The sequence below is a fragment of the Kitasatospora sp. NPDC053057 genome (assembly GCF_044546945.1).
Lineage (GTDB): Bacteria > Actinomycetota > Actinomycetes > Streptomycetales > Streptomycetaceae > Kitasatospora.
This window is the reverse complement of the sequence record NZ_JBITZP010000010.1, coordinates 141,047-197,109: the sequence shown is the minus strand read 5'-3', so window position 1 is coordinate 197,109 and position 56,063 is coordinate 141,047. Positions and strand designations below refer to the sequence as shown.

Below are 56,063 nucleotides of genomic sequence, written 5' to 3'. Positions count from 1 at the left end.
GCCGTCAGCTCGGCGTAGCCGGCCCGGTCGGTGGAGGGGTAGGCGAGCAGCACGTCGTGCACGCCGGTACGGGCCAGCCAGAGAGACTCGTCCAGGGTGAAGCCCATCACCCCGGCGAAGCCGTCCACGGCCAGCACCCGTTCCAGCAGCGCCCGGCAGCGCAGCGACTTGCTGGCCACCCGGATCGGCTTGCCGCCCGCCCGGCGCACCAGGTCGGCGGCGTTGGCGTCGAAGGCGGCGAGGTCCACCACGGCCACCGGCCCGTCCAGGTGGGAGGTGGCCCGGTCGTACCGGTGCCGGTCGGATACCGGAGTGCGGGTAACGAGGATGACCATGCGCGCAGGTTGCCACAGGGCGCTACCCGTGGGTAGAGGTCGCGTGCGGGCAAATGCGGGCGGCGGGCGGCGGTGGCATAGGGTCGGCCGGGTGGACCGCAAAGACTTCTCCAACCCGGCGTTCGTCGGCAAGAGCATCCCGAATCCCGGCTTCTCCGACGACGACGGCACGGCGGACCCGGCGCTGACCGCGGCCCTCGCCCGCTGGTCGCAGGACCGTACGGCCGAGCCCGAGGTGCTGGCGGCGCTGACCCCGACCCGGCTGATGGTCCCGATCGTCGCCATCCTCGGCGAGGTCGAGGTGGACGACCACGGGCACAAGCACGACAAGAGCAGCGACATGGCCGTCCCGGTGCTGGAGGCCCCGGACGGGCGCCGCGCGCTGCCGGCCTTCACGTCGCTGGAGTCGCTCACCCGCTGGCGCGCCGACGCCCGTCCGGCGCCGACGGTGGCCCCGCAGGCCGCGATGGTGGCCTTCTCCGAGCGCGCCGACACGCTGCTGATCGACCCGGCCGGGCCGGTGCCCTTCCTGCTGAGCGGCGCCCGGCTGCGGGCGCTGGCGGAGAACCGCCCGTACCTGCCGCCGGTGCGGGACCCGCAGGTGCGGGAGGCGGTCCGCTCACTGTTGGCGGCCGAGCCGCAGGTGCTCAGCGGACTGCTGGCGCCGTCGGAGGACTCGGACGGGGTGCTCGCGGTGGTGTTCGACCCGGCGCTGGACCAGCCGGGGCTGCAGGCGGCCGCGCAGCGGGTCGGCCAGGCGGTGGCCGGGGACCCGGTGCTGCGGGTGCGGCTGGACCGGGGGCTGGACCTCGCGGTGCTGCCGGCGAGCGCGCAGCTGCCGGGGGAGCCGCTGTACCGGCGGTAGAAACGAACGGGGACCTCACGTACGGAATTTCGTACGTGAGGTCCCCCGCGAGAACCGCTCAGCTGTAGACCGGCCCGGTGAACTTCTCGCCCGGCCCCGTGCCCGGCGCGTCCGGCACGAGCGAGGCCTCGCGGAAGGCCAGCTGCAGCGAGCGCAGCCCGTCCCGCAGCGGGGCCGCGTGGAAGTTGCTGATCTCCGGGGCACCGGCGGTGACCAGCCCGGCGAGCGCGGTGATCAGCTTGCGGGCCTCGTCGAGGTCCTTGTCCTTCTCGCCGCCCTCGGCCAGGCCGCACTTGACCGCGGCCGCGCTCATCAGGTGCACTGCGACGGTGGTGATCACCTCGACGGCCGGGACCTCGGCGATGTCGCGGGTGAGGTCGTCGAAGCCGATCGCGTCGTCGTCCGTGCCGGGGTTCTGGGTGGGCTCGCTGCTCAAGGGTGGCTCGTTCCGTCGTGCGGTGTGGGTACACGTGGAGCGTACAAGGGGGCCCAGAACGCGCCGGGAGGGCAGTGCGCCGGGAAGGCGGTGTGCCGGGGCGGAATAGCGTTCGACAGCGCGACGCTGTAAGCTTCGAGACTGACCGGCCGGGATCCCTCATGGGCACCTGGCCAGCAAGTGGAGGCTCCACCACAGGAGGCCCGAGAGGGCAACCGCGAAAGTCTCCCACCTGATCGGCCTCGCGGTCGACGGGTCCGGTCCGCGACGGGCGCCAAGGCGCCGAGTCGCCCGCAGCATCCCTCACCGGATGCCGCCCCCGGTTGTGTGGAGCCCCGCTTGTACCGAGCGGGGCTTTTTTCGTGTCGCGGTGCACATGGTGTCGAAACCAGCACCGGGCAGCGCAGCACGAATGAAGCCCCGCCCAGTGGTCGAGTCCACTACGTGCGACCGCCGTCCGACGGCCGCATCGCAGAAGGTGCAACCGAGGAGGCCCCATCAGCACCGAGCCCCGCATCAACGACCGGATTCGCGTCCCGGAGGTGCGACTCGTCGGTCCCAGCGGCGAGCAGGTCGGCATCGTGCCGCTTGCCAAGGCGCTGGAGCTCGCGCAGGAGTACGACCTCGACCTGGTCGAGGTCGCGGCGACCGCCCGGCCGCCGGTGTGCAAGCTCATGGACTACGGCAAGTTCAAGTACGAGTCGGCCATGAAGGCCCGTGAGGCGCGCAAGAACCAGGCGCACACGGTCATCAAGGAGATGAAGCTCCGGCCGAAGATCGACCCGCACGACTACGACACCAAGAAGGGTCACGTCGTCCGGTTCCTCAAGCAGGGTGACAAGGTCAAGATCACGATCATGTTCCGTGGTCGTGAGCAGTCCCGCCCCGAGCTGGGCTTCCGTCTGCTGCAGCGGCTCGCCGACGACGTCCAGGACCTGGGCTTCGTCGAGTCCTCGCCGAAGCAGGACGGCCGGAACATGATCATGGTTCTTGGCCCGCACAAGAAGAAGACCGAGGCGATGGCCGAGGCCCGCGCCCTCGCGGACGCCCGCAAGGCCGAGCGGCTGGGTCGGACCACCGGTTCCGACGCCGACGCCGCCGCCGCGGACGAGGACGAGGACGCCGTGACCGAGGTGCAGGACGCCCCGGCCGAGGTCGAGGCCCCCGAGGCCGAGGCTCCGGTCGAGCAGCCGGCCGCTCCCCAGGGCGCCTGAGCCGCAAGGCTCACGGCAGTCCGGGGTCGGCCCCCACGGTGACGGGGCGCCCCGCCCGGTCACCGCAGATCCATCCAGTTCACGCCCGCGTGGCGCAGGCCGCGCGGGCGTGAACGGGACCGACGAGGAGATACGGCGAAATGCCGAAGCAGAAGACGCACAGTGGCGCCAGCAAGCGCTTCAAGATCAGTGGCTCTGGCAAGGTGCTGCGCGAGCGCGCCGGCCGCCGCCACCTCCTGGAGCACAAGCCCTCGACGCTGACCCGCAAGCTGGCCGGGACGGTCGAGCTGGCCCCCGCTGACGCCAAGAAGATCAAGAAGCTTCTCGGCAAGTGATCGCCCTCCCGCCCGGCGCGAGCCGTGTGCGGGGCAGCTGATCCTTCCCGACCCATTCGAATGACGGACCACGTGAAGTAGTCCGTGGTCCAACCCAAGGAGTAATCAAGTGGCACGCGTCAAGCGGGCAGTCAACGCCCACAAGAAGCGCCGGGTCATCCTGGAGCGCGCCAGCGGCTACCGTGGCCAGCGCTCGCGCCTGTACCGCAAGGCCAAGGAGCAGGTCACCCACTCGCTGGTCTACAACTTCAACGACCGCAAGAAGCGCAAGGGCGACTTCCGTCAGCTGTGGATCCAGCGCATCAACGCTGCGGCCCGTGCCAACGGCATCACCTACAACCGCTTCGTGCAGGGCCTGAAGGCCGCCAGCGTCGAGATCGACCGCAAGATGCTGGCCGACCTGGCCGTCAACGACCCGGGTGCGTTCGCCTCCCTGGTCGAGGTCGCCCAGAAGGCGCTGCCGGCCGACGTGAACGCCCCGAAGGCTGCCGCGGACGCCGCCTGATCTTCCGAGATCGGTTGAGCTCTGACCGGACCCGCAGGCTCTCCTGCGGGTCCGGTTCTGCGTTCCGCCTCCCTCAGCACCTCCAGAGTCAGCGCCTCCAGAGAACGAGACCATGCCGAGCACCGAGACCCCCCTGCTCACCTCCCTGCGCTCGCCGCGCGTCGTCGCCGCCCGTCGGCTCGCCAAGCGGAACCAGCGCACCAAGGAGCGCCGCTTCCTGGCCGAGGGCCCGCAGGCCGTCCGGGAGGCCATCGCCTTCGGCAAGCTGCCGGGGACGGCCGAGCACGCCGTGGTCGAGGTGTACGTGGGTCTGGAGGCCGCCGAGCGGCACGCGGACATCGTCGAGGCCGCCCTGGCCGAGGGGCTGCCGGTGCTGACCGCCACCGACGAGGTGATCGCCGACATCTGCGACACGGTGACCCCGCAGGGGATCGTGGCGCTCTGCCGCTTCATCGACACCCCGTTCGCCGAGGTGCTCGCGGCCCGGCCGAAGCTGGTGGCGATCCTCGCCCACGTGCGCGACCCCGGGAACGCCGGCACCGTGCTGCGCACCGCCGACGCGGCCGGCGCGGACGCCGTGGTGCTCACCGACGCCTCGGTGGACCTGTACAACCCGAAGGCCGTCCGGGCCTCCGTCGGCAGCCTGTTCCACCTGCCGGTGGCGGTCGGCGTGCCGGTCGAGGAGGCGGTCGGGCAGCTGCGCGCGGCCGGCGTCCGGGTGCTCGCCGCGGACGGCGCGGGGGAGCGCGATCTGGACCAGGAGCTGGACGAGGGCACCCTGGGCGCGCCCGGCGCGTGGGTGTTCGGCAACGAGGCGTGGGGGCTTCCGGAGGAGACCCGCGCGCTCACCGACGAGGTCGTGCGCGTCCCGATCCACGGGCACGCGGAGAGCCTCAACCTGGCCACCGCCGCGGCCGTCTGCCTGTACGCCTCGGCCCGGGCGCAGCGCTCGCCCGGCGGCTGCCGCTCGAATGGCTGACACGCCCCGTCCGACAGCTGACACGCTCCCGGGCGCGCCGGGATCACCACGCTGCAAGCCCTACTGTCGGGGCCTGCGAGGCGCTAGGGTCTGCCTCGGTGGGGGGAACGGCACGGTGGGTAATCGGGGAGGCAACCCATGGTCGGCAGCGGGCCCGAGCTCGACCCGGACGACCTGCCGGACGGCCTGGTGGTCGCCGACGCGACGGGCCGGGTGGTCTGCTTCAACCGGGCCGCGGCCCGGCTCACCGGCGTGCTCCCGGAGGCCGCGCTCGGCAGCGCGCTGGAGGACGTCCTGCCGTTGGAGGACCTGGACGGCCGCCGCTGGTGGCAGCTGACCGATCCGTACGGCGGCCTGGCGATCCGCACCCGCCAGCCCGAGCGCAACCTGCTGCTGCCCGGCGGCCGGGAGGTGCTGGTCTCCGCCCGGTACGTCCGGGCGGCGCCGCTGGGGCCGCTGGAGCGCCTGGTGATCGCGTTGCGCGGCACCGAGGCCCGGCGCCGGACCGAGCGCAGCCACGCCGAGCTGATCGCCACCGTCGCGCACGAGCTGCGCTCCCCGCTGACCAGCGTCAAGGGCTTCACGGCGACGCTGCTGGCCAAGTGGGAGCGGTTCACCGACGGGCAGAAGCGGCTGATGCTGGAGACGGTGGACGCCGACGCGGACCGGGTCACCCGGCTGATCGCCGAGCTGCTGGACATCTCCCGGATCGACGCCGGGCGGCTGGAGCTGCGCAAGCAGGTGATCGACCTCGCGGCCGCGGTGCGCCGGCACGTCGAGCGCAAGATGGCCACCGGCATCCCCGAGGAGCGCTTCGACATCCGGATCACCGAGCCGCTGACCGTGCTGTGGGCGGACCCGGACAAGGTCGATCAAGTGCTGGCCAACCTGCTGGAAAACGCGGTGCGGCACGGCGAGGGAACTGTCACCATCGAGGTGGCACCGGCCAAGGAGGTCGTCGAGGCGCCCGTCTGGGAGCGCTCCGGCACCCCGCCCCGCATCGTGGAAGGCACAGCGGTCACCGTGAGCGACGAAGGCAGCGGAATCCCCGAGGAGTCGATGCCGCGCGTCTTCACCCGCTTCTGGCGGGGCTCCAAGCGCGGTGGCACCGGCCTGGGGCTCTATATCGTCAAGGGCATCGTCGAGGCCCACGGCGGCTCGATCAGGGTCGACCGCGCGCCCGGCGGCGGGGCCCGGTTCCGATTTATCCTGCCCGCCGGGGTGCCCGACTTCATGCTCTGAAAGAGCATGAACGACCAGCAGAGCATGTTGTAGTCAGGGTCCGGACGGGCTTGACGGCAGCCGCGCTACGCGCTGCGACTACACTCGACCTTTGGCGTTGCGCAACGCCCTGCGCGGCCGCGCCGCGGACACCCCTCCCCGTCAGTACGGAGACGGGCTGCCCGTGCCCCGGCCCCGCCGGGCGTGACGCGAAGGCGAGCCCACACACCTGAGCACGGACGAGCAGGAGCACGGGAAAGATAGAGATGTCGGCACCCAACAAGTCGTACGACCCGGTCGAGGTCGAGGCCCTCAAGCCCGAGGTGGTGGAGCAGGCGCGGGACGAGGCCGTCGCCGCCTTCGCCGCCGCCACCACGCTCGACGAGCTGAAGCAGGCCAAGGTCGCCCACACCGGCGACCGCTCCGCGCTCTCGCTCGCCAACCGCGAGATCGGCGCCCTTCCGCCGCACGCCAAGGCCGCCGCAGGCAAGCTGATCGGCCAGGCCCGCGGCGCCGTCAACCAGGCCCTGGCCAAGCGGCAGGGCGAGCTGGAGGCGGAGCGCGATGCCCGCGTGCTGGTCGAGGAGGCGGTGGACGTCACCCTGCCCTACGACCGCACCCCGCGCGGCGCCCGGCACCCGCTGACCACGCTGGCCGAGCGCATCGAGGACACCTTCGTCGCGATGGGCTACCAGGTCGCCGAGGGCCCCGAGGTCGAGGCCGAGTGGCTGAACTTCGACGCCCTCAACCTGGGCCCGGACCACCCGGCCCGCTCGATGCAGGACACCTTCTTCGTCCAGGCCCCGGACGGCTCCGCCGACTCCGGCGTGGTGCTGCGCACCCAGACCTCTCCGGTCCAGGCCCGCACCATGCTCGACCGCGAGCCCCCCATCTACGTGGTCTGCCCGGGCCGGGTCTACCGGACCGACGAGCTGGACGCCACCCACACCCCGGTGTTCCGCCAGGTCGAGGGCCTCGCCGTCGACGAGGGCATCACCTTCGCCGACCTCAAGGGCACCATCGAGGTGCTGGTCGAGAAGCTGATCGGCGGCGGCCTGGAGCTGCGCTGGCGCCCCTCGTACTTCCCGTTCACCGAGCCGAGTGCCGAGATCGACCTGCAGTGCTTCGTGTGCCGCGGCGAGAGCGTCGGCAACCCGGACCGCCCGTGCCGCACCTGCTCCTCCGAGGGCTGGATCGAGCTCGGCGGCTGCGGCGTGGTCAACCCCCGGGTGCTGGTCGCCTGCGGCGTGGACCCGAACCGCTACAGCGGCTTCGCCTTCGGCCTGGGCCTGGAGCGGATCCTGATGAATCGTCACAACGTCGCCGACATGCGCGACATGGTCGAGGGTGACGTGCGTTTCACCCTCCCGTTCGGGATGGAGATCTGATGCGCGTCCCGCTTTCCTGGCTGCGCGAGTACGTCGATCTGCCCGCGGGCGAGACCGGCCGTGACGTGGCCGAGCGGCTGGTCCGGGCCGGCCTGGAGGTCGAGACCGTCGAGCGGCTCGGCGCCGACCTCAAGGGCCCGCTGGTGGTCGGCGAGGTGCTCTCCATCGAGGAGCTGTCCGGCTTCAAGAAGCCGATCCGGCACTGCTTCGTCAACGTCGGCGACGCCAACGGCACCGGCGAGCCGCAGGAGATCGTCTGCGGCGCGACCAACTTCGCCGTCGGCGACAAGGTCGTGGTCGTGCTCCCGGGCGCCGTCCTGCCCGGACCGTTCCCGATCTCGGCCCGCAAGACCTACGGCCAGACCTCGGCCGGCATGATCTGCTCCGCCCGCGAGCTGGGCATGGGCGACGACCACAACGGCATCATCGTGCTCCCGCCGGAGTACGAGCCCGGTACGGACGCCATCGAGCTGCTCCAGCTGGTCGACGAGGTGCTCGACATCGCCGTCACCCCGGACCGCGGCTACTGCCTGTCCATGCGCGGCGTGGCCCGTGAGGCCGCCGCCGCGTACGGGCTGCCGCTGGCCGATCCGGCGCTGCTCGACGTGCCGCCGGCCAACTCCTTCGGTTACCTGGTCAAGGTCGACGACCCGGCAGGCTGCGACCGCTTCGTGGCCCGCACGGTCGTCGGCGTCGACCCGAACGCCAAGTCCCCGATCTGGCTGCAGCGCCGCCTGCAGAAGGCGGGCATCCGGCCGATCTCGCTGACCGTCGACATCACCAACTACGTGATGCTGGAGGTCGGCCAGCCGCTGCACGCGTACGACAAGCAGCGGGTGGACGGCCCGATCACGGTCCGCCGGGCGGCCGGGGGCGAGACCCTCACCACCCTGGACGGCGTCGAGCGCAAGCTGGCCGCCGAGGACCTGCTGATCTGCGACAACAGCGGTCCGATCGGCCTGGCCGGCGTGATGGGCGGCGCCTCCACCGAGATCCTCGACCCGGCCGCCGGTCCGGGCACCACCGAGGTGATCATCGAGGCCGCGCACTTCGACCCGGTCTCCATCGCCCGCACCGCCAAGCGGCACAAGCTGCCCTCCGACGCGTCCAAGCGCTTCGAGCGCGGCGTCGACCCGGAGGCCGCCCGCGCCGCCGCGCAGCGCGCCGTCGACCTGCTGGTGCTGATCGCCGGCGGCACCGCCGAGGCCGGGGTCACCGACATCGCGGCCCCGCACCCGGTGCGCACCATCACCATCGCCGCCGACCTGCCCGACCGGGTGGCCGGCACCGCCTACGGCCGCGAGACCGTCACCCGGCGCCTGCAGGAGATCGGCTGCTCGGTCGCGGGCGCCGACGTCCTGGAGGTCACCCCGCCGACCTGGCGCCCCGACCTGACCGACCCGTACGACCTCGCGGAGGAGGTCATCCGGCTGGAGGGCTACGACAACGTCCCCGCCCGGATGCCCAACGTGCCGCCGGGCAAGGGCCTGACCGAGGCCCAGCGGATCCACCGCCGGATCGGCGTCGCGCTGGCCGGGACGGGCTACGTCGAGGTCAACAACTACCCGTTCATCGGCGAGACCGCCTTCGAGGCGCTCGGCCTGGAGCCGGAGGACCGCCGCCGCCGCACGGTCAAGCTGGTCAACCCGCTCAACGACGAGGAACCGTCGCTGCGCACCACGCTGCTGCCGGGCCTGCTCGGCGCGCTGCGCCGCAACATCGGCCGGGGCAACACCGACCTGGCGATCTACGAGACCGGCACCGTGTTCCTGCCGAAGGACGAGCTGACCGTGGCCCCGCGCCCGGCCGTCGACCACCGGCCGAGCAACGAGGAGCTGGCCGCGCTGGATGCCGCGCTGCCGGAGCAGCCGCGCCGGGTGGCCGTCGCGCTCGCGGGCGAGCGGCTGCCCTCCGGCTGGTGGGGCAAGGGCGACCAGGCCTCCTGGGCGGACGCCGTCGAGGCGGCCCGTACGGTGGCCCGCGCGGCCGGCGTCGAGCTGACCGTCCGCCAGGGCCAGCAGGCGCCCTGGCACCCGGGCCGCTGCGCCGAGCTGGTCGTGGCCGGCACCGACCGGGTGGTCGGCCACGCGGGTGAGCTGCACCCGCGCGTGGTCAAGGCGCTCGGGCTGCCGGCCCGTTCGGCGGCGATGGAGGTCGACATCGACCTGCTGACGGCGGACGGCCCGCAGAAGGTCAACGGCCCGGCGGTCTCCGGCTTCCCGGTGGCCACCCAGGACGTCGCGCTGATCGTCGACACCGCCGTCCCGGCGGCCGAGGTCGAGGCCGCGCTGCGCTCGGGCGCGGGCGAACTGCTGGAGGCCATCCGGCTGTTCGACGTGTTCACCGGCGAGCAGGTCGGTGAGGGCAAGAAGTCGCTGGCGTACGCGCTGCGCTTCCGTGCCGGCGACCGCACGCTGACCGCCGACGAGGCCACCGCCGCCCGCGAGGCGGCCGTCGCCGAGGCCGTCAGCCGCACCGGCGCGGTGCTGCGCGGGGCCTGACCCTCAGCAGGGCCTTGCCAAGGGCCCCGCCCGGACCACCTCGGTCCGGGCGGGGCCCTTCGCCGTTTCCCGGTTCGCCTTTTCCCGGATTGACAACCCGTCACCATCTCCACTTAACTCATTAACTATGGAACTAGACAAAGGTGCCGACCAGCCCTCCCCGATCGAGTTCCGCCTGGACCCGGCCTCCGGTGTCCCGACCTATCTGCAACTCGTGCAACAGGTCGAACAGGCGTTGCGGATGGGCTGGTTGACGGAGGGGGACCGGCTGCCCCGGGTGCGCGAGGTGGTCGCCGGGCTGGCGATAAACCCCAATACCGTGCTCAAGGCCTACCGGGAGCTGGAGCACCGCGGTCTGGCGGCCGGCCGTCGCGGCCAGGGGACCTTCGTGCGCGGGCTGCCCGCCGGGGTGGTGCCGCTGCGGGAACGGACCGCGCTGCGGCGGGGATTGCTGGACTGGATGCGCTCGGCGCGGGTCGCCGGGCTGGACGAAGGGGGGATGGTCGCGGTGTTCGAGGACGCGCTGCGCGACCTGCGTGAGGGTCGGGACGGGGTGGTGGCGTGATGCCGACGGACACGGTGATCGACTGCGGCGGGATCGGCAAGCGCTACCGCCGCTCCTGGGCGCTGCGGGACTGCCACCTCGCCGTCCCGGCCGGGCACGTGGTGGCCCTGGTCGGCCCGAACGGTGCCGGCAAGACCACGCTGCTCAGCCTGGCCGCCGGCCTGACCCTGCCCAGCGAGGGGGCGATGACCGTCCTCGGCGGCCAATTCCCGGGCTCCCCCACGGCGTTGGACCGGATCGGCTTCGTCGCCCAGAACGCCGCGCTCTACCCCAACCTGCGCGTGCGCGACCTGCTCGCGATGGGGCGCCACCTCAACCGGCGCTGGGACGACGCCCGGGCGCGCGCCCACCTGGACGGCCTCGGCATCCCGCTGGAGCGCAAGTACGGCCGGCTCTCCGGCGGCCAGCAGGCCCAGGTCTCGCTCGCCCTGGCCCTCGCCAAACGGCCCGAACTCCTGCTCCTGGACGAGCCGTTGGCCGCGCTCGACCCGCTCGCCCGGCACGACTTCATGTCGGTGCTGCTCACCGCGGTGGCCGAGGACGGCCTCTCGGTGCTGTTCTCCTCGCACGCCGTCAACGAGTTGGAGCAGAGCTGCGACTACCTGGTGGTGCTGGCCGGCGGCCGGGTCCAGGTGTCGGGGGAGGTGGACGACCTGGTCGGCGGCCACCGGATGCTCACCGGCCCGACCGCCGAGGCGGACGCGGTCGCCGAGCGTCTGCCGGTGGTCCGCGACCGCCGGGCCGGCGCCCAGTCCCACCTGCTGGTGCGCACCGGCGGCGTGGACGCGCCGGTCTCCGGCGGCTGGCGCCAACAGCGCGTCGGCCTGGAGGAGTTGGTGCTCGCCTACCTGCGCGAACCGACCGCCTGCGCCCTGCCCGGCCCGCGCGGGGCCGTCCGAACGAACCAGAAGGTACTGTCGTGAGCTCGACCACCCTCGCCCCGCCCCGCTCCGCCGTCCTGCGGGCGGCCGGGCTGCGCCACCGGCCCGCGCTGCTGACCCTGCTCGCGGTGATGGGCGCGATCTCGCTCGCCCTGCTGCTGCACGGCTGGTACATGCACACCGGGCTGGACCAGACGGGCGCGGGCTCCTGCGATCCGGCCACCGACGCCTGTCGGGTCAAGTTCAAGCAGTTCCTGCACCAGTACGCCGATGCCATGCCGATGCTCACCTCCGTGTCCTATGTCCTCGGCGGAACTTTCGGCGCCTTCCTCGGTGGCCCGTTGCTGGCAAGGGAGTTCGAGCACGGTACGGTCCGCTTCGCCTGGACCCAGGGTGCAGGGCGAAGCCGCTGGACGGCGGGCGGCCTGGTCGTGGGCGGCGCGGTGCTGGCCGGCGTGTCTGTGCCGTTCGGGCTGCTGCTGCGCTGGTGGAGCGTGCCGGCGACGATGTCGAGCGGAAGCTTCACCCCGGAGGTCTTCGCGCAGATTCCGCCCGTGCTGGTCGGCCGGGTGCTGGTGGCCTTCGGGGCGGCGGCGCTGGCCGGCGCGGTGCTGCGTCGCACGGTGATCGCGGTGGGCCTCGGCCTGGCCGTCTCGGTCGCGCTGCCGTTCCTCGCGTATGCCGTGCGCTCGCACTACATGGCTCCGGTGGAGGAGCCGATGCACACCCTGGCGCCCCTGGCGCTGGACGACCGCTGGGTGCTGAGTATCTGGTTCTCCGACCCGGCCGGCAACCGGATCTCCGAGAACGACTTCTACAACCTCGAACGTGACTACGCCCACCTCCAGTCCCTGGTGAGCGACGGCGGTTACACCGTGCACCAGGTGTACCAGCCGGCGGACCGGTTCTGGCCGTTCCAGTGGATCGAGTTCGGCTGGACGACGCTGCTCGCGGTGGCGCTGTGCGCGGCGGCGGTCTGGTGGGTGCGGCGCCGGGCGGTCTGACCTGGGCCGTTCACATTGGCTTGAAGTGGATACGTCAAAGCCCTTGCGGGGTCGGGGCTCCAGGGCGTTTTCTTCTCGTTAGGAAGGTTTCCTAACCCACGGAACCGGAGCCTCAATGCGCCCTCAGCCCCGTCGTGCCCTCCGCATCGCCCTGGCCGCCGCCCTGGTGGCCGCACCCCTCACCGTCGCGGCCACCTCGGCCGCCCAGGCCGCCCCCGCGGCCGCAGCGTCCGCCCAGCTCAAGGGAGTCGGCCTCGACGACCCGCACAAGAAGGACATCGCGATGCAGCTGGTGTCCAGCGCGGAGAACTCGTCGCTGGACTGGAAGGCCCAGTACAAGTACATCGAGGACATCGGTGACGGCCGCGGCTACACCGCCGGCATCATCGGCTTCTGCTCGGGCACGGGCGACATGCTGGAGCTGGTCCAGCACTACACCGACCTCAAGCCTGGCAACGTCCTCGCCAAGTACCTGCCCGCGCTGAAGAAGGTCAACGGCAGCGACTCGCACGCCGGCCTCGGCGCCCCCTTCGTCAAGGACTGGGCCGCCGCCGCCAAGGACCAGGCCTTCCAGCAGGCCCAGAACGACGAGCGCGACCGGGTGTACTTCAACCCCGCCGTCAGCCAGGCCAAGAGCGACGGCCTGCGCGCGCTCGGCCAGTTCGCCTACTACGACGCCATCGTGATGCACGGCCCGGGCAACAGCTCCGACAGCTTCGGCGGCATCCGCGCGGCCGCCATGAAGAAGGCCAGGACGCCCGCCCAGGGTGGCGACGAGGCCACCTACCTCAAGGCCTTCCTGGACGCCCGCAAGGTGGCCATGAAGAAGGAGGCGGCGCACTCCGACACCAGCCGGGTCGACACCGAGCAGTCGGTGTTCCTCAACGCCGGGAACTTCGACCTCAACCCCCCGCTCAAGTGGAAGGTCTACGGCGACAGCTACGCCATCAACAGCTGACGCCCAGGTCGGAGCAGTGGCGGGAGGCCGTTCGCCCAGGTCTCCCGCCGCACCGGCATCCGGCCCCCCGCGAAATACCCAAGGGAGTGTGAAAGTCCTGTTCATCCCATAACGAATCGAGCAGGGGGATAACGAAGGATCCCTCCCGCATTGACGCATTCACCCGGTGGCGTTTGACTCCCTCCCCTGCCGCAGTGTTGCGGCGCAGTACAGGAGGCACCACCGATCATGATCAGACCCATGCGTCTCGCGGCCACGGGCACGGCCGCCGTGTCGCTCGCACTCGCCCTCACGGCCTGCGGTCAGACTGTCGCGACCCAGACGCCGGCGGCCGGCGGAGGCAGCGAGGGCATCGGTCTGCTACTACCGGAGAGCACGTCCTCCACCCGGTACGACGCGTTCGACAAGCCGCTGATCGAGAAGACGGTGGCGGGCCTCTGCACGAAGTGCACGGTGAGCTACGCCAACGCGGGCGGCGACGCGAACGCCCAGAAGAAGCAGTTCGACGACATGATCGCCAAGGGCGTGAAGGTCATCCTGCTCGACCCGGTCGACGCCAAGCTCACCGCCCCGTGGGTGGACGCCGCCAACGCCAAGGGCGTGAAGGTCGTCGCCTACGACCGGCTGGCCCAGGGCAAGGTCGCCGCGTACGTCTCCTTCGACAACCAGCAGACCGGACAGCTCCAGGGCCAGTCCCTGCTCGACGCCCTCGGCCCGAAGGCCTCCTCGGCCAACGTCGTGATGATCGACGGCGCCGAGTCCGACCCCAACGCGGCGCAGTTCAAGACGGGCGCGCACCTGGCGCTGGACGGCAAGGTCAAGATCGCCTACGAGCAGTCCGGCGAGTGGAAGCCGGAGGTGGCCACGGCGAAGACGAACGAGGCCATCCAGAGCCTCGGGAAGAACGGGATCCAGGCCGTCTACGCCGCGAACGACGGGATGGCCGCCGCCGTCATCGACGCCCTGAAGGCCGCGGGCATCAAGAACGTGCCGGTGGGCGGCCAGGACGCCTCCATCGACGCGATCCGCCGGGTGCTCACGGGCGAGCAGGCCTACACCATCTACAAGCCGTACAAGCCCGAGACGGACGCGGCGGGCAGCATCGCCGTCCAGCTGGCCGAGGGCATGGACATCAGCACCACCGCGACCTCGTCCACGGACAGCGGCGGGCTGCACATCCCCTCACTGCTGCTCACCCCGATCGTGGTGACCAAGTCGAGGGTGGAGGCCACCGTCGTCGTCGGCGGGCTCTACAAGGCGTCCGACATCTGCACCCAGCAGTACGAGGAGGCCTGCGCGGAGGCCGGGGTCAAGTAGCCGGGGCCGTCGGGAACTCGGCGAGGGCGCGGCCGCACCTACCTGGTGCGGCCGCGCCCTCGCCGTCGAGGCTCAGGCGCTCGCGGTGTAGTCGTAGAAGCCGCGGCCCGACTTGCGGCCCAGCAGGCCCGCGTCGACCATCCGGGACAGCAGCGGCGGAGCGGCGTACAGCGGCTCCTTGTACTCGTCGTACATCGACTCGGCGATCGAGACGATGGTGTCCAGGCCGATCAGGTCGCACAGCCGCAGCGGGCCCATCGGGTGGGCGCAGCCGGCCTCCATGCCCTTGTCGATGTCGGAGGCGGTGGCCACGCCCGACTCGAACATCCGCACCGCGGAGAGCAGGTACGGCACGAGCAGCGCGTTGACCACGAAGCCGGCCCGGTCGCGGGCGCGGATCGGCTCCTTGGCGAGCACCTGAGAGGCGAACGCCTCGACCCGCTCGGTGGTGGTGGCCGAGGTGGTCAGGGTCGGGATGACCTCGACCAGCTTCTGCACCGGCGCCGGGTTGAAGAAGTGCAGGCCGATGACCTGCTCCGGGCGGGAGGTGGCGGCGGCCAGCTTCACGATCGGGATCGAGGAGGTGTTGGAGGCCAGGATCGCGTCGCGGCGCTGGATCACCCGGTCCAGGGTCTCGAAGATCTTGACCTTGATGTCCTCGCGCTCGGCGACCGCCTCGACCACCAGGTCGCGGTCGGCGAAGTCGGACAGCTCGACGGTGAAGGACAGCCGGGACAGCGCCTCGTCCCGCTGCTCCGGGGTCAGCTTGCCGCGCTTGACCGCCGTCTCCAGGGAATTGGTCAGCCGGGTGCGCCCGAACTCCAGCGCCTCACCGCTGGCCTCCGACACCATGACGTCCAGCCCGGCCCGGGCGAAGACCTCGGCGATGCCCGACCCCATCAGGCCGCAGCCGACTACTCCGACGCGCGCGATGTCACTCACTCAGTTGCCCTTCGGTGGTGCTGGGGGTCGCCCAGCGAAGTGGTGGCCCAGCGAGCCGCTGGTCAACGGGTCGGTGTACCGGAATGGGTGCACCGGTCACCGCCCCGACGACGTTACTACTCCGTACTGGCGAGTAGGTCACCCCCTCCCCGGCGCAGTGCCAGCGCGCGGCCCGGCGCGATGCCGTCGCGGACGGCCCTCCGAACGGGTGAGGCCGGGCCGGCCGCGGCGTGTGCCCGGGGCCGCGGCCGCCCGGCGCCCGACAGAATGCCGCAGACGGGGGCCGGGGACGGGAAGGGAGCACACGGTGCCGACGGGATCGCTCACAGGACAGGTCGCCCTGGTCACCGGCGCCGGCCGGGGCATCGGCAGGGAGATCGCCATCGGACTGGCGGCCGATGGCATGGCCGTCGGCCTGGTCGGCCGCACCCACGACACGCTGACCGCCACCCTCAAGGAGTGCGTCAAGCACGGCTCCCGGGGCGTCGCCGTCACCGCCGACGTCTGCCGCCACGGCTCGGTGCGCGAGGCCGTCCGCCTGGTCGAGCGCGACCTCGGGCCGATCAACCTGCTGGTCAACAACGCCGGCATGGTCGACCGCGCCGAGGTACCGCTGTGGGAGACCGACCCCAACCAGTGGTGGCAGGTGATCGAGACCAACCTGCGCGGCCCCTACAACCTGCTGCGCTGCGTCCTGCCCGGCATGGTCGCCCGCCGCAGCGGCCGGGTGATCAACCTCAACACCGGATTCGCGCTGCGCCCGGACGGCAACTACACCGCGTACGCGACCTCCAAGGGCGCGCTGCTCCAGCTCTCCGACAACATGGCGGACTCGCTGGCCCAGCACGGCGTCGTGGTCCTCGACATCAGCCCCGGCGCGGTGGCCACCGACATGACCGCCGCGATGCCGATGTTCCGGGACATGAAGGCCTGGGGCTCGATCCCGTACGTGGTCGCGGTCACCGTGGACGCGGCGCGCGGCCGCTTCGACGCGCTGCACGGGCGGTTCATCCACGCCGGGCGGGACGACCTGGAGGAGCTGGTCCAGCAGGCCGACGAGATCCGGGCGAAGGACGCCCGGACGCTGCGGCTGCGCCCGTACAAGGACGACGACCCGATGGCCTGACGGACCCGGCCCGGCCTGACCGACCCGACCCGGCCTGACCGGCCCGGATCGATTGCGTGGACCGATCAGCCGGTCAGGCGCACAGCTGACTGGCGGTGACCGGCTTGAGCCCCGCCTTGGCCAGCCCGTCCAGGATCGCCGGCAGCGCGTCGATGGTGCACTGGTGGCCCATGTGCAGGGCCACCACCGAGCCGCCGCGCACCCCGTTCAGCACCCGGCGCTGCAGCTCGGCGGCGGTCGGGTCGTTGTAGTCGCGCGGGTCGACGTCGAAGGACAGCACGTGCTCGTAGCCGACGGCCTTGGCCTGCTCGGTCACCATCGAGGTGGCGTACTGCGCGGCCGAGGGGCGGAACCAGCGGCCGATCGATCCGGTCAGCGCCTTCAGCCGGTCGGCGCACTGGGCGATCTCGGCGCGGGCCTGATCCGGGGTCATCGCGGAGATGTTGAGGTGGTTCTGGGTGTGGTTGCCCAGCTCGTGGCCGCCGTCCAGGATCCGCCGGGCCATCTGCGGCTGCTGGTCCAGCCAGCTGCCGACCACCATCACGGTCAGCTTGACGCCGCGCTGCTCGGCGGCCTCCAGCAGGGCGGTGGCGAGCTTCGGGTCCCCGCTGCCGTGGAAGGTGAGCGCCACGTTCTTGCCGGTGCGCGGCCCGTGCACCACCTCGTACGGCGTGCCGGCCGCCAGCGGCGCCAGCACGGGCGGGGTCGGCGGGGCGGAGGACTGGGCCGCGGTCGGGGTCGCCGTGGCGGTGGGCGCCGGGGCGGTCGGGGCCGGGGCGGTCGGGGCGGGGGAGGCGGGCCCCTCACCGCCGTTCCAGGCCGGGTCGGTGGTGTGCTGGGGGTCGACACTGCCGGGGTGCGCGGCGAGCGCCGCCCCGGGCTCGGCGCGGCGGGGCGTGCCGCTGCCGCAGGACGTGAGGAGCCCGCCGGAGGCGGACAGGGCGGCCAGCTTGGCGGCGGTGCGCAGTACGGTGCGGCGGTCGGCAGTCATCGGCAGCCAGCATAGAGAGGACGGCCCCGCCCGGCGATCCGGCGCCGCCGTCGGCACCGCCTTTGACGTGCACACACTCGCTTTCGCCGGTGTTGCGTAAACCTGAACTCCCGCTGTTTCCACGGCGAGTCGTTGGATACGATCACCGCGCACCGCGTGTTACGGGGCAGTAGGCACATTCCGGCATTGCGCATTGGGGGCGGAACATGACGCACGAGGACACCGCGGCCGTCGACCAGGACACCCGCACCGGCTGGGAGTGGGCCAGAGCCGACGACTGGCAGCCGCCGAGCGAACTCGACACCGGCATCCCGCACACCGCCCGGATGTACGACTACTACCTGGGCGGCAAGGACAACTTCGAGGCGGACCGCAGGGCCGCCCAGGCCGCGATAGCCGCCTACCCGGCGCTGCCGCTGCTGGCCCGCACCAACCGGCAGTTCCTCGGCCGGGCCGTCGAGTTCGCGGCGGGCCGGGGGATCCGCCAGTTCATCGACATCGGCACCGGGATCCCGACCGTGGGCTCCACCAGCGAGGTCGCCCAGCGGGTCGCCCCGGACGCCCGGGTGGTCTACGTGGACAACGACCCGATCGTCGCCACCCACGCCCGCGCCCTGCTGGCCGGCCACCCGGCCGGGCACACCTCGGTCATCGAGGCTGACCTGCGCGACCCGGAGACGATCCTCGGCCACCCCGCGCTGGCCGCCGCCGTCGACCTCTCCCAGCCCGTCGCGCTGATGCTCGTCGCCGTCCTGCACTTCATCCGCGACGAGGAGGGCGCCGAGCGGATCGTCCGCACCCTGCGCGACGCGCTCGCCCCCGGCAGCGCCCTGATCCTCTCCCACGGCAGCCCCGACTTCGCCTCCCGCGAGAGCGCCGCCGAGGGCGCCCGGATCTACAAGAGCGCCAGCGCCCCGCTGGTGCTGCGGCCCCGGGCGGGCGTCGAACCCTTCTTCGGCGACTTCGAGTTCGTCGGCCCCGGGCTCGTCCAACTGCCGCTCTGGCGCCCCACCGCCGGCCACGTCCGCACCACGGAGCTGCCGGAGGGCTGGCAGGACGTCTCCGCCTACGCCGGCGTCGCCCTCAAGGCGTGAAGCCGTGGCACTGTGAAGCCGTGAAGCCGTGACTCATGGCCCGTCCCGGCGCCCCCCTCCGGCGCCGGGACCGGCCATCGCAGACTATGGCCGGGCACTGACAGCCCGTCACCGGAGGCCACCGGCCGGGAGCACTGGGAGGCCTTCCTCGCCCTGGACGACCTGCTCACCCGGATCGGCGAGGACGCCCCGCGGCGGCTCGCACTGCAGGCTGCCCATCCGGTGCGTACCGGGAGAAATTGACGCGACACGGCCCGGCGGCCGGTGTTAGCTTCCGCGCCATGGAACCGCTCAGCGACCCAGAGATCCGCGCGTCCTTCGTCAACTGCTCCAAGGGCGAGGCCCGTCGGCTCAACCTGCCCCGGGGCCTGGCCGAACTGCCGTGGGAGAGCCTGGACTTCCTCGGCTGGCGGGACCAGGGCGCGCCCGACCGGGCGTACCTGGTGGCGCCGTACGGGGGCGAGCTGGTCGGGGTGACGCTGCGCTCGCCGATGATCCGGCGCAGCCTGACCAAGACCAACGTGTGCTCGCTGTGCATCACCGCGCACGCCGGGTCGGGCGTCGCGCTGCTGGCCGCCCGCCGGGCCGGGGCCGCCGGGCGGGAGGGCAACACCGTCGGCACGTACATCTGCGCCGACCTGGCCTGTTCGCTCTACGTCCGCGGGCTGAAGAAGTCCACCCTGGTCACCCGGCCCGACGAGTCGCTGCCACTGGAGGACCAGGTCGCCCGCACGGTGCTCAACCTCGACACCTTCCTGGCCCGGGTGCTCACCGACACGGCGGCGTAGCGCGACTGCCGACTACCGTCCGCGCAGCTGGTCCAGGTCGCGGCGCTCCCGCTTGGTCGGGCGCCCCGCGCCGCGGTCCCGCTCGAAGGCCGGTGCCACGAACTCCCGGGGCGGCCGCGGCGGGCTGTTGTCGACCAGGCACTCCGCCGCGACCGGGGCTCCGACCCGCTTGCGGATCAGCTTCTTCACCTCGACGACCCGCTCGTGGCCCTCCTCGCGGACCCGGACCTCGTCCCCGGGCTTGAGCGTCTGGGCCGGCTTGGCCCGCTCGCCGTTCACCCGCACGTGCCCGGCCTTGCAGGCGGCCGCGGCCAGCGAGCGCGTCTTGGCCAGCCGGACGGACCAGATCCAGACGTCCACCCGCACGCTTCCCTCGTGTTCAGCCATCCCCGGAGCCTACCCAAGCCGCGTCCCGAGCCGTGTCCCACGCCGTACCGGGTCGCGTCCTAAGCCGCCGCGGGCGCCTCCTGGACGGCCCAGCCGTTGCCGTCCGGGTCGTTGAAGAACACGAAGTTGTTCCAGGCCTCGCCGTGCCCGTTCACCCGCGATCCCGCCACGAAGTGCTGGACCGGGCTGACCTCCACGCCGCGCGCCGCCAGCTCCGCGTGCGCCTTCTCTATGTCGGCCACCACCAGCTGGAGTCCCTTCACCGAGCCGGGCGCCGCGTCGATCACCCCGGTGCCCACCACGATCGAGCAGCGCGAACCCGGGGGAGTCAGCTGGACCACCCGGACCCCGTCACGCAGCCGGGTGTCGTGGTCCACCCTGAAGCCGGCCTGCTCCTCGTAGAAGAGCTTCGCGCGGTCCACATCCGCCACCGGGACCACCACGACTTCGAGCTTCCAGTCCATCGCCCTCACCCCTCTCGGCCGGGCTCTTCCAGTATCTGCCGAACCGTTCCCCGGCGGGCCTTCGGATAGCCTGAGAACACGATGAATCCGCAGACCACGCCCGCCGCTTCCGCGCCGGCCACCTCGTTCGCCACGCCCTGGGGCGCCCTCGACCTCACCCGCTTCCCGGCGGACCCGCGCGAGCGGCTGCGGGCCTGGGACGCCGCCGACGAGTACCTGCTGCGCCACCTCGCCGGCGAGGCCGACAGCGCCGACGGCGTCGCCACCGAACTGGCCGGCCGCCGGATCGCCGTCCTCGGCGACCGCTGGGGCGCGCTCGCCACCGCGCTGGCGGTGTACGAACCGGTCCAGATCACCGACTCCCACCTCGGCCGGCGGGCCACCCGGGAGAACCTCGCCCGGGCCGGCGCCGCCGTCGACGAGGCCCGGCTGCTCACCACCCGGGACACCCCGCCGGAGCGGATCGACGTCCTGCTGGTGCGCGTCCCCAAGAGCCTGGCCCTGCTGGAGGACCAGCTGCACCGGCTCGCCCCGGCGATCCACCCCGGCACGGTCGTGGTCGGCACCGGCATGGTGACCGAGATCCACACCTCCACCCTGGAGCTGTTCGAGAAGGTCCTCGGCCCGACCCGCACCTCGCTGGCCGTCCGCAAGGCCCGGCTGATCTTCTGCACCCCCGACCCGGCGCTCGACCCCGGCCCCAGCCCGTGGCCGCACCGCTACGCGCTGCCGCCGGACATCGGCCCCGCCGCCGGCCGTACGGTCGTCAACCACGCCGGCACCTTCTGCGCCGAGCGGCTCGACATCGGCACCCGCTTCTTCCTGGCCCACCTGCCCACCCCGGCCCCCGGCGACCGGGTGGTCGACCTCGGCTGCGGCAACGGCGTGGTCGGCACGGCCGCCGCGCTGGCCGGGCCGGGCGCCGAGCTGGTGTTCGTGGACGAGTCCCACCAGGCGGTGGCCTCCGCCGAGGAGACCTTCCGCACCAACCTGGGCCCGGACGCCCCGGCCGAGTTCCGCACCGCCGACGCGCTCGACCCGGCGGTGTTCGCCGCCGGCTCGGTGGACCTGGTGCTCAACAACCCGCCGTTCCACTCCCACCAGGCCACCACCGACGCCACCGCCTGGCGGATGTTCACCGGTGCCCGGCGGGCACTGCGGCCCGGCGGCGAGCTCTGGGTGGTCGGCAACCGGCACCTCGGGTACCACGTCAAGCTGCGCAAGCTCTTCGGCAACTGCCAACTCGTCGCCGGGAACCCCAAGTTCGTGGTGCTGCGCGCGGTCAAGCGGTAGCGCGTGGGCGCCCGGGTCAGCTCCCGGGTCCGGGCGACACCCAGCCTTGCATGGTTTTTCCGTCCCGCGTATATTCATGCCACGACGAAGGAGGAACGCCATGGCATTGCGAGTCGCCGTCGCCGGCGCGAGCGGATACGCGGGCGGCGAGGTGCTGCGTCTGCTGCTCGGCCACCCCGAGGTGGAGATCGGGGCGCTGACCGGCGGCTCGAACGCAGGCACCAGACTGGGCGCGCTGCAGCCGCACCTGATCCCGCTGGCCGACCGCGTCCTGGAGCCCACCACCCCCGAGGTGCTGGCCGACCACGACGTGGTGTTCCTGGCGCTGCCGCACGGCCAGTCCGCCGCCGTCGCCGAGGCCCTCGGCCAGAACGTCCTGGTGATCGACTGCGGCGCCGACTTCCGACTCAAGGCCGCCACCGACTGGGAGCAGTTCTACGGCACCGCCCACGCCGGCACCTGGCCCTACGGACTGCCCGAACTCCCCGGCCACCGCGCCGCGTTGAAGGGCAGCAACCGGATCGCCGTGCCCGGCTGCTACCCGACGGCCGTCTCCCTGGCGCTCTTCCCGGCGTACGCGGCCCGGCTCGCCGAGCCGGAGGCCGTCGTGGTCGCCGCGTCCGGCACCTCCGGCGCGGGCAAGGCCGCCAAGACCCACCTGCTCGGCAGCGAGGTCATGGGCAGCGTCAGCCCGTACGGCGTCGGCGGCGTGCACCGGCACACCCCGGAGATGGTGCAGAACCTCACCCCGGTCGCCGGCGAGCGGGTGACCGTCTCCTTCACCCCCACCCTCGTCCCGATGCCGCGCGGCATCCTCGCCACCTGCTCCGCCAAGGCGAAGCCGGGCGTGAGCGCCGAGAGCCTGCGCGCCGCCTACGCCGAGGCCTACGAGGACGAGCCCTTCGTCCACCTGCTGCCCGAGGGGCAGTGGCCGCAGACCAGCAGCGTCTACGGCGCCAACACCGCCCTGGTCCAGGTCGCCCTGGACGCCACCGCCGGGCGGATCGTCGCGATCAGCGCGATCGACAACCTCGTCAAGGGCACCGCGGGCGGCGCGGTGCAGAGCATGAACATCGCCCTCGGCCTGCCCGAGGAACTGGGCCTTCCCCTGAACGGAGTCGCACCGTGACCACCTCGAACATCGGCGTGACCGCCGCCAAGGGCTTCCGCGCCGCCGGCGTGACCGCGGGCATCAAGGCCTCCGGCACTCCGGACCTCGCCCTGGTGGTCAACGACGGCCCCTCGCTCGCCGCCGCCGGCGTCTTCACCGCCAACCGGGTCAAGGCCGCGCCCGTGCTCTGGTCCCAGCAGGTCCTCAAGGGCGGCCAGGTCTCCGCCGTCGTCCTCAACTCCGGTGGCGCCAACGCCTGCACCGGCCCGGCCGGCTTCCAGGACACCCACGCCACCGCGGAGCGGGTCGCCGCGGAGCTGGAGCTCAACGCCGGCGAGGTCGCCGTCGCCTCCACCGGCCTGATCGGCGTCCGGCTGCCGATGGACGTCCTGCTGCCCGGCGTCACCCTGGCCGCCCGCCGGCTCAGCGAGACCGGCGGCGAGGCCGCCGCGATCGCCATCAAGACCACCGACACCGTCCACAAGACCGCCCAGTTCACCAGCCCGGCCGGCTGGACGGTCGGCGGCATGGCCAAGGGCGCGGGCATGCTCGCCCCGAGCCTGGCCACCATGCTGGTCGTGCTCACCACCGACGCCGACCTGGACGCCGCCGACCTGGACGCGGCGCTGCGCGGCGCCACCCGCACCACCTTCGACCGGATCGACTCCGACGGCTGCATGTCGACCAACGACACCGTGCTGCTGCTCGCCTCCGGCGCCACCGGCATCACCCCGGACCGGGCCGAGTTCGCCGAGGCCGTCCGCACCGTCAGCGCCGACCTGGCCCGCCAGCTGATCGGTGACGCCGAGGGCGCCAGCAAGGACATCCGGATCGACGTCACCGGTGCCGCCACCGAGGACGAGGCCGTCGAGGTCGCCCGCACGATCAGCCGCAACAACCTGCTCAAGTGCGCCATCCACGGCGAGGACCCCAACTGGGGCCGGGTGCTGTCCGCGATCGGCACCACCGCCGCCGCCTTCGACCCCGACCGGCTCGACGTGGCCATCAACGGCGTCTGGGTCTGCAAGGACGGCGGCGTGGGCGAGGACCGTGGGCTGGTGGACATGAAGGCCCGCGACGTCGTCATCACCGCGAACCTGAACGCCGGCACGGCGAGCGCCTCGCTGTGGACCAACGACCTCACGGCCGACTACGTCCACGAGAACAGCGCCTACTCCAGCTGATCCGCCGAGCCGCGACATCCGTTCCGACGAGGGAATCCCGTGCAGATCGCACCCAAGGGCGAACAGGCCCGCAACAACACCGCGTTGCCCAAGGCCATGACGCTGATCGAGGCGCTGCCCTGGCTGGAGCGCTTCCACGGCAAGACCATCGTGATCAAGTTCGGTGGCAACGCCATGGTCGACGAGAGCCTCAAGGCGGCCTTCGCTCAGGACGTCGTCTTCCTCCGCTACGCCGGACTGCACCCCGTCGTGGTGCACGGCGGCGGCCCGCAGATCAGCGCCCAGCTGGACAAGCTCGGCCTGGAGTCCAACTTCACCAACGGCCTGCGCGTCACCACCCCCGAGACCATGGACGTGGTCCGGATGGTGCTGGCCGGCCAGGTCCAGCGCGAGCTGGTCGGCCTGCTCAACGAGCACGGCCCGTTCGCCGTCGGCATGACCGGCGAGGACGCCCACACCATGACGGCCGTCAAGCGCTACGCGGTGGTCGACGGCGAGCAGGTCGACATCGGCCTGGTCGGCGACATCGTCAACATCGAGGCCGGCGCGGTGAAGGCGCTGATCGCCGACGGCCGGATCCCGGTCATCTCCTCGATCGCCCGCGGCGCCGACGGCCACGTGTACAACATCAACGCCGACACGGCGGCCGCGGCGCTGGCGGTCGCCCTCGGCGCCGAGATGCTGGTGGTGCTGACCGACGTCGAGGGCCTGTACAAGGACTGGCCGAACTCCGACGACGTGATCAGCCAGCTCAACGCCAGTGAACTGGAGGCGCTGCTGCCCGGTCTGGCCAGCGGCATGCTCCCCAAGATGGAGGGCTGCCTGCGCGCCGTCCGCTCCGGCGTGGGCACCGCCCGCGTGCTGGACGGCCGGGTGCAGCACAGCCTGCTGCTGGAGATCTTCACCGACGAGGGCATCGGCACGATGGTCGTGCCGGACGACGAACCGACCGTGACCGGGGGACTGGCATGACGCACAACGAGCAGCTCACCGACCGGTGGCAGCACACCTTCACCGACAACTACGGCACCCCCCGGATCCCGCTGGTGCGCGGCGAGGGCGTCAAGCTCTGGGACGCCGACGGCAAGGAGTACACCGACCTGCTCGGCGGCATCGCCGTCAACGCCCTCGGCACCGCCCACCCGGCGGTCGTCGAGGCCGTCAGCAAGCAGATCGCCACCCTCGGCCACGTCTCCAACCTCTTCATGGCCGAGCCGACCATCGCCCTCGCCGAGCGGCTGCTGCGGCTGGACGGCCGCGAGGGCGGCCGGGTGTTCTTCTGCAACTCCGGCGCCGAGGCCAACGAGGCCGCCTTCAAGATCAGCCGGCGCACCGGCCGCACCCACCTGGTCGCGCTCCAGGGCGGCTTCCACGGCCGGACGATGGGCGCCCTCGCGCTCACCGGCCAGCCCGCCAAGCAGGACCCGTTCCGCCCGCTGCCCGGCGACGTCACCCACGTCCCGTTCGGCGACGTCGAGGCCCTGCGCGCGGCCGTCACCACCGAGACCGCGGCCGTCTTCCTGGAGCCGATCCAGGGCGAGAACGGCGCGATCCCGCTGCCCGAGGGCTATCTGGCGGCCGCCCGCGAGATCACCCGGGCCACCGGCACCCTGCTCGTCCTGGACGAGATCCAGACCGGCATCGGCCGCACCGGGTACTGGTTCGCCCACCAGGCCTTCGAGGGCATCGAGCCGGACGTCGTCACCCTGGCCAAGGCGCTCGGCGGCGGCCTGCCGATGGGCGCGGTGCTGGCCTTCGGCGAGGCCGCCGAGCTGCTCACCCCGGGCCAGCACGGCACCACCTTCGGCGGCAACCCGGTGGCCGCCGCGGCCGGACTCGCGGTGCTGGACACCATCGAGTCCGAGGGCCTGCTGGAGCACGCCCGCAAGATCGGCGACCGGCTGCGGCACGGCATCGAGGCGATCGGCGACCCGCTGGTCTCGCACGTGCGCGGGTCCGGCCTGCTGCTCGGCATCGTGCTCACCCGGCCGGTCTCCGCCCGGATCCAGGCCGCCGCCCAGCAGGCGGGCTTCCTGGTCAACGCCGCCGTCCCGGACGCCGTACGGCTGGCGCCGCCGCTGGTGCTCACCGAGCAGGAGGCGGACGCCTTCCTCGCCGCGCTGCCGGGCATCCTCCGGACGGTGCGAGAGAGCGCCCCGGCCGATGCGAGTTGACCGTCGTCCGGGAGAATAATCACATGACCGATTCCCGCTCCGGCCCGTCCGCCGCCGGCCCGACGCCGCAGGTCCCGCAGACCCGCACCGCGCGCCACCGGCGGATCGTGGACCTGCTCACCCGCCAGCCCGTGCGTTCGCAGAGCCAGCTCGCCAAGCTGCTCGCCGACGACGGACTCGTGGTCACCCAGGCCACCCTCTCCCGGGACCTGGACGAGCTGGGCGCGGTCAAGATCCGCAACCGCGACGGCGCGCTGATCTACGCCGTCCCGGCCGAGGGCGGCGACCGCACGCCGCGCGCGCCGATGGGGGAGTCGGCCAGCGAGGGTCGGATGGCCCGGCTGGCCGGCGAGCTCATGGTCTCCGCCACGGCCTCCGGCAACCTGGTCGTGCTGCGCACCCCGCCCGGGGCCGCGCAGTTCCTCGCCTCGGCGATCGACCAGGCCGAGGTGTTCGAGATCATCGGCACCATCGCGGGTGACGACACCGTGCTGCTGATCAGCCGCGACCCCGCCGGCGGCCAGGCGCTGGCCGACCACCTCATGCAACTCGCCCAGGCCAAGGCGCAGTAGCACCTGTCCGGCCGGACCCCTGCTGCGGGAGCTCCCGCAGCAGGGGTTTTGTGTTTCATACGGCATCATGCATACTTATGCCACCCACTGCACAAGTGTAAGGAGCCACCGCGATGACCGCCCAGCAGTCCTCCGACGTCCGCCTCTGGGGCGCGCGCTTCGCCGACGGCCCGTCCGAGGCGCTGGCCAGGCTCTCCGCCTCGGTCCACTTCGACTGGCGCCTCGCCCCGTACGACATCGCCGGCTCCAAGGCCCACGCCCGGGTGCTGCACAAGGCCGGTCTGCTCTCCGACGAGGAGCTGGCCGGCATGCTGGCGGGCCTCGACCAGCTGCTCGCGGACGTCCAGGAGGGCACCTTCGTCGGCACCGTCGCCGACGAGGACGTCCACACCGCCCTGGAGCGCGGCCTGCTGGAGCGCCTCGGCGCCGACCTCGGCGGCAAGCTGCGGGCCGGGCGCTCGCGCAACGACCAGATCGCCACCCTGTTCCGGATGTACCTGCGGGACCACGCCAGGACCATTGGCGGCCTGCTGCTCGACCTCCAGCACGCCCTGGTCGGCCTCGCCGAGGCGCACCCGGACACCGCGATGCCGGGCCGCACCCACCTCCAGCACGCCCAGCCGGTGCTCTTCGCCCACCACGTCCTCGCGCACGTGCAGGCCCTCGGCCGGGACGCCGAGCGGCTGCGCCAGTGGGACGCCCGCACCGCCGTCTCCCCGTACGGCTCCGGCGCACTGGCCGGCTCCTCGCTCGGCCTCGACCCGCAGGCCGTCGCCGCCGACCTCGGCTTCGAGGGCGGCTCGGTCGGCAACTCCATCGACGGCACCGCCTCGCGCGACTTCGTCGCCGAGTTCGCCTTCGTCACCGCGATGATCGGCGTCAACCTCTCCCGGATCGCGGAGGAGGTGATCATCTGGAACACCAAGGAGTTCGGCTTCATCACCCTGCACGACGCCTTCTCCACCGGCTCCTCGATCATGCCGCAGAAGAAGAACCCGGACATCGCCGAGCTCGCCCGCGGCAAGTCCGGCCGGCTGATCGGCAACCTGACCGGCCTGCTGGCCACGCTCAAGGCGCTGCCGCTCGCCTACAACCGGGACCTCCAGGAGGACAAGGAGCCGGTCTTCGACTCCTGCGACACGCTGGAGGTGCTGCTGCCCGCGTTCACCGGGATGATGGCCACCCTCACCGTGCACCGGGAGCGGCTGGAGGAGCTGGCCCCGGCCGGCTTCTCGCTCGCCACCGACATCGCCGAGTGGCTGGTCAAGCAGGGCGTGCCGTTCCGGGTCGCGCACGAGGTCGCCGGAGCCTGCGTCAAGGTCTGCGAGGCCCAGGGCATCGAACTGGGGGACCTGACGGACGAGCAGTTCGCCTCGATCTCCGAGCACCTGACCCCCGAGGTCCGCTCGGTGCTCAGCGTGCACGGTGCCATCGCCGCCCGCAACGGGCGCGGCGGCACCGCCCCCTCGGCCGTCGCGGTCCAGCTCGCCGAGGTGAAGGCGGACCTGGCGCGGCAGCAGGAGTGGGTGTAGCGGCCGACCCCTGGAGTGGCGGGGGAGGGGCGCGGCGGGCCGACCGGCGCGCCCCTCCCGCGTGCGCGCCCCGGTCCGGGCGTAACCGGCCCCGCCCGGGCCCGTCATGCACGGTGTGCGCACCGCCATTCCGCCCGTCCCTTCCGCCGAGGACGTCTACCTCGCCGAACACCGCCGCCGCGTGGTCCGCGAGACCGTCGCCGCCCTGCCCGGCCGCTGCCCCCAGCTGATCGCCGCCCTCGCCGAGGATCCGCCACCGACCTACCGGGAGCTCTCCGAGCGCCTCGGCATGCCGCGCGGCTCGATCGGTCCCACCCGCTCCCGCTGCCTGGCCTGCCTGCGCCTCCTCCTCCACGCCGAGCGCTACCCCTGACCACGCCCCCCGCCCATCTCGCGCTGGGTGACCGCCTCACCCGGGTGCCCCACGCCCGCCGCCGCCCCTCGGGCCCGCCGCGCCCCCACCCCCACCGCGGCGTGACCCTTGCCACGTCTGCCCCTCCGAAGGTTGAGAGAACCTGACGCCCGGGTAGCACGCTGGCGAACGTCACTCTTGACGGTGGCACATACGCTCGGATACTGAGCGTGAGCGCGCCACCCTCTGCGCGCCGGGCACGACGACTGGGGAGGCCCCTCCACATGGGCATGAGCGTGATCATCTCGGCCGCTGCGGCCGAGGACGCGGAGCAGATCCTCAAGCTCCAGTACCTGGGCTACCAGCCCGAGGCGGAGCTGTACAGCGACTGGGCGATCGAGCCCCTGACACAGAGCCTGGAGAGCCTCCGTGCCGAACTGACCGAGCAGCACGTCCTGGTCGCCCGCCTGGGCGACGAGGTGGTGGGCGCCGTCCGCGGCCACGTCGACGCCGAGGGCATCGGCCGGATAGGGCGTCTGGTGGTCCACCCCCGGATGCAGCGGCACGGCCTGGGCGGCCGGCTCCTGGAGGCGCTGGAGCGCCGGATGGCCGAGGACAGCCGTCCGGTGACGGCCTACCGGCTGTTCACCGGCCACCGCAGCCTCGGCAACCTGCGACTGTACGCCCGCCAGGGCTACCGGCAGACCGCCGTCGAGCAGGTCAGCAGCCGGCTGAGCTTCGTGCACCTGGAGAAGCCGGTCGTGACCCCGCTCGCCGCGACCGCCTGAGCCCCGCCCGCCCCGGGCATCCTCGACGCCGCCACCATCCGGACGCCCCGGTGGCGGCGTCGAGTCGTATCACCCCAGGTGGGAGCGGTTGGTGTCCGCAATGCGGACATTCGCCGTCGAACAGTTGGGTGCAATTCGGCTCATCTGTTTTACTGGCTCACATGACTGCGACGACGAACTGGACCCCCACCGGCACGCTGCCGGCAGGTGAGCGTGCCATGTGCCGTCGAATGTGTCACTGCTGAGGGCCACCGCCCCCGGGCGCCCCGTAGCGGGTGCCTCCCCCTCGCGCCCCGAAGCGAGACCCCGGCGTCGCTCCCGCCCGTGCGAGCGCGCCTTCCTCCCGGAACCCTCCCCTCCGGCGTGCCCGCCCACCGGCGGCCGTCTGACTCGTTAGGGCCACGCCGTCGCGCGGCCCGGCCGTTCCGCGGCCACGATCAAGGGGTGGCAGGTCCGGGCCCCCTGGTGAGGCGTCGTAGGACACCGCCGGCCGAACCCCGGTCGGCCGGTCGACTCCGCCGCCCGCCCCCGACCCACGGAAGCAGCTGTGATCACCACCACGGACCTGACCAAGGTCTACCGTTCCCGAGGCCGCGAGGTGACCGCCCTCGCGGGCGTCGACCTGCACGTCCGCCCGGGCGAGGTCTACGGAGTCGTCGGCACCAGCGGCGCCGGCAAGTCCACCCTCATCCGCTGCGTGAACATGCTGGAGCGCCCGAGCTCTGGCACGGTCACCGTGGACGGGGTCGAGCTCACCGCCCTGTCCGGCGGCGAGAACCGGGCCGGCAAGGACCTGCGCGAGGCGCGCCGCCGGATCGGCATGGTCTTCCAGCACTTCAACCTGCTGTCCTCCCGTACGGTGCAGCAGAACGTCGAACTGCCGCTGGAGATCGTCGGCCTGGACCGCACCCAGCGCCGCCGCAAGGCCGCGGAGCTGCTGGACCTGGTCGGCCTCGGCGACAAGGCCCGCAGCTACCCCAACCAGCTCTCCGGCGGCCAGAAGCAGCGGGTGGGCATCGCCCGCGCCCTGGCCGGCGACCCCAAGGTGCTGCTCTCCGACGAGGCCACCTCGGCGCTCGACCCGGAGACCACCCGCTCGATCCTCAAGCTGCTGCGCGAGCTCAACCAGCAGCTGGGCCTGACGGTCCTGCTGATCACCCATGAGATGGACGTCATCAAGTCCGTCTGCGACTCCGCCGCCCTGATGCGCGGCGGCCGGGTGGTGGAGTCCGGCGAGCTGACCGACCTGCTGGCCGAGCCCGGCTCGGAGCTGGCCCGGGAGCTGTTCCCGCTCAGCGAGTTCGGCACCGGCCACCCCGGCACGACCGTCCTGGAGATCACCTTCCAGGGCGACACCCCGGCCCAGCCGTTCGTCTCCCAGCTGGCCCGCACCTACCAGATCGACATCAACATCCTCGGCGCCGCGGTGGAGACCATCGCCGGCCGGATGGTCGGCCGGATGCGGGTCGAGCTGCCCGGCGGCCACCAGGACAACGTGGTGCCGATCGGCTACCTGCGCGAGCAGGGCCTGCAGGTGGACGTGATCGGTACGGCGAACGGAGCGGTGGCATGAGTGGCCTGAGCTGGGACCAGATGCAGGAGCTGATGTGGCCCGCCACCCAGGAGACCTTCCAGATGGTCGGCGTCGCGACGGTCTGCACCGTCCTGCTCGGACTGCCCATCGGCGTGCTGCTGGTGCTCACCTCCAAGGGCGGGGCGCTGCAGAACCAGCCGGTGAACAAGGTGCTGGGCGCGATCGTGAACCTCGCCCGCTCGCTGCCGTTCATCATCCTGATGATCGCGCTGATCTCCTTCACCCGGTGGCTGACCGGCAACTCCCTCGGCTGGCAGGCCGCGACCGTGCCGCTGACGGTCGGCGCGATCCCCTTCTTCGCCCGGCTGGTCGAGACCTCCGTCCGTGAGGTCGACCGCGGTCTGATCGAGGCGGTCCAGGCGATGGGCGGCAGCACCTGGACGCTGGTGCGCAAGACGCTCGTCCCCGAGGCCCTGCCCGGCATCGTCGCCTCCGTCACCACCACGGTCATCGCGCTGATCGGCTACTCCGCGATGGCCGGCACGGTCGGTGGCGGCGGCCTCGGCGACCTCGCCTACCGGTACGGCTACCTGCGCTTCGAGACCGCCTTCATGTGGATCATCGTGGCCGAGATCGCGATCATCGTCACCGTGATCCAGCTGGCCGGCGACCTCGCCGTGCGCCGGCTGGCCAACCGGGGCCGCGGCGGCGGACGTACCCGCCTGCTCCGCCCGCGCGCCACCACCCCGGCCCCCGACGAGGACCTCGTCGCCTCCTAGACCTCCCCCGTCCGACTCCGGACGCGGCTCCCCGTATCACGCAGAAAGGCACTTTTCGTGCGCAACGTTGTGAAGTTCACCAGTGTCCTCGCCACCGCCGGCCTCGCCCTGTCGCTGGCCGCCTGCGGCAGCTCGGGCTCGTCCTCCTCGGACCCGAACGCGCCGCTGAAGGTCGTCGCCAGCCCGACCCCGCACGGGCAGATCCTGAAGTTCGTCAAGGACAACCTCGCGGCCAAGGCGGGCCTCAAGCTCGACATCAAGGAGGTCACCGACTACGTGACCCCCAACACGGCGGTGCAGGACGGTTCGGCCGACGCCAACTACTTCCAGCACGTCCCGTACCTGGATGACTTCAACAAGAAGAACGGCACGGACATCGTCTCGGTCGAGACCGTCCACCTGGAGCCGCTGGGCGTCTACTCCAAGAAGGTCAAGTCCATCAACGACCTGCCGTCCGGTGCCACCATCGGCCTGCCGAACGACGCCACCAACGAGGGCCGCGCGCTCAAGCTGCTCGCCGACGACAAGCTGATCACCCTCAAGGACGGCGCCGGCACCGCCGCCACCCCGGCGGACGTGACGGGCAACCCGAAGAACTTCAAGTGGAAGGAGCTGGAGGCCGCCCAGCTGCCCCGCTCCATCGTCGACCTCGACGCCGCCGTGATCAACGGCAACTACGCGCTCGACTCCGGCCTGAAGCCGGCCACCGACGCCCTGGTGCTGGAGAAGGCCGAGGGCAACCCGTACGCCAACATCCTCGCCGTCAAGAAGGGCAAGGAGAACGACCCGCGGGTGAAGAAGCTGGCCGAGCTGCTGCACTCCGACGAGGTCAAGAAGTACATCGACGACACGTTCCAGGGCTCGGTCATCCCGGCCTTCTGATCGTCGTACGGTCATACCTCGTAGTGCCCGACCGGGCCCCCGCCGCACCCCGGCGGGGGCCCGGTCGGGCAGTATGCACCAGGGACACCACGGCAGACCGGGTTCTGACGTACCGTCGTGCGGGCGGCGCACCGCGTGATACCCGGCGCGCGACGGAGGCGTACGGTGTTGTGTTCACGACCCGGCGAGGAGAGACGGCATGGCAGCGAGCTTCCCCGAGACCGCCATCAGCACCGAACGGCTGCTGCTGCGTCCCCTTGCGGAGGACGACGCCCCCGGCCTGGCCACCATGATGGCCGACGACCTCGTCCTGGCCTGGACCGACCTCCCGCACCCCTTCACCGAGGGCTACGCGGCCGAGCTCGCCCGCACCCTCGCCCCCGCCCACCGCGCCGACGGGCGCGGCATCGTCTTCGCCGTCACCGAGCACCTCACCCAGCGCCTGGTCGGCCTGGTCGAACTGCGCAACACCGACTGGCGGCTGCGCAGCACCGAGATCTCCTACGTCACCGCCACCTGGGCGCGCGGCGAGGGCTACGCCCCGGAGGCCGTCCTCGGCGTCGCCCAGTGGCTGTTCGAGGACCGCGGCTTCCTGCGCCTGGAGATGCGCACCGCCGCCGGGAACACCGCCGCCCAGCAGGTCGCCCAGAAGGTCGGCGGCATCAGCGAGGGCGTGCTGCGCAGCGCCTGGATAGTGCGCGGCGAGTCCGGCGAGGTCGTCGAGGAGAGCCGCAGCGACCTGATCCTGTGGAGCCTGCTCCCGGAGGACCTGGAGTCGCCCGAACTGCACCGCGACGGCTGGCACGGCGACCACCGCTACGTGCTGCGCGACTGAGCCACCGTCCGGCCACCCGCCCGGCACGGACATGTGTGCGAGATGTCGGCCTCCGGACGGTCGCACCCGGTAGCCTCTCCACCGGCGCCGCACAGTGGGTGTCGCATCGAGTCGAGGGAGAACGGCCGCAGATGGCTGACCGGATCACGGTCATCGGGTGGGACGGTACGCCGCTGACCGAGGCCGCCGGTGCGGCCCTCGCCGCGGCGACCCTGGTGGCCGGAGCGCCCTATCAACTGGACGCCCTTCCGGTGCCGGAGGACGCCGAGCGGATCACCCTCGGCAACATCCAGCAGGCCGCCCGCACGATCGCCGAGCACCGCGGCGCCGCCGTCGTGGTCGCCGAGGGCGACCCGGGCTTCTTCGGCGTGGTGCGCACCCTGCGCCGCCCCGAGTACGGCCTCGAACTCGAAGTCCTGCCCGCCGTCTCCTCCGTCGCCACCGCCTTCGCCCGGGCCGGCATGCCCTGGGAGGACGCCCAGGTGGTCAGCGCCCACGGCGGCCGGCTGCGCCGCGCGGCCAACATCTGCCGGGCCCACCCCAAGGTCGCGGTGCTCACCGCCCCGGGCGCCGGCCCGAGCGAACTCGCCCTGATGCTGCGCGGGGTGCACCGGACCTTCGTGGTCTGCGAGGCCCTCGGCACCCCGGAGGAGGACGTCACCGTCCTGACCTCCGACCGGATCGCCAACCACGTCTGGCGCGACCCCAACGTGGTGCTGGTGATCGGCGGCGGGGCCCAGGCCGGCGCGGTCGGCGAGGCGGCCGGCTGGCTGGCCGGGCGCCCGGTCGGCTACCCCGGCGCGGAACGCGGCTGGGCGCTCCCTGGCGACGCCTACGCGGGCGCCGGGCGCACGGAGGGAGAGCCGGGCGCATCGGAGGCGCTGCCCGCGCACGTGCGCGCCCTGGTGCTGGCCCGTCTGGGTGCACGTCCGGGGGACCTCGTCTGGTCGGTCGGCGCGGGCAGCGGCGCGCTCGCGGTGGAGGCGGCCCGGTTCGGCGCCGCGGTGGTCGCGGTCGAGTCCTCCCGCTCGGCCTGCGCCCGGCTCACCGTCAACGCCCGCCGGTACGGGGTCGAGGTGGAGACCGTCTACGGGCAGGGCCCCGAGGTGCTGGGCGGACTGCCGGAGCCGGACGCGGCGGTGGTGGAGTCCGGCGGGCCCGACGTGGTGCGGGCGGTGCTGGCCCGCAAGCCGGAGCGTTTCGTCGCGCTGGCCCGCACCTTCGCCGAGGCGGAGGAGATCCACCGGGCCATCGCCGGGGCCGGCTACCGGGTGGACGGCGCGCTGTTGCAGTCCACCCCGCTGCGGGCGGCCGAGGAGGGCGGCGCACTGGCGCTCGGGACGGGCGCGAGCGGCGCCCTGCTGCTCTGGGGTGAGCAGATCGTGTGAAGGCCTCGGGTGCGCGCCGGGGCCGGTGGGTGGCCCTGGCGGTGATCCCGGTCGCATCCGGACACCGATTCGAGAGGTCACCGCGCCGGGCCGGTAGTGTGGCGTCCCAGGCGGCTGCAGCCGTCGGCGACCTGCCCGATTCGGTCGGTTTGTCACCTTTTTGACGCGGTGCAACCCGGTTCCGCTCGGAGTGTGGGCAATTCGACGGGCCGCGTGCCGGACCTGGAGAATGCCGTAGGGTCCGGTGCGGTCGTGCCGGTTGCTCCGGGTTGTCGTTGTTTCAGATGGTGCGCCGTCCTCACGGGCGGTGCCCGGGCCGGGGTGCCGCAGCGCGCCGGAAGGATTTGGGCCGCAGCGCCATGGCGCGGCGGCCGCGTGTGGTTGAGGGGCGGGTCGGTGCAGGTCCGGCCCGTGCGGATGGGCGCTGCGGTCGGTGATCGCGTCGCCAAGGGGCGCGGCAGCGGCCTGGAAGGAGCTTTGACAATGACCGATGGCGGCCACGTCCCGGGCGAGGGACTGCCGGAGCACCTGCACGCCGGGCCCGACCCGCTCGGCGGACCGGAGGGCGTCGCGGGCGTTGCACCCCTGCAGGGCCTCGCGACCGACGGCGGTGTGATCCCCCACCCGGCGGCTCCGCCCGGCGCGATGCCCGGCGTGATGCCTCCCGGCGCGGGTGTGATCCCGCCGCAGGGTCAGCCGAACTTCACCGTCCCCGGCGTGCCGCCCCAGGCCGTCCCGGGCGAGGGCTGGGCCGTCGACCAGGGCGCCGCGCGCCCCGCATTCCACTTCGTCGACCAGCCGGACGGACTGGACGACGAGGACGACGTCCTGCTGATGCCCGGCCCGCAGGGCTCCTGGGGAGCCGAGCAGGCGCCGTTCGCGCCGCAGCCGGACGGCACCCCGGTCGAGCCGTCCTGGCCGCCGGTGGACCCGCCGGTGCTCGGCGGCGACCACGCCCAGGCGCACGTCCAGGCCGCCCAGGCACAGCCGCACGCCCAGCAGCCGATGACGCAGGCTCAGCCGCCGCGCCGGCCGCTGCACGCCGGCCCGCCGATCCCGGACCCCTCGCTGATGACCGGTCAGGTGCCGGTCCGTTCGCTGGCCGACCGTGGCCCGTCGCAGGGCGGCACGCCCGCGCACGGCATCCCGGTGGTCGGCCGCCCGCCGATGGGCGAGGCCGTCGCGCCGGTCCCGGGCGCCGTGCCGCAGGGCGTGCCGCAGGCCGCCCCGATGGCGCCCGCCGCGCCGATGCCCCCGGTGGCCACCACGGTCGAGGGCGGGCCGGAGTTGCACCAGGTGCCGCAGGGTCAGGGCTACCAGCAGGTGCCGCTGGCCGGGCAGCCGGTCGAGGGCCTGATGGGCGTCGAGACGGTCGGGGCGATCGAGGTGGTCGAGGTCGCCGAGATGCCGGAGGCCGTCCAGGCCCTGCCGGTCCCCGAGGCCGCGCAGGCCGTGCCGGCTCCCGAGGCCGTGCCGGCTCCCGAGGCCGTGCCGGCTCCTGAGGCGGCTCAGGCCGCTCAGGCCGTCGTGGTCGAGCCGGTCCCGGCGGACGGCGCCGCTCAGCCGGTCGCCGAGGCGGTCGCGGTGGAGAACGCCGCGGTCGAGACCGTGGTCGTCGACGCCGTTGCCGTGGAGACGGCCGTGGCCGTGGCCGAGGTCGTCGCCGTCGAGGGCGGTGCCGAGGCCGTCGCCGTCACCGCGGAGGGCGTCGCGGAGGGCGTCGCGCCCGTCGAGCAGTCCGAGGTTGCCGCGCCGGCCGGTCAGCCGCGCCGGATCTCCGCCTTCCTCGCCGCGCCGACCCCGCACGGCCTGCCGAAGGTCGAGGCGGCCCAGCAGACCCCGGTGGCCGAGGAGGCGACGCAGGAGCAGCCCGCCCCCATAGCGGCCGCCGACGCGCCACAGGCCGCCGAGCAGGCCCCGGAGGGCGAGGCGGTCCAGACGGCGGAGCAGGTCGAGCCGGCCGTCGAGGTCGTCGAGGTCGTGGAGGCCGTCGATGCCGCCCAGGCCGTCGTGGTCGAGGCGGTCGCCGAGACCGCCGCCGGCACCGGCGAGATGCCTTCCGGCCAGGCCGTCGCCGAGACCGCCGGCCAGGAGTCCGTTGTGACCGAGCCCGCCGCCGTCGAGCCGGTCACCGAGGGTGAGCAGGCGCAGCCGGAGGCCGTAGCGGCCGAGCAGCCCGCCGAGGTTCCGGCCGAGCCGGTCGCGGAGCAGACTGTCGAAGCCGCCGCTGAGCAGGCTGTCGAGCAGCCCGCGGAGGCCGCGCAGCCCGCCGAGGTCGCCGATGCCGCCGCGCCGGAGGCCGAGCAGCAGCCCGCGGCCGAGGCCGTCGCCGAGACCGAGACCGCCGAGACCGCCGAGCAGCCTTCTGAGGCCCCGGCCGCCGAGGCGGCCGCCACCGAGGAGCCCCAGGCCGAGCCCGGCGCCGCCGCGCCGGAGGCCGTCCAGGAGGAGGCCTCCGCCGCCGGGCCGGTCGCGGAGCAGGCTGTGGAGCAGCCCGCCGAGCAGGCCGCCGAGCAGCCCGAGCAGCCTTCCGAGGCCCCGGCCGCCGAGGAGTCCGCCACCGAGGCACCGCAGTCCGAGGCCCAGGCCGAGCAGCCCGCGGAGTCCGTCGAGCCGTCCGAGGCCCCGGCCGCCGAGGACGAGCAGTCCGCCGAGCCCGCCGAGCCGCGCGGCCCGGCCGCCCCCGGCTACGACGAGGCCGGCCGCGACGCCGTCCACCAGGTGATCCGCGAGCGCCGCGACATCCGCAACGGCTTCCGCCCGGACCCGATCCCGCACGAGGTGCTGATCCGCGTCCTGGAGGCCGCCCACACCGCGCCCAGCGTCGGCTACTCGCAGCCCTGGGACTTCGTGGTGATCCGCTCGGCGAAGACCCGCAAGCGGATGCACGCCCTGGCCGAGCGCCAGCGCGAGGCGTACGCGGACTCGCTGCCGAAGGGCCGGGCCAAGCAGTTCCGCGAGATCAAGATCGAGGCCATCCTCGAGACCCCGGTGAACATCGTGGTCACCGCCGACCGCACCCGCGGCGGCCGCCACACCCTGGGCCGGCACACCCAGCCGCAGATGGCCCCGTACTCGGCCGCCCTGGCCGTCGAGAACCTCTGGCTGGCCGCCCGCGCCGAGGGCCTGGGCGTCGGCTGGGTGAGCTTCTTCGACGACGAGCAGCTGGTCCGCGAGCTCGGCCTGCCCGAGCACCTGGAGGTCGTCGCCTACCTGTGCGTCGGCTTCGTCGACTCCTTCCCGGACGAGCCGGAGCTGGAGCAGCAGGGCTGGGCCAAGAAGCGCCCGCTCGCCTGGGTCGTCCACGAGGAGCAGTACGGCAACCGCGCGCTGCCCGGCGAGGAGCCGCAGAGCCTGCTCGCGGACACTCTGCGCGGCATCCGCCCGCTGGACGCCAAGGCGCTCGGCGAGGCCTGGGACCGCCAGAAGCGGATGACCAAGCCGGCCGGCTCGCTCGGCATGCTGGAGATCATCTCCGCCCAGCTGTGCGGCCTGTCCCGCAAGTGCCCGCCGCCGATCCCGGAGCCCGCCTGCGTGGCGATCTTCGCGGGCGACCACGGCGTGCACGCCCAGGGCGTCAGCCCGTGGCCGCAGGAGGTGACCGCCCAGATGGTCGGCAACTTCCTGGCCGGGGGAGCGGTGATCAACTCCTTCGCCAAGCAGATCGGCACCGAGGTCTGCGTGGTGGACGTCGGCGTCGCCGCCGAGCTGCCGCAGGCCGTCCAGCAGGGCCGCGCCACCGGCCTGCTGCCGCGCAAGGTCAAGCCCGGCACCGCCGACATGACCCAGGGCCCGGCGATGACCCGCGAGGAGGCCCTCCAGGCCATCGAGGTCGGCATCGAGACCGCCCGCGACCTGGTCGCGGCGGGCAACAAGGCGCTGGTCACCGGCGACATGGGCATCGCCAACACCACCGCCTCGGCCGCCCTGATCTCGGTGTTCACCGGTCTCGACCCGGCCGAGGTCACCGGCCGCGGCACCGGCATCGACGACGAGACCCACGCCCGCAAGATCGAGGTCATCCGCGCCGCGCTGGCCCTGCACCAGCCCGACCCGAACGACCCGATCGGCGTCCTCGCCGCCATCGGCGGCCTGGAGCACGCGGCCATCGCCGGCTTCCTGCTGGGCGCCGCCTCGCTGCGCACCCCGGTGGTGCTGGACGGTGTGATCGCCGGTTCGGCCGCGCTGGTCGCCAAGGCGATCGCCCCCGAGGTGCTGGCCGCCTGCATCGCCGGCCACCGCTCCGCCGAGCCCGGCCACCAGGCCGCGCTGGCGAAGCTGGGCCTGCGTCCGCTGATCGACCTCGACCTGCGGCTCGGTGAGGGCACCGGTGCCCTGCTGGCGCTGCCGCTGGTGCAGAGTGCGGCCCGCGCGATGCACGATGTAGCCACCTTCGACTCCGCCGGGGTCACCGAGAAGGCCTGACGACCTCCTCACCGCTCCGCGGACCGGCCCGAGGGCGCGCCGGCCCGCGGAGCGGCGTATCGCCACCCGGCCCGCTGGGCGGCGTACCACCGCACTGCCCCAGACCCTCACTCCCGATCAGGAGCACTGCCGATGACCGCGCCCACCCCGCACCCCAGCACCGAGGGCCGCACCCCCTACCCGGTCGGTCTGCTGCTGGCCGGCCGCCGCGTCGTGGTGGTCGGCGGCGGCCAGGTCGCACAGCGGCGGCTGCCGGCCCTGATCGCCTCCGGTGCCGAGCTGCACCTGATATCCCCGGCCACCACCCCGGCCGTCCAGGCCATGGCCGACGCGGGCGAGCTGACCTGGCACGCCCGCCCGTACGCCGACGGCGACCTGGCCGGCGCCTGGTACGTCCTGGTCGCCACCGACGACCCGGCGGTCAACACGGCGGTCAGCGCCGAGGCCGAGCGCGAGCGGGTGTTCTGCTCCCGCAGCGACGACGCCTCCGCCGCCACCGCCTGGACCCCGGCCAGCGGTCGCGACGCCGGCGCCACCGTCGCCGTCCTCACCGGCGACCCGCGGCACTCCGCGGCCCTGCGCGACGCCATCGTCGGCGGCCTGCGGGACGGCTCGCTGGCCACCCGCTCGTACCGCTCGCACGGCGCCGGCGTCGCCCTGGTCGGCGGCGGCCCCGGCGATCCGGACCTGATCACCGTGCGCGGCCGCCGCCTGCTCGCCGACGCGGACGTGGTGGTCGCCGACCGCCTCGCCCCGCGCGAGCTGCTCGCCGAGCTGCCCGAGCACGTCGAGGTGATCGACGCCTCGAAGATCCCGTACGGCCGCCAGATGGCCCAGGAGGCGATCAACCAGGCGCTGATCGAGCACGCCAAGGCCGGCAGGTTCGTGGTCCGGCTCAAGGGCGGCGACCCGTACGTCTTCGGGCGCGGCGGCGAGGAGCTGCTGGCCTGCGCCGAGGCCGGCATCCCGGTCACCGTGGTGCCCGGCATCTCCAGCTCGATCAGCGTCCCGGAGACGGCCGGCATCCCGGTCACCCACCGCGGGCTGACCCAGGAGTTCACCGTGGTCTCCGGCCACGTCGGCCCGGACGACCCGCGGTCGGTCACCAACTGGCAGGCCGTCGCCGGGATGAGCGGCACCCTGGTGCTGCTGATGGCCGTGGACAAGATCGGCGCGATCGCCGCCGAGCTGGTGGAGCACGGCCGCCCGGCCGGGACCCCGGTCGCCATCGTCCAGGAGGGCACCACCGCCGCCCAGCGCCGGGTGGACGCCACCCTGGGCACCGTCGCCGCCGTGGTCGAGGCCGAGGGCGTCAAGCCCCCGGCGGTGATCGTGGTCGGCGACGTGGTGAACGTGCTGGCCGCCGCCTTCCAGCGCTGATCAGGGGCATGGCCGGGAGTGGGAAGTCGGCCGGTCCGACTTCCCGCTCCAACGGCTGCTCCTACTCCAACGGCTGTTCCGTCCAGATGACCTTCCCGCTCGCCGTGTAGCGCGTCCCCCAGCGGTCCGCGAACTGCGCTACCAGGAACAGCCCGCGCCCGCCCTCGTCCTCCGTCGCCGCGTACCGCAGGTGCGGCGAGGTGCTGCTGCCGTCCGACACCTCGCAGATCAGCGAGCGGTCGCGCAGCAGCCGCACCCGGATCGGCCCGGAGCCGTACCGGATCGCGTTGGTCACCAGCTCGCTCAGGATCAGCTCGGTGACGAACGCGGCCTCGTCCAGCCCCCAGTCCGCCAGCCGCTCCGCCACCTGCGCCCGGACCGCCCCCACTGCCACCGGCTCGGCGGGCACGTCCCACTGCGCGACCTGGTCCGGCGCCAGCACCCTGGTCTCCGCGACCAGCAGCGCGATGTCGTCCTGCGGATGCGCCGGCAGCATCGCCCCGAGCACGTCCGCGCAGGTCTGCTCCGGCGTGCGGGTCTGCCCTCCGAGCGCCTCCCGCAGCAGCGCCAGCCCCTCGTCGATGTCCCGCTCGCGGTCCTCCACCAGCCCGTCCGTGTACAGCACCAGCCGACTGCCCTCGGCCAGCTCCAGCTCGGCGGTCTCGAACGGCAGCACCGCCAGCCCCAGCGGCGGCCCGGTCGGCAGCTCCGGGAACGTCACCCGGCCCTGCGGGTCCACCACGGCCGGCGGCGGATGCCCGGCGCTGGCCAGCGTGCAGCGCCGCGACACCGGGTCGTAGATCGCGTACAGGCAGGTCGCTCCGGTCAGGCCGCCGCTCTCGCCGCCGCCGGCCTCGTCCTGGTCGATCCGGTTCACCAGCTCGTCCAGATGGCCCAGCAGCTCGTCCGGCGGCAGGTCGAGCGTCGAGAAGTTGTGGATCGCCGTCCGCAGCCGCCCCATCGTCGCCGCCGCGTGCAGCCCGTGGCCGACCACGTCGCCGACCACCAGCGCCACCCGCGCACCGGGCAGCGGGATCACGTCGAACCAGTCCCCGCCCACCCCGGCCTGGGCCGGCAGGTAGCGGTGCGCCACGTCCAGCGCGTTCTGTTCGGGCAGGCTGCGGGGCAGCAGGCTGTGCTGCAGGGTCACCGCCATCGCGTGCTCGCGGGTGTACCGGCGCGCGTTGTCGATGCACACCGCCGCGTGCGCCACCAGCTCCTCGGCCAGCGTCAGGTCCTCCGACTCGAACGGCTCCGGCCGCTCCGCCCGCCAGAACCGGACCATCCCCAGCAGCACCCCGCGCGCCCGCAGCGGCACCCGCACCAGCGAGTGCACCCCGTACGCCAGCGCCTGCTCCGCCCCCTCGGGGTCCTGCTCCCGCCAGCCCTGCGACTCGGCCAGCCGCGGCTCCAGCCGGGGCACGCCGCTGTGCAGTGCCCCGGCCAGCGGGGTCGCCGGCACCACGTCCAGGGCGGTGCCCACCGGGTAGAACGGGCCGTTGCCCCTGGTCCCGACGACGGCCGCCCGCCGCATCCGGTTCAGCGAGGTGCCCCGCGGTGGCTCGTCGCCCGCCAGCACCTGTTCCGCGAGGTCCACCGTGACGAAGTCGGCGAACCGCGGCACCGCGACCAGCGCCAGCTCCTCCGCCGTCCGGGTGACGTCCAGCGTGCTGCCCACCGTCATGCCGGCGTCGTACAGCAGCCGCAGCCGCCGCTGCGCGCCCTCGGCCCGGCCGGTCAGCGCCATCAGCTCGGTGGAGTCGCGCAGCGTGGCGACGCAGCCCGGTGGGCCGCCGTCCTGATCGGTCAGCCGGACGTTCACCGCCAGCAGCCGCTCCCCGGCCAGCACCACCTCGTCGGTCACCGGACGGTCGGCGGTCAGCAGCTCCAGCGGTGCCGGGTCCAGGCCCAGCTCGGTCACCGTACGGCCCTCGGCGTCCGACGGCAGGTCCAGCAGCCGGCGCGCCTCGTCGTTGCAGAGCAGCAGCCGCCCGTCCCCGGCGACGATCATCACGCCCTCGCGCACCGCGTGCAGCACCGCCGCGTGGTGCTCGTACATCCGGGTCATCTCGACCGGGCCCAGCCCGTGCGTCTGCCGCCGCAGCCGCCGGCTGATCAGGGCCGTGCCCAGCGTCGCCAGGCCTATCGCGCCCGCCGCCGCGCCCAGGACCACCGGCAGCTGGCGTTCGCTCGCGGTGGAGACGTTGCTCAGGGTGACCCCCGCCGAGACCAGCCCGACCACCGAGCCGTCCGGCGCGTACACCGGGACCACCGCCTGGACCAGCGGGCCGAGCGTGCCGGTGAGGTGCTGGGTCACCACCTGGCCGTGCAGCGCGGGCTCGTACGTGCCGACGAACTTCTGGCCGATCCGGGCCGGGTTGGGGTGGGTGTAGCGGATGCCCTGGTTGTTCAGCACCACGATGAAGTCCACGCCCGAGGAGATCCGCGCGGACTGCGCCTTCGGCTGCAGGATCGCGGTCGGGTCGGGGGAGCGCAACGCGTCCACCATGCCCGGCGAGTTGGCGAAGGCCTGTGCGACCGCCACCGACCGGTTGCGGGCCTCCCGGTCGGCGTCGGTGCGCGACTGCACCACCAGCGCCACCGCGGCGCCCGCCACCAGCAGCAGCACGACCAGGATCTGGAGCGCGAACACCTGCCCGGCCACCGACCGGTGCCGGGCCGGTCGCGGACGCTTCGCGCGTGGCAGCTGTTGCCGACCGTGTGGGCGCCCACCGAAGGAGCCGGCGTCGCCGGTGGCACCAGAGGCCGACGGAGCCCAGGATCGGCCCGGATTTCGGGCCATACGGTCATATTTGCACTCCGGCTAGCCCGGGACCACCCCGTCCCCTGGGCCGTTTGGCCTTCCCCGCCCCGGCTTGGCAAGATCGCAGGGTGTCCGAACCCAGCACCATCACCGACCCGGCCGACCCCCGCCTCGCCGACTACACCGGCCTCACCGACGTAGAGCTGCGCCGCCGCCGCGAACCCGCCGAAGGCCTGTTCATCGCCGAGGGGGAGAAGGTCATCCGCCGCGCCCTCTCCGCTGGCTACCGGATGCGGTCGATGCTGCTGACCGCCAAGTGGCTCGACGTGATGGCCGACGTCATCGCCGACGCAGACGCCCCCGTCCATGTGGTCGAACCCACGCTCGCCGAAGCCGTCACCGGCTACCACGTCCACCGGGGCGCCCTCGCCTCGATGGAGCGCAAGCCCCTCCCCGACGCCGCCGACCTGCTCACCGGCGCCCGCCGCGTCTCCGTGTTCGAGGACATCGTCGATCACGCCAACATGGGGGCGGCCTTCAGGAACGCGGCCGCCCTGGGCGTCGACGCGATCTTCCTCACCCCACGCTGCGCCGATCCCCTCTACCGCCGGTCCGTGAAGGTGTCGATGGGCGCCGTCCTCCAGGTGCCGTGGACCCGCCTGGAGGCATGGCCGAAGGACATCGAGATCCTGCGTTCCGCAGGCTTCACGGTCGCGGCACTGTGTCTGAGCGACCAGGCGATCACCCTCGATGAACTCGCTTCGCGGGACGACGAGAAGCTCGCCCTGGTTTTCGGCACAGAGGGCACTGGTCTCGCCGCCGAGACGCTCGCTTCGGTCGACGAGCATGTCCGCATCCCGATGGATGCCGGTGTCGACTCGCTCAACGTCGCAGCAGCCTCGGCGGTGGCCTTCTACGCGACCCGGCCGCGACGTGAGCTGATCCGGTAGATCACTCAGGGCAACTCCTGGGCCCCCTCGACCTCCTCCAACCCGGCGGATCACCAGCAATGCGGTGCCGTGGCGCAAGGCCCGGCGCTTCGTCGGCCGGGCCGTAGGCGTGACTCATGGACGACCAGTCGACGCGGTCGACGCCCTCGAGATTGTTGATCACGGGTCGCACAGTGACACGAGGTACTGACACTGCCACCAGTGCACAACGGGTCGCTGGTCAGCAATTCCCTACGCCGCCCCCGGCGAGCAACCCGGGACGCCCAGGCCGGGCGGCAGGTCGCGGGTGAGGGTGGCGGGTGTACGCGCAGCAGACTGCCGGGTGCCGCCGAGCTCGCGCAGTTCACTCAGCGCGAGCCCCATCTGGGCTCTGCCGCGAATACGCGACACCTGAACATGCGAGCTCACCAGTCGCTTGGTTCGTTACCTGCCGTGACCTTCTCCGGGTCGTACGTGAAGCGGCCCTGTTATCCGTGGCAAGGGGGCGGCTCCTGCCCCGTCTGCTGCGGGGCCGCACCCGCGGGCCGGTGTTCGTCACCCACCGCCGCCCCGGCCCGGGGAAGGTGGTCAGCCCGCGCGACGTGTGCCCGGACACCGGCCTGGCCCGGCTCTCCTGCGGCCAGGCCCGCGCCCTGCTCGACGAGCACACCGCCGTGCGTGGCCCGGGAACCGGTGCGGGCCTGCACGAGTACCGCCATTCCGCCCTCACCCACCTCGGCGAGCAAGGCGCCTCCCTGCTGATGCTGATGGCGAAGTCCCGGCACAAGAAGCCGGAGAACGTCCGCCGTTACTTCAAGCCCTCTCCCGAGGCGATTTCCGAGCTGACCAGCCTGCTCGCGCCTGGTGACGCACGGCGCTGAGTCACCTGTCTGGGCCAAACGCGCGAACCGGGCCCGGCGGCCGCGTCGCCCACGGGGACGGCGGCGTTGTCCGGGCATGGAGCTGGGAATCGCGGAGTCGGCCGTCACGATCAGGGCCTTGTCGGTGAACGGCAAGCGGATGTCGAAGGGGATCTACAGCCAGTTGCCCCGGCGCCCGCTGCTCGCCGACGACTGCACGGTGGAGGGCAGGCCCCGGGGGCACGTGGTGGACCCGAAGTGCTGCCACAGCCCCAGCCACAATCCGCACTGGCACGTCGTCCACGAGTACGAAGGCGAGCTGTTCATCAGCTTCGGTACTGGTGAGGTCGTCTATTCAACTGTCGCCAATTCTCGGGTCAGGGCACTACGGCAGTGACCGTCTGTAGTCGCCGGGTCTGCCCGATCATTCGGGAGTTGGCCGGTGGTGGGCCAACGCCAGGGGCTGGCCTCGTCTTTGCGCACCTGTTGTGCCGGGGCTCACGGAACCGCGGCTTGACCTTGCCCTTGGGGCAAGGTCGACGCTGGTGGCATGACGAACTCGAACGCGACTGACTCGGTCTGGAGTGGCATGTTGCCGGTGGAGGACACCGCGCTGGCCGTGACCGACACCGGCGGGACAGGGACCCCCGTGGTCTACCTGAACGGTTCCTACGCCGGCCGGCGGCACTGGCGGCCCGTCATCAACGACCTGGGACCGGGGTGGCGACACATCGCCTACGACGAGCGGGCTCGTGGCAACTCGAAGAAGTCGGCGGACTATTCGTTCGAAGCCTGTGTTCGCGATCTCGACGCCGTCCTCACGGCGAGGCGGGTGGAGCGGCCGCTGCTGGTGGGCTGGTCCTACGGGGCGTTGCTCGGGGTGCAGTGGGCCGCTCGGTATCCGGGCCGTGTCGCCGGCGTGGTCGGGGTCGACGGTCCCTATCCGGTGGGCTGGACCGACGAGGCCGACCTGGAGAAGGTCCGGCGGCTGTTCCGTAAGTTCCGATGGGCGTTGCCGATGGCGCGCCTCATCGGCAACGCCGCGCGGATGAGCGCCGAACAGCATGCCGAGATCAACATCGAGGCCCACAAACTCCACGCAGCCCTCGAACCGGTCCTCGACGGTTTGACTGTCCCGGTCCGGTACGTGGTCGCCTCGGGGGAGGCTTTCGGAAGCTCCGGTACTTTGCAACAAGACATGCGCGCTACTCTCGACCCGGTGCTCGCCCGCAACCCGAACCTCACGATCAGCGCGAAAGTCGCCAGCAACCACGGCACGATCGTGCGCAAGGATTTCCGCGCCATCGCCGAGGCCACCCGCGAGGTCGCCGCCCTCACCCGCGAGGGTCGCTGATGACCACGACCAGCGGCGTCACGATCGGCCAGGCGGCGGCCTTCGCCGGCGTCACGACCAAGACCATCCGCCACTACCACCTGCTCGGCCTGGTCGACGAACCGCGCCGCGACGGTTCCGGCTATCGCCGCTACGGGTCGTCCGACCTGCTGCGGCTGGTCCAGGTCCGGACGCTGGCCGAGTCCGGCGTACCGCTGTCCGAGATCGGCGCCCTGCTCGGCGCCGATCCGCAGCGGTTCGCCGCCGACCTGGCCGAGGTCAAACGGCGGCTGACCGAGAGGATCGAGGAGCTGACCGCACGCCGCGACCTGCTGGACCAGCTCGCCCACGGCGACCGGGCCCTGCTGCCCGACCGGGCCTGCGCACTGTTGGACCGGGCCGCCGACCTCGGCTTCACCCCGGACGAGGTGGCGACCTACCGCGAGGGCATGGTGCTGGCCAGGGCCCTGGTCCCCGACGGCTTCGACGACTTCCTCACCGAGGCCGAGCACGCGCTCGACGACACCCGGTTCGTCGCCTTGAACAAGCAATGCTGGGCCGCCAAGGACTGGGAACCCGACGACCCCCGCATCGAGGAACTCGCGACCGCAGTGGCCGACCGCTTCCTCGCCAACCCCGCGCTGCTCGCGATCCCGAACGGCCTCCAGGCCCGCACTGACGTCACCCGATACGGCCTGCTCAACCACCACGGCGAAGACCAGGCACCGGCCATGGCCCGGCTGACCACGCTGGTCGAGACGAAGCTTCGCTCCGCCGGCGTGGACATCCCACACCAGTAGTCGCAGCCCGGAGTCACCGGAGCCGGATTCGAACCGCAGCTCACGGTCGGGGCTTGGAACATCGGTACAGCGGTTGACGCCAAGCTGATCTCCGACAAGCTCAGCGGAAGTCGTCGGCGTGGTCGACGGCCCACTGGGCGTATTTATGCGCCGGCGTGCCGGTGATCTTTTCGGCGATGGCGGAGGTCAGAGCCGGGACGCCGTCGGCAGCGGCCCACTGACTCACGATCGCCTCGGCCACGACCGGATGCATTGTTCTGCCCACGTCCGCGCGAGCCTGCTCGTCGGAGACGTGTTCGACCCGGATGCGGCGGCCGAGGGCCTCGCCGATGTACTCGACCTGCCGTTGCAGGGTCAGGGACTCGGCTCCGTAGATGGTGTATGCCTGGTGCGAGTGACCCGGTTCGGTCAGGGCGGTCACCGCAAGCGCCGCGATGTCCTTCTCGTGCACCGGTGCCGACTGTGCGAGCGGATAGGGAAGACGGACGGCGTTGTCCGTGCGGATCGATTCGGCCCACCAGGTGCGGGTGTTGATCGCGAACGTCCCTGGCCTGACGAATGTCCAGTCCATGCCGGACCGTTGGATGGCCTGCTCGATCGTGCGGTTCAGGCGGGGGACCGGGTGGTCGGCGTCGTGGTTCACGACCGACACTGACGAGAGCAGGACCACCCGCCGGATCCCCGCGGCTGTGGCCGCCGCAGCGACCTTCTCGATGTCGTAGGGCCTCTGGGGGTCGAGCATTCCGTACAGGAACATCTTGTCGGCGCCGTCGAGCGCTGCGGGCAGCGTCTCGGGACGGTCCAGGTCGGCGGCGACGGCTTCCCACCCGGGCGTCGAGCCCGAGGCTGGGGTCCTGCTGACTGCTCTGACCCGCTCACCGGCGGCCAGCAGGCCATTGACCACGTGACGAGCGACGTTACCGCGAGCGCCGAAGACAACTGCCACCATGATGGGGACCTCCTATCGGGTGTGGACCTGTTGGTTGTGGACGTGAATGGCCGCACAGCGGCGATGCCAAGTGGGTGGGGTGTGAGGGCCCGCTTACCGCGCGAGCGCCGTGAGCGGGCCCTCCGGTCGCCGCTCAGGGCTGGATGTTCTCCAGGTCCTCCAGGAGGCTGAGGTGCTTCGGCTCCCAGCTGAGGGTCTGCCGGGTGCGGGCGCTGGACGAGGGCTGGTCGTTCGCGAAGATCGGGCCGAGAGGGCCGTACGTCTGCGATGGCACCGACTCGACCGGCAGGCCCAGCCGTCGGCCGATGACCGCGGCGATGTCACGCACCTGGTCTCCCTCGTCGCCCACGGCGTGCCAGGAGGTGCCGGCTTCCGCCTGTTCCAGCGCGAGCCGGAAGAGGACTGCCGCGTCGAGCGCGTGCACGGCCGGCCAGCGCTGTGTGCCGTCGCCCGGGTGGCCGGACACTCCGGTCCGGCGTGCGATGTCGGTCAGCAAGCCGGCGAACCCGCCCGTGCCCTGGTTGTGGACCGTGCGCGGCAGGCGTACGGCCGTGCTCCGGACCCCGCGCGAGGCCAGGCCCAGGACCGCCGTGACGGCGCGGCCACGACCACCGACCGGCCCGTCGGTCGGCAGCGGGTCGGCCTCGGTGGAGGCACGGCCCGGCACATGGGGCGTACCCGAGCAGGTGACCAAGGGCCGGTCGCTGCCGACGAGTTCCTCGCCGAGGGTCGCGAGGGCGGCGCTCTCCTCGGCGACCGCCTTGGCGACGGCGTCGGGGCTGCTGAAATCGTTGGCGAATGCCAGGTGGATCACCCCGTCGGCCTGAGCGGCGCCGGAGCGAAGGACGTCCAGATCGGCGAGAGCTCCCCGGAGAGGCTCGGCGCCGGCCGTCTCGGCGGCCAGCGCGGAGGCGTCGGAACGGGCGAGCGCGAGGACGCTGTGGCCGTTGCCGAGCAGTTCGGCGACGACGGCGGAACCGATCAGACCAGTGCCACCCGTGACAAAGACGTGCATGGAGCTCTCCCTCAAGTGATGGGACTCTTGTCCCATCACTTTAGCAGGGTGATGGGACAAGAGTCCCATCACGTAGGATGGGGCCATGGCTCGATGGGAACCAGGCGCACGCGAACGCCTCGTGGTGGCTGCAGTCGACCTGTTCACCGAGCAGGGGTACGACGCCACGACGGTCGCGCAGATCGCCGAGCGCGCCGGGGTCACCAAAAGCACCTTCTTCCGGCACTTCCCTGACAAGCGAGAGCTGCTGGTGGCCGGACAGGAGACGCTGAGCCGGCTGCTGACCGAGGGGATCACCGAGGCGCCCGATGACGCCAGCCCGCTCGAGGCGGTCGCTGCCGGTCTTGAGCGCGCGTCGAGCGCGATGGGTCCCATGAATCGCGAGCTCGCCCCGCGCCTGAAGGCTGCCGTCGCCGCCAGTGTCGAGCTTCAGGAGCGTGACGCCCTCAAGACCGTCAGCCTCGCGGCCGCGATGGCGACCGCCCTGGTCGCCCGCGGCCTGTCCGACCCGGCCGCGGCCCTCGCGAGCGAGCTGGGCGTCCTCGCCTTCAAGCGCGGGTTCGCCGAATGGTCCGAGGGCGACCGTGACGGCAAGGACGAGCTCACCGGGTACGTCCTGGCGGCCCTGGACGAGTTGCGTACGGTGAGTGCATCGCTGGGCTGAGCGGACAGATCGTCCCGCTCATCGGCTGGTTGCGCATCGACCCGTCGCCCGTCAGGCCCGCAGACGCACGCGGCTCCTTCTCAGCACAGCTGCTCGGCCAGTCCCGACGATGATGCCCTCCGGGCCGCGGACGTAGCAGAGCAGATAGCTGTCCTCGAACCCGGCGATCTCGCCGACGAGTTCGGCGCCGTGAGGGCGCAGGCGGGCACGACACCGGCCCGGCCCGCTTGTCCTACGGCCAGGCCCGCGCGCTGCTCGACCGGCACACCGCGCTGGCCGGGCCGGGTGCCGGCTGGGACCTGCACGAGTGGCGGCACTTTCGCTGCCCCACCTCGGGGAGCAGGGTGCGTCCCTGCTGATGCTGATGGCCAAGTCGAGGCACAAGAAGGCGGGGAACGTCCGACGGTGCGTCAAGCCGTCGGCGGAGGCCATCGCCGAGGTGACCAGCCTGCTCGCGCCGGGGACGCGCGGCACTGAGCGGGCGTGAGGTTCGGGCGCTGCCCTCGGGTGTTCCGGCCGGGGTTATCCTGCGACGGAGCCCGGCCGGCACGCCCGACGGTTCAGCCCTGGAGGGAGGCGAGCCAGGAGGTCAGCAGGCGGTTTACCTCCTCGGGACGCTCCTGCTGGATCCAGTGCCCGCAGCCGTCCAGGATGTGGGTGGAGGACAGACCGGGGAGGGTGGCTGGGTAGGCGTCGATCGCGTCGGCCATCCAGGTCGTGGAGGCGTCCAGGGCTCCGCCGATGAACAGGGACGGCTGCTTGATCGGGGCTCCGCGGTGCGGGGCGAGTTCTTCCCAGTCGCGGTCCATGTTGCGGTAGCGGTTGAGGGCGCCGGTCAGGCCGGTGCGCTCGAACTCCCCGGCGTACACGTCGAGGTCGTCCTCGGTCAGCCAGGCGGGCAGCTTGCCGCCGGGGAAGCGGTCGCGCAGCCGGCCGCCGGTGCGGGCCACGAAGTGGGGGTCGGGCTCGCCCTGGGTGGGCATGGTGTCGGCAGACATGGCTGCGTAGAAGCCCGCGAGCCAGCCCCGGAGGTCGGGCTCCATCTCCGCTTCGGCCCGGCCGGGCTCCTGGAAGTACGAGACGTAGAACTCCTGGTCGCCGCCCATCTGCGCGAGGACGTCGGTGGGGCGGGGGCCGCCGGGCGGCGCGTAGGGGACGCTCAGCAGTGCGACGGCGCGGAAGACTTCGGGGTGGAGCAGGGCGGAGGCCGCCGCGATGTTGGAGCCCCAGTCGTGCCCGACGACCACCGCCCTGTCCTCGCCCAGGGCGCGCACCAGGGCGACGTTGTCCGCCACGAGGTCGAGCATCCGGTAGGCGTCCGTCGCGGCCGGCTTGGAGGAGCGGCCGTAGCCGCGCACGTCGAGCGCCACGGCCCGGTACCCCGCCGCCGCGAGGGCCGGGAGCTGGCGGCGCCAGGAGTACCAGGACTCGGGGAAGCCGTGGACGAGCAGGACCAGCGGTCCGGTGCCCTGCTCGACCAGGTGCAGGCGCCCGGCGGGTGCCTCGATGGTGCGGTGGCGCAGGTCGGTGGACGGCGCGGGCTGGTGCATGGCTTCTCCTCGGTTCACGGGCGGCTGCGGTTGCCCACCGATCTTGCGGCGCGGCGGCCGCCCGACGCGAACACCCTTGTCATCCTGGCAAACTGGCAGGACAGGGCGGTGGCGGCAGGGCCGGAAGGAACGGGGCGACGGTGACGGACGACGGCATAACCGACACGCTGGCGGCCATGGGCCCTCGGCTGCGGACCGCGCGCGAGCAGCGCGGCACCACGCTTACCGACGTCAGCCGCGCGACCGGCATCTCGCTGAGCACGCTGTCGCGGATCGAGACCGGTCGGCGCAAGCCGACCCTGGAGGTGCTGCTGCAGCTCGCGAAGGCGTACGGCATCTCCCTGGACGAGCTGGCCGGCACCGTACCCGCCGCCGCGGCCGGACCGCGCATCCCGATGCCGCAGCGTCCCGGCGACGACAAGGTGGTGCTGCCGTTGACCCGGTACGTGGGGGGCCTGCACGCCCACAAGCACGTCCTGCCCGCCGTCGACGCGCCGCCGGCGCGGCCGCGGCAGGTCTCCCACGACGGGTACGAATGGCTGTGCGTCCTGTACGGGCGGCTGTGGCTGGCGCTCGGCGAGCAGGACCTCGTCCTGAGTGCCGGGGAGGTGGCCGAGTTCGACACCCGCACCGCCCACGGAGTCGCGAACGCCGGACCCGGCGGACCGGTCGAATACTTGATCATGTTCGGGCCGCAGGGAGAGCGCCTACGACCGCGCACCCCAGCCCTCGGCCGCGGGGCCCGGTAGTGCGGAGCAATGCGATCTCCCGGGCGTCGTCGGTGGCGGAAGCTGCTGCGGTCGCGCTGAACACCCTGGTCGAACTCGACAAGGCGGCGGCCCGCACCGAGGCGGAGGAGGAAGCGGAACGGCCGAAGGGCATCGCCGAGGGCTGATGAGGCTGACGCCCGCGGGGCAGCTGTCGCACGACGGCCCGGGAAACCGGCCCGTCCGCGGGAACGGGTGTTTGCGTGACCCGTGCTTCGGTCACACAACGGGCAAGACCGTCTGGGCCGACCCGAGGCTCCACACCGAGGAGGCAGCGGCTTCGGCGAGGGCACATCGGTCGACTTCGGCACGGTCCCGTGCCAGGACCCGTTCGTCAGCAGTGACGGCCAGGCGATCACCGTTGAGGCACCCCCCGGCGTCGGCGTGGTCGCCGTCCGGGTCACCACCAACCTGGGCACGTCGCCCGCCGTCCCCTTCGGTCAGTTCGCCTACGACGGCCCCGACCCCGTGATGATCACCAGCATCGCCCCGACCAGTGGCCGGAAAGGCGACTCCGCCACCATCGTCGGCGTCAACTTCGGCTCCGACGCCCAGGTCTACTTCGGCGACAACCCGTCCCCGTCCGTCCAGGTCAAGCGCACCGGCGAGCCCAGCGAGATCGTCGCCACCGCGCCCGCCCCGACCACCGGCGCCGGCAAGCCCCGCACCGTCGACGTCAGCGTGCTGTCGAACGGCTACTCGTCCCCGACCGGCCCGCCGCCCTCGACACCGTCCGCGCCGCTGGCTTCACCCTCCTCGCCCTCACCCCCGCCGACACCGCCGTCGACCTCGCCACCCTCACCCCCCACGCCCTCCCCAAGACCGCCCTCCTCCTCGGCGCCGAAGGCGACGGCCTCACCCCCCGAGCGATCGCCGCCGCCCACCACCCCGTCCGCATCCCCATGGCCCACGGCATCGACTCCCTCAACGTCGGCGCCGCCGCCGCCGTAGCCTTCTACGCCGTCACCACCCCCTGACCCCCACCTCCCACACTTCGCCAGCAGAGTCGCCGGGCCGACTTTCCGCGCGGCGCAGCCGGTAGTTGACGCGGCCGTCGGCTGTTCAGCCCGTCGGGGCTGTCGGTGGGGCCGGGGCGGCGGCCGGGGGAGGGGTGGTGGGGGCGGCGCCGCCGGAGACGCCGGCGCCGGGCCAGGATTCGCCGAGGGTGCCGTCGGCGCGCACGGTGTAGCGGGTGGAGATGACCGCGCCGGTGGTGGTCACGCGTTCCTCGCGGACGACCGCGCTGCCGTCCAGGCGCCAGGTGGCGGTGGCCTGCGGGTCGGCGGTGGAGGTGCGGGAGGTGGTGGCGACCGGGGTGTCCCCGGTGAAGGTGTAGAGCTGGACGAGGTCGACCGGCGCCGATCCCTCCGCTCGCCGCAGCACGACGACCGCGGCCGGCTGGCCCTTGTACCGGGCCGGCAGCACCGCGCTCAGCGCGACCTGCGGTCCGGCTCCGACCGAGTGCCCGTCCTTCAGCGGGACGACGGGCCCGCCCGCCCCCTCCGAGTAGCTGCGGTTGGGCCAGTCCACCACGGGCCCCGGCCCCTGCGCGGGCGCCAACGCCCCGTCCGCCGTGCCGCGCGCGGCCGCCGGGAGCGGGGTCGCGGAGGCCTGCAGCGCGACGTCCACCGAGGTCCCGGGCACCGCCTGTTCGCCGCCCCTGGTACTCGCGGTCTGCCCGACCACCGGCCGCGCCCCCTGGTTGCTCCGGTTCTCGCAGCCCTGCGCCGCCGCGATGGCCAGCGCGACGCCGATCGTCACGGTGACGAAGACCACCAGCCGTTGCCGCAGCAGCCGCTGCCGCGCCGTGCCGGGCCGCCCGCCGGGGGCGGGGGTGTGCTGGCGGTCCCGGGGCCGCGGGCGGGCCGGCGGGGGAGTGTGCGGGCGGTCCCGCAGTGGACGGGTGACCGGCGTCGCCTCGGGCCGGGGGAGCGGGCCACCCTGCGGGCGCCGCGCCGAAGCCCCGGGCGCCTGCCCGCCTGGACGTCCTGCCGCAGCCCGGGCCCGCGGCGCCGGCGCGGCCGGTTCGGGTGAACGTCCGGGGGCCGGAACGCCCGGCCGTCCGCCGTCCTGCTGCGGCGCCCGCGGCGCGCCGGCGGGCGCCGCAGGCCCGGCAGCCGCCGCGGCCGGAGCCGCGCCCCGCCGCGTCGCGCGCCCGCCGCCACCGGTGGTCGCCGCCCCGCGGGCGGCCAGTTCGCTGAGCCGCTCGTGCAGCGCGGCCGCGCCGGGCCGCTCGGCGGGCTCCTTGGCCAGGCAGGCCCGGATCAGCGGGGCGAGCTGCGGCGGCACGGCCGACAGGTCGGGCTCCTCGTGGACGACCCGGTACAGCATCACTTCGGAGGACGCCCCGGATCCGAACGGGGTGTCCCCGGTGAGCGCGTACGCGAGGGTCGCCCCGAAGGCGAAGACGTCCGTGGCCGGGGTGACGGCGGCGCCGCGCACCTGCTCGGGCGCGAGGAAGCCGGGGGAGCCGACCGCGGTGCCGACGTGGGTGAGGGTGCTGGCGCCGCGCGACCACGCGATGCCGAAGTCGATGATCCGCGGGCCGCGCGGCGAGAGCAGGATGTTGGAGGGCTTGAGGTCGCGGTGGACTACCCCGGCCTCGTGCACCTTGACCAGACCGTCGGCCAGCGCGGCCCCGATCCGGGCGGCATCCGGCCAGCTGAGCGGCCCCTCGTCGCCGACCTGCTTGTAGAGGGACGGCCCGGGGACGTACGCGGTGGCGAGCCAGGGGCGGTCGGCCTCGATGTCGGAGCCGACGACCCGGGCGGTGCAGCCGCCCCGGATCCGGGAGGCGGCGGCGATCTCGCGGGCGAAGCGGGTGCGGAACTCCTGGTCCTCGGCGAGTTCGGCGCGGATCAGCTTGAGGGCGACGCGCTGTCCGCGGCGGTCGGAGCCGAGGTAGACCACGCCCATGCCGCCGGCTCCGAGTCGCCGGTGCAGGCGGTACGGCCCGACGATGCGGGGGTCCTCACGCCTCAGCCGCATCATCGCCATGTCTCGTTCCCCGTCAGCCCGTGGGTGAGGCCCCGTCGGTTGGGGCATCGTCAGTTCCTGTCTGGCACAGCTTACGGACTGCCCGCTGCGGTGTGCTGATACGCAACACCTCACGCCACCGTGCGATTGTCGGATCGTGCTCTGAGCTGCAGGTCACAGGGGGGCTGAATCGTTTCTCGGGGTTGCCCCTCAGGGTTCCCTCGGGGGCGGGGCGAGCCGGCCCTCCCTCTCCGGTAGTACGCCTTGAGTCTGAGCGTCATCCTCCGGGATGCCCGAGGAACAGTACGACGGCATGACGTCCGAACGGCCCCCTGGCCAATAGCGTTGTGCTCAGCGGTGGACGGGGAGCTCGTCCCCCGAGGTAAGCCGTCCACCGCGCCCACTCGACCGGATCAGGAGCAAGGCCATGGCAATGCAGCAGACGGGCACCACCCGCCGCCGTCGGCCGGCCTTCACCCAGCCCCAGTCCGCCGAGCAGCCCACCCGGCACCCCGCCGTCGCGCTGGCCATGGCCCTGCCGTGCGCCGTGCTGCTGGTGTTGCTGTTCGGCGGGTGGGAGCAGATGGCGAACCAGGCCGAAGCCCTGGCCGATCTGATCGGCCGCTGAGGCTGCGAGGCCACTGAAAGAGGAACACCAGAACGGGCACTGTTCCCCTGGGGACGGGGAGCGGTGCCGCCGGGGAGGCCGCGGCCGCGATGACACGCGGACGGGCGAGAGCGGTGCGCAGAGCGCCCCGGCAGGCGGAGACGCCGCGTACGGACGTCGGTGAGGGCGACCGTACGCGGCTCTTCTCTTTCCCGCGCCTCCGCGCTTCCCGCGCCCCCGCGCCCCCTCCCACGAACCCGCCGGAACGACAAAACGGCCGAGGCCGCGACCCTGACGGATCGCGGCCTCGGCCGTTACTGTGCG

The 56,063-nt window shown here is 72.9% G+C and carries 51 protein-coding genes and 4 pseudogenes (1 of these 55 cut by a window edge); 42 read left to right on the top strand and 13 right to left on the bottom strand.

The window, feature by feature from the left end; genetic code table 11:
* A protein-coding gene (locus tag ACIG5E_RS14405) for an amino acid deaminase/aldolase (RefSeq protein WP_396533705.1) crosses the window boundary here: on the bottom strand, window positions 1–335 show its 5' end (the start). The gene continues 877 nt to the left of window position 1, outside the view; 335 of the gene's 1,212 nt are visible here — the first part of the coding sequence; the start codon lies at window positions 333–335; its stop codon lies off the left edge, out of view.
* Between the two features lie 91 nt (window positions 336–426).
* Here ACIG5E_RS14405 and ACIG5E_RS14400 point away from each other — a divergent pair, with 91 nt between their 5' ends.
* Window positions 427–1,200, top strand: a complete 774-nt coding sequence (locus ACIG5E_RS14400; RefSeq protein WP_396533704.1) for an SseB family protein — start codon at window positions 427–429, stop codon at window positions 1,198–1,200.
* Window positions 1,201–1,258: 58 nt separating this feature from the next.
* On the opposite strand, the gene ACIG5E_RS14395 is transcribed toward ACIG5E_RS14400, so the two are convergent.
* Entirely contained in the window at window positions 1,259–1,636 is a 378-nt protein-coding gene (locus ACIG5E_RS14395; RefSeq protein ID WP_387630684.1) for a DUF1844 domain-containing protein, read from the bottom strand.
* 497 nt (window positions 1,637–2,133) lie between these two features.
* Here ACIG5E_RS14395 and infC point away from each other — a divergent pair, with 497 nt between their 5' ends.
* The 12 genes from infC to ACIG5E_RS14335 all read left to right on the top strand — a co-directional run bounded on the left by infC (window position 2,134) and on the right by ACIG5E_RS14335 (window position 14,504).
* Window positions 2,134–2,850, top strand: a complete 717-nt coding sequence (gene infC, locus ACIG5E_RS14390) for a translation initiation factor IF-3 (protein WP_396533722.1) — start codon at window positions 2,134–2,136, stop codon at window positions 2,848–2,850.
* Between the two features lie 140 nt (window positions 2,851–2,990).
* The gene (rpmI, locus tag ACIG5E_RS14385) at window positions 2,991–3,185 is read left to right on the top strand and encodes a 50S ribosomal protein L35 (protein WP_030055648.1); all 195 of its coding nucleotides are present in this window, start codon (window positions 2,991–2,993) and stop codon (window positions 3,183–3,185) included.
* Window positions 3,186–3,294: 109 nt separating this feature from the next.
* A complete protein-coding gene (gene rplT / locus ACIG5E_RS14380; RefSeq protein ID WP_030055649.1) occupies window positions 3,295–3,690 on the top strand; it encodes a 50S ribosomal protein L20 in 396 nt (131 codons plus the stop codon).
* 112 nt (window positions 3,691–3,802) lie between these two features.
* Window positions 3,803–4,669 carry an RNA methyltransferase gene (locus ACIG5E_RS14375; protein WP_030286229.1) on the top strand — a complete coding sequence of 289 codons (867 nt, stop codon included), beginning with the start codon at window positions 3,803–3,805 and terminating at the stop codon, window positions 4,667–4,669.
* A 138-nt stretch (window positions 4,670–4,807) separates the two neighbouring features.
* On the top strand, window positions 4,808–5,911 hold the full coding sequence (locus tag ACIG5E_RS14370) for an ATP-binding protein (protein WP_396533703.1): 1,104 nt from the start codon (window positions 4,808–4,810) through the stop codon (window positions 5,909–5,911).
* A 245-nt stretch (window positions 5,912–6,156) separates the two neighbouring features.
* Window positions 6,157–7,278, top strand: a complete 1,122-nt coding sequence (gene pheS / locus ACIG5E_RS14365; RefSeq protein WP_396533702.1) for a phenylalanine--tRNA ligase subunit alpha — start codon at window positions 6,157–6,159, stop codon at window positions 7,276–7,278.
* Window positions 7,278–9,779, top strand: a complete 2,502-nt coding sequence (gene pheT / locus ACIG5E_RS14360) for a phenylalanine--tRNA ligase subunit beta (protein WP_396533701.1) — start codon at window positions 7,278–7,280, stop codon at window positions 9,777–9,779. Before pheS ends, pheT begins: the two co-directional genes overlap by 1 nt.
* A 127-nt stretch (window positions 9,780–9,906) precedes the next feature.
* The gene (locus ACIG5E_RS14355; protein WP_396533700.1) at window positions 9,907–10,344 is read left to right on the top strand and encodes a GntR family transcriptional regulator; all 438 of its coding nucleotides are present in this window, start codon (window positions 9,907–9,909) and stop codon (window positions 10,342–10,344) included.
* Window positions 10,344–11,267 (top strand): ATP-binding cassette domain-containing protein, encoded by a 924-nt coding sequence (locus tag ACIG5E_RS14350; RefSeq protein ID WP_396533699.1) that lies wholly within the window; start codon window positions 10,344–10,346, stop codon window positions 11,265–11,267. Before ACIG5E_RS14355 ends, ACIG5E_RS14350 begins: the two co-directional genes overlap by 1 nt.
* Entirely contained in the window at window positions 11,264–12,229 is a 966-nt protein-coding gene (locus ACIG5E_RS14345) for a hypothetical protein (protein WP_396533698.1), read from the top strand. The genes ACIG5E_RS14350 and ACIG5E_RS14345 overlap by 4 nt, the downstream gene beginning before the upstream one ends.
* 115 nt (window positions 12,230–12,344) lie before the next feature.
* Entirely contained in the window at window positions 12,345–13,187 is an 843-nt protein-coding gene (locus ACIG5E_RS14340) for a chitosanase (protein ID WP_396533697.1), read from the top strand.
* Between the two features lie 240 nt (window positions 13,188–13,427).
* A complete protein-coding gene (locus ACIG5E_RS14335) occupies window positions 13,428–14,504 on the top strand; it encodes a sugar ABC transporter substrate-binding protein (protein WP_396533696.1) in 1,077 nt (358 codons plus the stop codon).
* A 72-nt stretch (window positions 14,505–14,576) separates the two neighbouring features.
* Here ACIG5E_RS14335 and ACIG5E_RS14330 read toward each other — a convergent pair whose 3' ends face one another.
* On the bottom strand, window positions 14,577–15,446 hold the full coding sequence (locus ACIG5E_RS14330) for a 3-hydroxybutyryl-CoA dehydrogenase (RefSeq protein ID WP_396533695.1): 870 nt from the start codon (window positions 15,444–15,446) through the stop codon (window positions 14,577–14,579).
* A 307-nt stretch (window positions 15,447–15,753) separates the two neighbouring features.
* Between ACIG5E_RS14330 and ACIG5E_RS14325 the strand changes: the two genes are divergently transcribed.
* On the top strand, window positions 15,754–16,572 hold the full coding sequence (locus tag ACIG5E_RS14325) for an SDR family NAD(P)-dependent oxidoreductase (RefSeq protein WP_396533694.1): 819 nt from the start codon (window positions 15,754–15,756) through the stop codon (window positions 16,570–16,572).
* Between the two features lie 73 nt (window positions 16,573–16,645).
* Here the strand turns inward: ACIG5E_RS14325 and ACIG5E_RS14320 are convergent, their stop codons facing one another.
* Window positions 16,646–17,563: a polysaccharide deacetylase family protein gene (locus tag ACIG5E_RS14320; RefSeq protein WP_396533693.1), complete on the bottom strand. Its 918-nt coding sequence runs from the start codon at window positions 17,561–17,563 to the stop codon at window positions 16,646–16,648.
* Between the two features lie 206 nt (window positions 17,564–17,769).
* Between ACIG5E_RS14320 and ACIG5E_RS14315 the strand changes: the two genes are divergently transcribed.
* Both ACIG5E_RS14315 and ACIG5E_RS14310 read left to right on the top strand, forming a co-directional pair.
* Window positions 17,770–18,657 (top strand): SAM-dependent methyltransferase, encoded by an 888-nt coding sequence (locus tag ACIG5E_RS14315; protein ID WP_396533692.1) that lies wholly within the window; start codon window positions 17,770–17,772, stop codon window positions 18,655–18,657.
* A 281-nt stretch (window positions 18,658–18,938) separates the two neighbouring features.
* Window positions 18,939–19,445 (top strand): FBP domain-containing protein, encoded by a 507-nt coding sequence (locus ACIG5E_RS14310; protein ID WP_396533691.1) that lies wholly within the window; start codon window positions 18,939–18,941, stop codon window positions 19,443–19,445.
* A 12-nt stretch (window positions 19,446–19,457) separates the two neighbouring features.
* On the opposite strand, the gene ACIG5E_RS14305 is transcribed toward ACIG5E_RS14310, so the two are convergent.
* On the bottom strand, window positions 19,458–19,832 hold the full coding sequence (locus ACIG5E_RS14305) for an RNA-binding S4 domain-containing protein (protein WP_396533690.1): 375 nt from the start codon (window positions 19,830–19,832) through the stop codon (window positions 19,458–19,460).
* Between the two features lie 59 nt (window positions 19,833–19,891).
* The gene (locus tag ACIG5E_RS14300; protein ID WP_396533689.1) at window positions 19,892–20,296 is read right to left on the bottom strand and encodes a VOC family protein; all 405 of its coding nucleotides are present in this window, start codon (window positions 20,294–20,296) and stop codon (window positions 19,892–19,894) included.
* Between the two features lie 81 nt (window positions 20,297–20,377).
* On the opposite strand from ACIG5E_RS14300, the gene ACIG5E_RS14295 reads away from it, so the two are divergent.
* The 16 genes from ACIG5E_RS14295 (at window position 20,378) to cobA (ending at window position 40,525) form a co-directional block, all read left to right on the top strand.
* Entirely contained in the window at window positions 20,378–21,589 is a 1,212-nt protein-coding gene (locus tag ACIG5E_RS14295; RefSeq protein ID WP_396533688.1) for a methyltransferase, read from the top strand.
* 100 nt (window positions 21,590–21,689) lie between these two features.
* The gene (gene argC / locus ACIG5E_RS14290) at window positions 21,690–22,718 is read left to right on the top strand and encodes an N-acetyl-gamma-glutamyl-phosphate reductase (protein ID WP_396533687.1); all 1,029 of its coding nucleotides are present in this window, start codon (window positions 21,690–21,692) and stop codon (window positions 22,716–22,718) included.
* 11 nt (window positions 22,719–22,729) lie between these two features.
* Window positions 22,730–23,884 (top strand): bifunctional glutamate N-acetyltransferase/amino-acid acetyltransferase ArgJ, encoded by a 1,155-nt coding sequence (gene argJ, locus ACIG5E_RS14285; protein ID WP_396533721.1) that lies wholly within the window; start codon window positions 22,730–22,732, stop codon window positions 23,882–23,884.
* Window positions 23,885–23,980: 96 nt separating this feature from the next.
* A complete protein-coding gene (gene argB, locus ACIG5E_RS14280; RefSeq protein WP_396533720.1) occupies window positions 23,981–24,856 on the top strand; it encodes an acetylglutamate kinase in 876 nt (291 codons plus the stop codon).
* A complete protein-coding gene (locus ACIG5E_RS14275; protein WP_396533686.1) occupies window positions 24,853–26,058 on the top strand; it encodes an acetylornithine transaminase in 1,206 nt (401 codons plus the stop codon). The genes argB and ACIG5E_RS14275 overlap by 4 nt, the downstream gene beginning before the upstream one ends.
* A gap of 23 nt (window positions 26,059–26,081) precedes the next feature.
* Complete coding sequence (locus ACIG5E_RS14270) at window positions 26,082–26,630, top strand: arginine repressor (protein ID WP_270148298.1); 549 nt, start codon at window positions 26,082–26,084, stop codon at window positions 26,628–26,630.
* A gap of 113 nt (window positions 26,631–26,743) precedes the next feature.
* Entirely contained in the window at window positions 26,744–28,162 is a 1,419-nt protein-coding gene (gene argH / locus ACIG5E_RS14265; RefSeq protein WP_396533685.1) for an argininosuccinate lyase, read from the top strand.
* 115 nt (window positions 28,163–28,277) lie between these two features.
* Window positions 28,278–28,535, top strand: coding sequence for a hypothetical protein (locus tag ACIG5E_RS14260; RefSeq protein WP_396533684.1), 258 nt, complete (start codon window positions 28,278–28,280; stop codon window positions 28,533–28,535).
* A 263-nt stretch (window positions 28,536–28,798) separates the two neighbouring features.
* Window positions 28,799–29,302: a GNAT family N-acetyltransferase gene (locus ACIG5E_RS14255; RefSeq protein ID WP_396533683.1), complete on the top strand. Its 504-nt coding sequence runs from the start codon at window positions 28,799–28,801 to the stop codon at window positions 29,300–29,302.
* A gap of 547 nt (window positions 29,303–29,849) precedes the next feature.
* A complete protein-coding gene (locus ACIG5E_RS14250; RefSeq protein WP_396533682.1) occupies window positions 29,850–30,875 on the top strand; it encodes a methionine ABC transporter ATP-binding protein in 1,026 nt (341 codons plus the stop codon).
* 5 nt (window positions 30,876–30,880) lie between these two features.
* On the top strand, window positions 30,881–31,615 hold the full coding sequence (locus ACIG5E_RS14245; RefSeq protein WP_396533719.1) for a methionine ABC transporter permease: 735 nt from the start codon (window positions 30,881–30,883) through the stop codon (window positions 31,613–31,615).
* A 57-nt stretch (window positions 31,616–31,672) separates the two neighbouring features.
* Window positions 31,673–32,497, top strand: coding sequence for a MetQ/NlpA family ABC transporter substrate-binding protein (locus ACIG5E_RS14240; protein WP_396533681.1), 825 nt, complete (start codon window positions 31,673–31,675; stop codon window positions 32,495–32,497).
* Between the two features lie 199 nt (window positions 32,498–32,696).
* The gene (locus tag ACIG5E_RS14235; protein WP_396533680.1) at window positions 32,697–33,332 is read left to right on the top strand and encodes a GNAT family N-acetyltransferase; all 636 of its coding nucleotides are present in this window, start codon (window positions 32,697–32,699) and stop codon (window positions 33,330–33,332) included.
* A gap of 131 nt (window positions 33,333–33,463) precedes the next feature.
* Entirely contained in the window at window positions 33,464–34,720 is a 1,257-nt protein-coding gene (gene cbiE, locus ACIG5E_RS14230; protein WP_396533679.1) for a precorrin-6y C5,15-methyltransferase (decarboxylating) subunit CbiE, read from the top strand.
* A 483-nt stretch (window positions 34,721–35,203) separates the two neighbouring features.
* Window positions 35,204–39,145, top strand: coding sequence for a nicotinate-nucleotide--dimethylbenzimidazole phosphoribosyltransferase (gene cobT / locus ACIG5E_RS14225; RefSeq protein WP_396533678.1), 3,942 nt, complete (start codon window positions 35,204–35,206; stop codon window positions 39,143–39,145).
* A 132-nt stretch (window positions 39,146–39,277) separates the two neighbouring features.
* Entirely contained in the window at window positions 39,278–40,525 is a 1,248-nt protein-coding gene (gene cobA, locus ACIG5E_RS14220) for a uroporphyrinogen-III C-methyltransferase (protein WP_396533677.1), read from the top strand.
* 61 nt (window positions 40,526–40,586) lie between these two features.
* Here the strand turns inward: cobA and ACIG5E_RS14215 are convergent, their stop codons facing one another.
* A complete protein-coding gene (locus tag ACIG5E_RS14215; RefSeq protein WP_396533676.1) occupies window positions 40,587–43,328 on the bottom strand; it encodes a SpoIIE family protein phosphatase in 2,742 nt (913 codons plus the stop codon).
* Between the two features lie 89 nt (window positions 43,329–43,417).
* Here ACIG5E_RS14215 and ACIG5E_RS14210 point away from each other — a divergent pair, with 89 nt between their 5' ends.
* Window positions 43,418–44,239 carry a TrmH family RNA methyltransferase gene (locus ACIG5E_RS14210; RefSeq protein ID WP_396533675.1) on the top strand — a complete coding sequence of 274 codons (822 nt, stop codon included), beginning with the start codon at window positions 43,418–43,420 and terminating at the stop codon, window positions 44,237–44,239.
* A gap of 231 nt (window positions 44,240–44,470) precedes the next feature.
* On the opposite strand, the gene ACIG5E_RS14205 is transcribed toward ACIG5E_RS14210, so the two are convergent.
* A complete protein-coding gene (locus ACIG5E_RS14205) occupies window positions 44,471–44,602 on the bottom strand; it encodes a hypothetical protein (protein ID WP_396533674.1) in 132 nt (43 codons plus the stop codon).
* A 119-nt stretch (window positions 44,603–44,721) separates the two neighbouring features.
* On the opposite strand from ACIG5E_RS14205, the pseudogene ACIG5E_RS14200 reads away from it, so the two are divergent.
* The 4 genes and pseudogenes from ACIG5E_RS14200 to ACIG5E_RS14185 form a co-directional block, all read left to right on the top strand.
* A pseudogene (locus ACIG5E_RS14200) lies at window positions 44,722–45,099 on the top strand (site-specific integrase); the annotation flags it as partial.
* A 76-nt stretch (window positions 45,100–45,175) separates the two neighbouring features.
* Window positions 45,176–45,475 (top strand): hypothetical protein, encoded by a 300-nt coding sequence (locus ACIG5E_RS14195; protein ID WP_396533673.1) that lies wholly within the window; start codon window positions 45,176–45,178, stop codon window positions 45,473–45,475.
* Between the two features lie 153 nt (window positions 45,476–45,628).
* Entirely contained in the window at window positions 45,629–46,432 is an 804-nt protein-coding gene (locus ACIG5E_RS14190; protein ID WP_396533672.1) for an alpha/beta fold hydrolase, read from the top strand.
* Window positions 46,432–47,211: a MerR family transcriptional regulator gene (locus tag ACIG5E_RS14185; protein WP_396533671.1), complete on the top strand. Its 780-nt coding sequence runs from the start codon at window positions 46,432–46,434 to the stop codon at window positions 47,209–47,211. Before ACIG5E_RS14190 ends, ACIG5E_RS14185 begins: the two co-directional genes overlap by 1 nt.
* A 100-nt stretch (window positions 47,212–47,311) precedes the next feature.
* Here ACIG5E_RS14185 and ACIG5E_RS14180 read toward each other — a convergent pair whose 3' ends face one another.
* Together ACIG5E_RS14180 and ACIG5E_RS14175 are read right to left on the bottom strand one after the other, a co-directional pair.
* The gene (locus ACIG5E_RS14180; protein ID WP_396533670.1) at window positions 47,312–48,160 is read right to left on the bottom strand and encodes an NAD(P)H-binding protein; all 849 of its coding nucleotides are present in this window, start codon (window positions 48,158–48,160) and stop codon (window positions 47,312–47,314) included.
* Between the two features lie 133 nt (window positions 48,161–48,293).
* A complete protein-coding gene (locus tag ACIG5E_RS14175) occupies window positions 48,294–49,175 on the bottom strand; it encodes an SDR family oxidoreductase (protein WP_396533669.1) in 882 nt (293 codons plus the stop codon).
* Window positions 49,176–49,260: 85 nt separating this feature from the next.
* On the opposite strand from ACIG5E_RS14175, the gene ACIG5E_RS14170 reads away from it, so the two are divergent.
* On the top strand, window positions 49,261–49,839 hold the full coding sequence (locus ACIG5E_RS14170) for a TetR/AcrR family transcriptional regulator (RefSeq protein WP_396533668.1): 579 nt from the start codon (window positions 49,261–49,263) through the stop codon (window positions 49,837–49,839).
* Window positions 49,840–49,919: 80 nt separating this feature from the next.
* Here ACIG5E_RS14170 and ACIG5E_RS14165 read toward each other — a convergent pair.
* Window positions 49,920–50,046 (bottom strand): annotated as a pseudogene (locus tag ACIG5E_RS14165) (VOC family protein); the annotation flags it as partial.
* Between the two features lie 100 nt (window positions 50,047–50,146).
* On the opposite strand from ACIG5E_RS14165, the gene ACIG5E_RS14160 reads away from it, so the two are divergent.
* A complete protein-coding gene (locus ACIG5E_RS14160; protein ID WP_396533723.1) occupies window positions 50,147–50,326 on the top strand; it encodes a hypothetical protein in 180 nt (59 codons plus the stop codon).
* Between the two features lie 73 nt (window positions 50,327–50,399).
* On the opposite strand, the gene ACIG5E_RS14155 is transcribed toward ACIG5E_RS14160, so the two are convergent.
* The gene (locus ACIG5E_RS14155) at window positions 50,400–51,389 is read right to left on the bottom strand and encodes an alpha/beta fold hydrolase (RefSeq protein WP_396533667.1); all 990 of its coding nucleotides are present in this window, start codon (window positions 51,387–51,389) and stop codon (window positions 50,400–50,402) included.
* A gap of 176 nt (window positions 51,390–51,565) precedes the next feature.
* On the opposite strand from ACIG5E_RS14155, the gene ACIG5E_RS14150 reads away from it, so the two are divergent.
* Together ACIG5E_RS14150 and ACIG5E_RS14145 are read left to right on the top strand one after the other, a co-directional pair.
* Window positions 51,566–52,138 carry a helix-turn-helix domain-containing protein gene (locus ACIG5E_RS14150; protein WP_396533718.1) on the top strand — a complete coding sequence of 191 codons (573 nt, stop codon included), beginning with the start codon at window positions 51,566–51,568 and terminating at the stop codon, window positions 52,136–52,138.
* Between the two features lie 731 nt (window positions 52,139–52,869).
* Window positions 52,870–53,133: pseudogene (locus tag ACIG5E_RS14145) on the top strand (TrmH family RNA methyltransferase); the annotation flags it as partial.
* A gap of 688 nt (window positions 53,134–53,821) precedes the next feature.
* On the opposite strand, the pseudogene ACIG5E_RS14140 reads toward ACIG5E_RS14145, so the two are convergent.
* Window positions 53,822–55,153: pseudogene (locus ACIG5E_RS14140) on the bottom strand (serine/threonine-protein kinase); the annotation flags it as partial.
* Window positions 55,154–55,559: 406 nt separating this feature from the next.
* On the opposite strand from ACIG5E_RS14140, the gene ACIG5E_RS14135 reads away from it, so the two are divergent.
* Window positions 55,560–55,760 (top strand): hypothetical protein, encoded by a 201-nt coding sequence (locus ACIG5E_RS14135; protein WP_396533666.1) that lies wholly within the window; start codon window positions 55,560–55,562, stop codon window positions 55,758–55,760.
* The last annotated feature ends 303 nt before the right edge of the window (window positions 55,761–56,063 follow it).

Excerpts from the sequence above, each read along its gene's own strand:
- ACIG5E_RS14375 (WP_030286229.1), top strand. The coding sequence starts at position 3,803 with ATGCCGAGCACCGAGACCCCCCTGCTCACCTCCCTGCGCTCGCCGCGC.
- argH (WP_396533685.1), top strand. The coding sequence starts at position 26,744 with ATGACCGCCCAGCAGTCCTCCGACGTCCGCCTCTGGGGCGCGCGCTTC.
- ACIG5E_RS14335 (WP_396533696.1), top strand. The coding sequence starts at position 13,428 with ATGCGTCTCGCGGCCACGGGCACGGCCGCCGTGTCGCTCGCACTCGCC.
- rpmI (WP_030055648.1), top strand. The coding sequence starts at position 2,991 with ATGCCGAAGCAGAAGACGCACAGTGGCGCCAGCAAGCGCTTCAAGATC.
- argC (WP_396533687.1), top strand. The coding sequence starts at position 21,690 with ATGGCATTGCGAGTCGCCGTCGCCGGCGCGAGCGGATACGCGGGCGGC.
- ACIG5E_RS14350 (WP_396533699.1), top strand. The coding sequence starts at position 10,344 with ATGCCGACGGACACGGTGATCGACTGCGGCGGGATCGGCAAGCGCTAC.
- ACIG5E_RS14190 (WP_396533672.1), top strand. The coding sequence starts at position 45,629 with ATGACGAACTCGAACGCGACTGACTCGGTCTGGAGTGGCATGTTGCCG.
- ACIG5E_RS14355 (WP_396533700.1), top strand. The coding sequence starts at position 9,907 with ATGGAACTAGACAAAGGTGCCGACCAGCCCTCCCCGATCGAGTTCCGC.
- ACIG5E_RS14275 (WP_396533686.1), top strand. The coding sequence starts at position 24,853 with ATGACGCACAACGAGCAGCTCACCGACCGGTGGCAGCACACCTTCACC.
- pheS (WP_396533702.1), top strand. The coding sequence starts at position 6,157 with ATGTCGGCACCCAACAAGTCGTACGACCCGGTCGAGGTCGAGGCCCTC.
- ACIG5E_RS14195 (WP_396533673.1), top strand. The coding sequence starts at position 45,176 with ATGGAGCTGGGAATCGCGGAGTCGGCCGTCACGATCAGGGCCTTGTCG.
- ACIG5E_RS14175 (WP_396533669.1), bottom strand. The coding sequence starts at position 49,175 with ATGCACGTCTTTGTCACGGGTGGCACTGGTCTGATCGGTTCCGCCGTC.
- ACIG5E_RS14315 (WP_396533692.1), top strand. The coding sequence starts at position 17,770 with ATGACGCACGAGGACACCGCGGCCGTCGACCAGGACACCCGCACCGGC.
- ACIG5E_RS14180 (WP_396533670.1), bottom strand. The coding sequence starts at position 48,160 with ATGGTGGCAGTTGTCTTCGGCGCTCGCGGTAACGTCGCTCGTCACGTG.
- ACIG5E_RS14150 (WP_396533718.1), top strand. The coding sequence starts at position 51,566 with ATGGGCCCTCGGCTGCGGACCGCGCGCGAGCAGCGCGGCACCACGCTT.
- cobA (WP_396533677.1), top strand. The coding sequence starts at position 39,278 with ATGACCGCGCCCACCCCGCACCCCAGCACCGAGGGCCGCACCCCCTAC.
- ACIG5E_RS14320 (WP_396533693.1), bottom strand. The coding sequence starts at position 17,563 with ATGACTGCCGACCGCCGCACCGTACTGCGCACCGCCGCCAAGCTGGCC.
- ACIG5E_RS14135 (WP_396533666.1), top strand. The coding sequence starts at position 55,560 with ATGGCAATGCAGCAGACGGGCACCACCCGCCGCCGTCGGCCGGCCTTC.
- ACIG5E_RS14185 (WP_396533671.1), top strand. The coding sequence starts at position 46,432 with ATGACCACGACCAGCGGCGTCACGATCGGCCAGGCGGCGGCCTTCGCC.
- ACIG5E_RS14170 (WP_396533668.1), top strand. The coding sequence starts at position 49,261 with ATGGCTCGATGGGAACCAGGCGCACGCGAACGCCTCGTGGTGGCTGCA.
- pheT (WP_396533701.1), top strand. The coding sequence starts at position 7,278 with ATGCGCGTCCCGCTTTCCTGGCTGCGCGAGTACGTCGATCTGCCCGCG.
- ACIG5E_RS14235 (WP_396533680.1), top strand. The coding sequence starts at position 32,697 with ATGGCAGCGAGCTTCCCCGAGACCGCCATCAGCACCGAACGGCTGCTG.
- cobT (WP_396533678.1), top strand. The coding sequence starts at position 35,204 with ATGACCGATGGCGGCCACGTCCCGGGCGAGGGACTGCCGGAGCACCTG.
- ACIG5E_RS14310 (WP_396533691.1), top strand. The coding sequence starts at position 18,939 with ATGGAACCGCTCAGCGACCCAGAGATCCGCGCGTCCTTCGTCAACTGC.
- ACIG5E_RS14295 (WP_396533688.1), top strand. The coding sequence starts at position 20,378 with ATGAATCCGCAGACCACGCCCGCCGCTTCCGCGCCGGCCACCTCGTTC.
- ACIG5E_RS14205 (WP_396533674.1), bottom strand. The coding sequence starts at position 44,602 with ATGGGGCTCGCGCTGAGTGAACTGCGCGAGCTCGGCGGCACCCGGCAG.
- ACIG5E_RS14300 (WP_396533689.1), bottom strand. The coding sequence starts at position 20,296 with ATGGACTGGAAGCTCGAAGTCGTGGTGGTCCCGGTGGCGGATGTGGAC.
- ACIG5E_RS14215 (WP_396533676.1), bottom strand. The coding sequence starts at position 43,328 with ATGGCCCGAAATCCGGGCCGATCCTGGGCTCCGTCGGCCTCTGGTGCC.
- ACIG5E_RS14340 (WP_396533697.1), top strand. The coding sequence starts at position 12,345 with ATGCGCCCTCAGCCCCGTCGTGCCCTCCGCATCGCCCTGGCCGCCGCC.
- ACIG5E_RS14370 (WP_396533703.1), top strand. The coding sequence starts at position 4,808 with ATGGTCGGCAGCGGGCCCGAGCTCGACCCGGACGACCTGCCGGACGGC.
- argB (WP_396533720.1), top strand. The coding sequence starts at position 23,981 with ATGACGCTGATCGAGGCGCTGCCCTGGCTGGAGCGCTTCCACGGCAAG.
- ACIG5E_RS14270 (WP_270148298.1), top strand. The coding sequence starts at position 26,082 with ATGACCGATTCCCGCTCCGGCCCGTCCGCCGCCGGCCCGACGCCGCAG.
- ACIG5E_RS14305 (WP_396533690.1), bottom strand. The coding sequence starts at position 19,832 with ATGGCTGAACACGAGGGAAGCGTGCGGGTGGACGTCTGGATCTGGTCC.
- ACIG5E_RS14255 (WP_396533683.1), top strand. The coding sequence starts at position 28,799 with ATGGGCATGAGCGTGATCATCTCGGCCGCTGCGGCCGAGGACGCGGAG.
- cbiE (WP_396533679.1), top strand. The coding sequence starts at position 33,464 with ATGGCTGACCGGATCACGGTCATCGGGTGGGACGGTACGCCGCTGACC.
- ACIG5E_RS14155 (WP_396533667.1), bottom strand. The coding sequence starts at position 51,389 with ATGCACCAGCCCGCGCCGTCCACCGACCTGCGCCACCGCACCATCGAG.